We start from the raw sequence: 45,869 nt of genomic DNA, 5'->3' as shown, positions 1-45,869 counted from the left end.
GCAGCTTCTGCTAAGCAAGAATCCGGGACCCTGCGCTGGTTGCTCGGCATCAATGCACTTCTGTTCGTGGTGGAAATGACTGCCGGTCTGATCGCCCGGTCCACCGGCCTGATTGGAGAATCCCTGGACAATTTTGCCGATGCGGCGGTGTACGGGCTTGCCCTTTATGCGGTTGGACATAGCGTGAAAATGCAGGTACGTGCCGCGCATCTTGCTGGTGTACTGCAACTGATCTTGGCTGTGGGCGTGCTCGTAGAGGTGGTGAGACGCTTTGTATTCGGTAGTGAGCCTGAATCGCTGGTGATGATGGCTATCGCATTCGTCGCATTGATTGCCAATACCAGTTGTCTGCTGCTCATATCCAAACATCGGGAAGGCGGGGCGCACATGAAGGCAAGCTGGATATTCTCGGCCAACGACGTGGTGATCAACCTGGGGGTCATCACCGCCGGCGCCCTGGTCGCGTGGACCGGTTCCAATTATCCGGATCTGATTATCGGCACCATCGCGGGGGGCATTGTACTTAACGGTGCCAGACGCATTTTGGCGTTGAAGGGTTAAATAATGCTCATTATTGGCAAAAAGCTCTCGCCGTATGCCCTATTGTCCATATCGGGCCTGCTGGCAGCGTCTGATCAGGCTGTAAAGTGGCTGGTGCAGCAATCAATGGCCTATGGCGAGACTGTTTCGGTGACCCCGTTCTTTAACTGGGTGCACCTATGGAACACCGGTGCCGCATTCAGTCTTTTTGCGGATGGTGGAGGCTGGCAGCGCTACTTTTTTATCGGAATCGCGGTAGTGGTCTCGATTTTTCTGATCAAGCTGATCCTTGAAAATCGTCATAAAGGAGAAGCCATCGCTTACAGTCTTATCCTCGGTGGCGCCATGGGCAACCTGATTGACCGGGTCTTTCGCGGCTATGTTGTGGATTCCTTTGATTTCTATTGGCGAGACTGGCATTGGCCGGCCTTCAACCTGGCTGATATTGCAATTGTCCTCGGTGCCTTACTTTTCGTTTCCAGCAGCTTGTTGGGTAAAAAAGCAAACACCAATGCCGAGTCGGATGGATCTGACTGACACCTACGCCTATACAACACCATGACCGAACTTCCCGACAACATCCTTCACCTGCCGCAATACCAAGTACTGGGCTGCAAATCAACCGACGACGAAATGCACTTCCAGGTGGACGTGCCCGATCCCATCGCCTGCGAGGAATGCGGCGTGCAGGGTGAGTTCGTACGGTTCGGCAAGCGTGACGTTCCCTATCGTGATCTGCCCATCCACGGCAAGCGGGTCACTCTCTGGGTGGTCCGCCGCCGATACACCTGCCGGGCCTGCAAGACAACCTTCAGGCCCCAGCTACCGGAGATGGTAGACGGATTCCGTATGACACTGCGGCTGCATGAGTACGTGGAGAAGGAATCCTTCAACCACCCCTACACCTTTGTGGCGGCACAGACCGGCCTGGACGAGAAGACGGTGCGCGACATCTTCAACGCCCGCGCCGAGTTCCTGGGGCGCTGGCACCGCTTCGAGACGCCCCGCATCCTGGGCATTGACGAGCTATACCTGAACAAGCGCTACCGCTGCATTCTGACCAACATTGAGGAGCGAACCCTGCTCGACCTGCTGGCCACCCGCCGCCAGGACGTGGTGACCAACTACCTGATGAAGCTGAAAGACCGGCAGAAGGTCGAGATCGTCAGCATGGACATGTGGAACCCCTACCGGGCAGTGGGAAACTGGCGCGAAGAGACCATGACCTACTTCGAGACGGACATGCCCGTCACCAACGCTTACACGGAGTCCATCAACCGACTGGCCAAGGACAAGAACCGTGAAGGGCGCGGTTACTCCTTCGAGGTGATGCGGGCACGAATGCTCTACACCACGAAGCACAAGAAGAAGGCACCGACTGCGAAGGTCTCTCCTTTCTACAAGAAAACCATCGGTTACGGACTGCCGGACTTCGCAGAGGAACTCAACTACGGAGTCGATCTATCAACCATCTGAGGGTGGTATCAGATTGATGGGGTGAAGGTGCCCCATCAACCATTAAATCCGTATACCCTTCTTTTTTTCGTGCCTACAGACCCGGCAGGGTTGCAAATATACTGTAACGGGCCTATTATTCTGGACAACACGGCCCCTGCCTCTTGGTTCCGACAGGAACTTACGCGGGGGTTCTTATTTTCTGCCTCCTCGTGTTACCACCAGCTTTGCCAGTCCTCAGGTAGTCCTATATCCATCATCGATAGTGCCCTTTGCGAGTATTGCTCAGGGAACGTTTGCAGATGGTTTGCCAGTCGTTCATGCCATCCGGTGTCCTTTCACTCGCATCATGGCAAAGAATTGGGACACTGCCCCAAAGTCCCAGGTTTCCACCGCTACCCATATCGGGAAAGGCTCACCATGCTTCGCCCGGTAGTGTTTAACGAAGTCTTCCTTTGAGCGGCGCTGCAGGTTCTGGCACTTTTCTTTCCACTGCTCGAAGCGTGTCTGCCCATTCCTGAGCTTTTTGCGGATGAAAGAGGGGTGGAGTTGGTCAGGGTCCAGGTGGGCAAACACTGAACGCTTGCCGAGCAGGTGCGCGATGTCTACACGGAGTGCAACTTCAATGCGTTCAAGCGCGTCCATGGCTTTTAGCCGGAGCTGCTTGTCGAACAGGTACAGGTGTACTGCGTCTACGAACTGGGTGCCCGGCTGGAACTCGTTCACAGCCTTGGTAGCCAGCTTTCCGGTGTTGCTGTCCAGCACCACCTCGAACTTGCGAAACGGATACCAGTAAGCGCTGAGGCGGTAGTAACCCACGCGCTGCAGGTAATCCAAGGCGGCGGCTTCGTCGGTGACCACCATGCCTCGGGATTTGAGCAGTTCCAGTTGCTCCGGGAAGGACTTCCATGGCCTGTTGTAAACCATTAGTTCAAGGCTCCTTCCACCACGGCTTCGGCCAACTGGCAGCGGGTTTCGCTGGCCTGGTTCAAGCGTTGCTTGAGTTGGTCGCAGAGGGCTGTGAGTTCATCGACTTTTTGTACAACAGCTTTCTGGGTTTCGATATCGGGTAAGGATACCGGAATCTCCTCGACAACTTTTTTGCTGATTTTCGGCATAGTGCCCGATGTCCCGGTCATACGCTCCCACATGAATTGCCGAGCGCCAGGCGCAGAGAGGTATAAGGCGACGAAGCTTGGGATCGCCATTTCCTCCTTTACTCTGACCTTCATCATTAGGTCTGGGTAGATGTAGTTTGGGTAATCCGAATCAAGGAGCACGTTGCAGCCTACATGATTGGCGGCATTCCCTCGCTGAATCAGAATATCCCCCTTTTTTAGCCAAAGGTGCGGTAGTACCGAGTTACCAATGTCCACATTTTTGCTCTCTGACAGGTCTAACCATCCCTTTGTCGTTGCTCCGAGCTTCAATACCTTGCAACCCGTTTCATGGTTACTCTCTTTTGGTGAAAAGCCATTTCTTGGGCCGAAAGAAAGAATATTTTTTAGTGGAACGGGGGCACCCTGAAAGGGGACAAGCTTGCCAGCCGTTGCCAGTTGCAGGATGGTCTGCTTGAGCTTATCGATGCTCTGTTCGGTGGTGAACAGGGTGTCGAAGTGGGCGGCGAGGCGGGCCCAGTTGTCGGCCAGTTCGGTGGCGTTTTCGGATTGGGTGAGAGCGCCGAGCAGGGTGTCCACGAGGGTTTCGTGGGCTTCGAGCTGGTCGCTGGTTTGCTGTTCCAGCCGGTCGCAGAGGGCCATGAGTTCATCGACTTTTTGGACGATTAGCTTCTGCTCATCAATCGGAGGTACTCGCAACTCAACATTATTGAGGACAGCTTTGCCTATGACTCCCTGTGCGGAGCCTTTCGACTGGGATCGAATTTTTAGGGTAAAAGGAATAAGGCAGTAGTAGAGGTATTCAGGGATTACTGTTTGGTCGGGCCTTATTGCTGCAACACTCCTGCCTATGGCGCAGTTAATCGCCATATTGAGTTTTCCTACAGTGGCCCCCACGACGCAGATTAGGACATCACCTCGCCTCGCCATGCGGAGTGGCTTCGTGGTCCACTCTTTTATTTCAGGGTAAATAGCACCGAACTCGCCGGTTTTAACAAATATTTCGCCTATTCCGTTTTTGTTGCACTCACTACCTGGAGGTGCTTGTCCCATCACAAGCTCTGCAAACTCTTGGAGCTTCAGAGTCCGGGCAGAATCGTTAACTTTCGGGATTAACGCACCTCTACTAGCCAGCTCAAATATCAGCTCCCGCAGCTTCTTAACCCCAGTAAGCTCAACCTTGCCCTTACTCCCCCGGCCACTGCTGGATTTCTTCGTAACCGCCCCGGTCCACAAGTCCAGATGCTCGGTAATCAGCTCCCGCGCGCTCACGCCGCACCTCCGTCGGTGTTCTCATCCCTGTTGTGGGATAGCGCATCGGCCAGTATGTCCCGCAGCTGGTGGCGGATTTCCTGGATTTCGGCCTGTTGCTGTTCGTACTTGGCCAGCAGTTCGTCCGGGTCGTGGCTGACCTGTTCGGACTCAAAGGGGTTCTTGATATCCAGGTTGTAGTTGCGAGCCTTGATGTCGTCGATGGACACCTTCCAGGCTTGCGCGGTTTCCTCACGGCCGGCGAAGCCGTCGGCCTCGGTGCCCCACCAGTCGATTTCGGTCTGGAACTCCGAAAACTTCATGGGCTTGGTTTTGCTGTAGCTCTTGTAGCCTTCCGGGTAGGGGTGTTCGTAGTACCACACGGTTTCCGTGGGCTTGCCCTTGGTGAAGAACAGGAGGTTGGTCTTGATGCCGGTGTAGGGGTTAAACACGCCGTTGGGCAGGCGCACGATCGTGTGCAGGTTGCACTCTTCCAGCAACTTTTCCTTGAGGCGGGTTTTCATGCCTTCGCCGAACAGGAAGCCGTCTGGCAGCACCACGGCGGCGCGGCCACCGTCCCGCAGCAGGTGGATGAAAAGGGTCATGAACAGGTCGGCGGTTTCCCGGGTGCGGAAGGCGCTGGGAAAGTTGGTTTCAATGCCGTCTTCTTCCATGCCACCAAAAGGCGGGTTGGCCACAATTACGTCTACCCGTTCTTTCGGGCCCCAGCTGATAAGCGGGCGGGCAAGGGTGTTGTCGTGCTTGATCTGGTCCGGCACTTCGATGCCGTGCAGGATCAGGTTGGTGGTGGCCAGCAGGTGCGGCAGGGGCTTTTTCTCAACGCCGTGGATGCTCTTCTGCAGGGTTTGTTCGTCCTGCGGGGTGCTGACGTAGTGCTTGCGCTTGTGCTCGATGGTGCAGGTGAGGAAGCCGCCGGTGCCGCAGGCCGGGTCCATTACTTTCTCATCCAGCTTCGGGTCTACCCGGTTGACCATGAATTCGGTCACCGCCCGTGGCGTGTAGAACTCACCGGCGTTGCCGGCGCTTTGCAGGTCTTTGAGGATTTGTTCGTACATATCGCCCAGCTCGTGGCGCTCGGCGGATTTGTTGAAGTTGATGCCGTCCTGCAGCTTGTTGATGACCTGGCGCAGGAGCTGGCCGGACTTCATGTAGTTGTAGGCATCCTCGAACACGTTGCGGATAACCACGCCCCGGTAGTCGTCACCGGCCGGCTCCAGGTTCTGCAGGCCCGGGAACAAGGTATTGTCGATGAAGTCTTTGAGCTCGTCGCCGGTCATGCCCTCCGGGTCGGCGGCCCAGTTGCGCCAGCGTAGCTTTTCCGGAATCGGGGATTTGTAGTCGTCGTAAATCAGTTCCCATTCCTGTTCCCGGTCGTCGAAAATTTTCAGGAACAGCATCCAGACCAACTGGCCGATACGCTGGGCGTCGCCGTCTACTCCCACGTCTTTGCGCATGATGTCCTGGATGGATTTGATGGTGGTGCTGATAGACATAGGTGTTCAGTTCCTGAGTAAACGGAATGGCGATAAACAAAAATCAGATCAGGGTGTTTGCCGGTACAGCTCGTCTTCCAGATCTCGCACGGCTTCGGTGTAGCCAGGCTTGCCGCCAAAGGCATCCACCAGTTCCAGCAGTGAGCCGATCTGGCTGAACGGCGCGAGGGTCAGGATTTTAACATCTTCGATGGGCTCAATGCCGTCGTCGGTGTACTTGTCCAGCAGGGCGTCCAGCACCTGTTTGCTGGCGCCTTCGTATTTGCTGAAGTAATTCTGTTTGCGCACCTGCTCGGCCCGTTCCTTTCGGCTCAGGGGTGGCTGGTCGTAGACGATGTGGCAGATGACGTCGAAGGGGTCGGGCTCAGCCCCCAGTTTTTTGCTGACATCCTTGATGAGGTCGTCCCACATTACACCTTGTTCGGCCAGCTCTTCGATGATGGCCTGTTTGCGCTCGGCTTCGTTCCAGCCTTTGAGGAAGTCGGTGAGGGTGGCGTACTGCTCTTTCACTTTCTTGCGGGTGAAGTCTTTCAGGCTTTCGGTGATGAGCTTGCCGTCCGGGCCCAGATATTGGACCCGTTCGGCGATGACCGTTACTTCAACATTGTCCACTACGTAACGGGTTCTGCCGCCGCTTGTTCCTCCGCCTTCACCAGGGCCGCCGGTGTCGCAGCCACTAGAGTCATCAGATTCCCATTTGGAATCTGGGGTCACTTCATAATCCTCGGGTTCTTGGTCGCAAGGAAGTTCCGTAGTTGTTGAGTCAAACCCGTAGAGTTCATCATCCGGTACAACAGATTCATCGTCATTGGGCTCGTAAACCTTCACCGGGTCGCCGTCGAACGCCGGGTCTGCGAACAGCTCGGTGGCCTTCTTGAAGTCCAGAATGGTAAACCAGTGCTTGTTGTAGTCGTCGTTGATGCGGGTGCCCCGGCCGATAATCTGCTTGAACTCGGTCATGGACTGGATGCGTTGGTCCAGCACGATGAGCTTGCAGGTTTGCGCATCCACGCCGGTGGTCATCAGTTTGCTGGTGGTGGCAATCACTGGGTAGCGCTCTTCCGGGTTGATGAAGTTGTCCAGCTCGGCTTTGCCTTCCTGTTCGTCGCCGGTGATGCGCATGACGTACTTGCGGTTCTCTTTTACCCGCTCGGGGTTCAGGTTCACCAGAGCCTGGCGCATGCGTTCAGCATGGTCGATGTCTTCGCAGAAGACGATGGTTTTCTGGTAGGGGTCGGTTTGTTCCAGAAACTCCGTGACCTTCTGTGCCACGACTTGCGTTCGTTTTTCCAAAACCAGCGTGCGGTCGAAGTCCTTCTGGTTGTAGATGCGGTCGTCGATGAGTTCGCCGTGCTTGTCGGTTTGGCCTTTGCTGGGGCGCCAGCCCTGCAGGTCGCGGTCCAGGTCGATGCGCACGACTTTGTAAGGGGCCAGGAAGCCGTCTTCGATGCCTTGCTTCAGGGAGTAGGTGTAAACCGGCTCGCCGAAGTAGTCGATGTTGGAGACTTCCTTGGTTTCCTTGGGTGTGGCAGTCAGGCCCACGTGGGTGGCCGCCGAGAAGTAGTCCAGAATCTGCCGCCAGGCGGAGTCCACAGACGCGCTGCCCCGGTGGCACTCGTCGATCACCACGAGGTCGAAGAAGTCTGGGGAGAACTGTTTGTAGATGTTCTGCTCGTCCTCGCTGCCGGTAACGGCCTGGTACAGCGACAGGTAAATTTCGTAGGACGGGTCTACGGTTCGGTTGGTGACCTTGGTCATGGCCTGGCCGAAGGGCTTGAAGTCGTTATTCTTGGTCTGGTCTACCAGAATGTTGCGGTCTGCGAGAAACAGGATGCGTTTCTTCTGTTTGGACTTCCAGAGCCGCCAGATTATCTGGAAGGCGGTGAAGGTCTTGCCGGTGCCGGTGGCCATTACTAGCAGAATACGGTTCTGCCCGCGGGCCACAGCTTCTACGGTGCGGTTAATGGCGACGGTTTGGTAATAGCGGGGCGTTCGGCCACTGCCGTCATCGTAGTAGGGCTGCTCGACCGTTTGTCGGGCGCTCTGGTGGATGCCTTTGTGCTGGCAGTAGAGCTCCCAGAGGGTTTCCGGGGAGGGGAACTCATCCAGCCTGAGGGTGGTTTCGGTCTGGCCAAAGAGCCCGGTGCGGTCGTGGAACAGAAAGCCGTCGCCGTTACTGCTGAACACGAAAGGGGCGTCCAGGGCATCGCTGTAAGCCAATGCCTGCTGCATGCCATCGCCCAGGCCGTGGTTGTTGTCTTTGGCCTCGATGATGGCAATGGGTAGGTTCTTCTTGTAGCTAAGAACGTAATCCGCTCGGCGGCGTTTGCCACGGGTGTGCAGCCTGCCACGCACGATGATGCGGCCAGCCGTAAACGAGACTTCCTCTCGTATCTGGCTGTGCATGTCCCAGCCTGCGTTCTGCAGAGCGGGGTTGATGTACTTGGTGCAGATGTCCCGCTCTGTGAGCTGTTTCTTGTCCATGCGCTCGCCGCCGTTACTTCTTGATTGCAACCATCTGGTTTTGCGTGGTTTTGTGGCTTTAGGTTAGCCGATATGGCCAGGTTACAGAAGGTTTGTGTGGTTGATCACGCATGGCGCTTGCATTTCTTGAGGCGCTAGGGGTATGTTCCGTATCGCTCAGGAGAGCGCAGGGATAGATCAACGGACAAGGAAACGGAACAGTGTCCTATCAGTTATACGTTGCTGGTGGCTACGGCTTCACCGAGAGGATTTTGCCGTCGTTACTACACCCTTCCGACGCGGTGTCCATCGCACAGGATTATTTTTCACGCGGTTACCAGGGCGCTCACATAGAGCCACCTCCGGATGGGGGCTATCGCGCCCTTGAGCAATCATCCAGCAGTGAGCGCCAGGCAATACTGGATGCCTTGCAAAGTGGCCAACTGGTTCTAGGCCGCCTGGATAGCGCAGCCTTTGGTATCTTCACCAAACGCACAGCCAGCCCTGAGCACCTCCGCTCTGATTTGCCGGCGTCTCTGGCAAGCCGTTTACGAGACCGATGGCCCACCGGCGGTAGTGCCGGGCCAGGAGTTCGATCAGATTCCTTACATGCGCCTGCCGCCCAAAACTATCAGCTTGCACCAGAGCCGGTTGCGGAGCCCGTGCCAGGTAAAGGCCCCTATAGCCTGACCATTGAGTATCGCTGGCCGGACGGCACTGGTGTAGCGAACCTGCCGTTTGAGGTAGGCACGGATTTGGAAGGCGTCACCGGAGTTCTGGACCATCAGGGTGCCGCTTCGGTGGAGGGTCTGAATGGCCGGTTTGCCACTGTCAGACTGGGCTCAAGCGCCATGGACGATGTGGTCCGGCAAGAACGCAAGACAATCATAGCGGGCCTCCAGCGACTGCTGGAGCAGGAAAGGAAGGACTACGAAGCCCGGGAAACGGTCTATCAGCAGATGCCTCACTATGAAAAGGCTCTGGTGAACACCGGAGCGGTGTTTCAGGGCGCTTATGATGCGGGGATCGGCCTGTTTGATTTTGTGGTTGGCGTCAGTGATCTGGCTAATCCAACCAAGACACTGATGGACGGGCTTAAATCGGCATGGTCTGCAAACCAGGATAACGGAGCCAGCAGCTGGTACGAAACCTTCAACAGTCTCTATGACGACAAACGCCGGGAACGATGGGTGCGAGCGATTGGGTTCTCGCCCTCTGACATCAGCCGGGAGGACATTGCAAAAGCTTATGAGTTGGCCAGCCTGGTGATGACGGATGCTCAGCTCAGCGCTGCTCTGAAAGACTTTGTAACCGATTATGCCGCCATTCAGCACCATACCGATTATGCCTACATTTTCGGAGCGATAGCATTTGAGCTGGTTTTGGCCGGTTTGCTGGCGGCAACCACACTGGGAGCGGGTAATGCTGCGCAGGCGTCCAGCCGTATCCGACATGCTCGGATTCTGGCGGGGCTCGGGCCGGCATTCGGGCGATTTGCCGAGGCGCTAAAGCTTCAGGGGTTGCGCAAGATATGGCGCGATTTCGACCTGAACAGGAAAAATCGTTTTGAGGCTGAAGCATCGCCGCGTCCAAAGGGCGTGGACCCCGACCCCGTCCAGCTAAGCACGAGGCCAGGGAAAGTGCTGCCCAGGTCCTTTGACGAGGCAAAGAAGCTTTTAGGAGATGCTCGGAATTCCATCATCGCCAATGGCAAGGCCCCTTCGCCCAAGTACACCCAGGCACAGCTGCACCGCATCGCTCAAGAGGGTTTTGCAGACGAGAAGTTCATTGTCCGCTTGGTGGAAGAGCCCCATGTGCATCGAAATGGCCCCAACAACGGAACATTAGGTAAGGAAGGTCCGGCCGGTGTGCAGATCTGGTCAACAAGTTTTGATCAGATAGCGCACCTGGATACGGACCCCAAATTGATCACTGAAGCAATGGGTGTGAACTACAAGCCAGATGCGAAGTATAAGCTGGCGATCATTGATCAGGCAGATGCGGTTAGGTATGCGGATGCTGAGACGATTGTTCCCACATACGGAAATCTCACGAAGTTTGTTGAGGATAAGTTGCCGGGAAAAGTTGAAAATCCTGCTTTGACGAAGGAGGTTATGACGCCTGACTATGCGGGGGAGTATGAATCGTTAATCAGTAACATGCCTCCACCCGCTTGGGCCAACCCGCAAATACGTAAGGCGTATTTGAGAAAGGCGGGGCTTGGCCAGGACGGGATAAAGAAATTTAATACTCGAATAAGTATTCAGAACAGTACAGGCGCTAATGAGCACTTTACTGGTAATGGCCTGACCAAAACGACCAACTCGACCACGGAACAGCCGGTGTATGGCGTTGTGGAAGCATTCAGTTTACATAAGAACCCCAAAACCTTCCGGCAGATGACGGGAATGGAAGGCGGCACGCAGTGGGTGGAGCTGGTGGACCTTGAACCGATTAATTTTGGAGCTTAAGAATGGCATACCCGAAACTGCCGGAGTGGCCGATTGTTGATCCTGAAAACCCTCCCGAAGGGTATTATCGTGTCGCCAAGGTAATGAATCCGGAGGACGACACTGCGCCCTGGCATTTTTTTGCTGTGGGCCGTCATCTAATACTTGGTCAGAAAGTGTGGGTTCAGCTAGGTGATGATGACCCAGGCGAATTCGCAACCGCGCAGTATGAATTCCCGATAGGTGCTGCCAGATGGTTTGTAGAGACGCTTAAGCGCTTTTTTCTCGAACCGGATCACCCGAATGCCGTTCCCCGAGGTGCTATTACTATCGAGGAAGAAGTTGATGGTGAAATGCTGGGTGTAACCCGAGGAGCTCAATACGGTAGCATGCTAAAAGGGATAGCTGGGTACTCGCTGGACAACCTGAACCGTTTCGAGCACACATCGTTTGGTCCCGATGACAACTGGTGCCAGATGTTCAAAATGGGCGATCCGTGGTTGTTTGAGCAAGGCTTGCTGGATGTCTTCAAAGATATCGCGGAACGGCATGAGAGAGGAGAGTTCTAGAAAGGGGTGGACACATAAAACAACAAAACCCGCACAAGGCGGGTTTCGTCAGAATTCTTAATGGTGCCCGGAGGCGGAATCGAACCACCGACACGGGGATTTTCAATCCCCTGCTCTACCAACTGAGCTATCCGGGCGTGTTGAGCTATGTGCTGCAACGGGGCGCTATTAAACCGGTTTAGGGTTGGGTAGTCAAGGCCGCCCGGCAAAAATTTTCAGAATCTTTTCCGGTTGTTCAGGCCTTGATCAGTTTGGCTATTTTTCCGGTGGAACGTAGCCCTCGGCCTTGTCGAATGGCTCGTTGTTGAAGAAGCGTTCCATCTGTGCCTGAAGGTATTTCCGGTTGTTCGGGTCCATCATGCTCAGGTGCTTTTCGTTGATCAGCATGGTCTGCTGGTTCTGCCATTCTTCCCAGGCCTGCCTGGAGACGTTGTCATAGATCTCCTGGCCTTTGGGGCCGGGCATGGGGGGCATGGCCAGGCCTTCCATTTCTTTCTGGTATTTGCGGCAGAATACGGTGCGGCTCATGGCGGCTCCTGTGTTGATGTTCAGTTTGGCGAATGATAACAGATCAATTCCGGGTGTGACTTGAGCATCGGCAATTGCAGGTGTCAGAGCAGGGCCGCTTGCTCCGGTTCTGTCAGCAGGGTGCGAATGGGGGCAGGTAAGCCCAGAGACAGTGCTTCATCGCGATGCAGCCAGCGGTGCCTGTCGGAATCGGCGATGCCGGATACGTCTATAACTGGCAGTCGCGCGGGTTGGATGTGCAGGTGGTAATGGCTGAACGTGTGCCGGAAACCGCTGATCAGGTCCGGATCCTGGCAGGTGATGCCCAGTTCTTTCTCACAGGCTTCCTGCAGTTCCTCCGAGCCGTAGGCCGGGTCCAGCTCCGGCAGGCTCCACAGGCCGCCCCAGATGCCGCTGGGTGGCCGACGTTCCAGCAGGATGCGGCCTTCGCCGTCTTCCAGGATCAGCATCCAGGTGGTTTTTTCCGGTTTGGCTTTCTTCGGTTTCGAGCCGGGGTATAGCATTACCTCGTTGCGTGCTTTGGCTGCGCAGCCATCGCTGATCGGGCAGGAATCGCAGGCCGGTTTGCTGCGGGTACAAACCAGGGCGCCCAGGTCCATGATGGCCTGGGTGTAGTCTCTGGCCCGGTCATCGGGCGTATGTGTTTCGGCGTGTTCCCAGAGTGTGTTGAGCACCTGGGTTTGTCCTGGCCAGCCGGGCACGGCGTGATAGCGGGCGAGAACCCGTTTTACGTTGCCGTCCAGAATAGTAGCCCGCTGGCCGAAGGCCTGGGCAATGATGGCCGCAGCGGTTGAGCGGCCAATACCGGTGAGGGATTCGAGTTGCTCCTGGTTGCAGGGGAACTCGCCCCCGAATTCCCCAACCACCTGTTTGGCGGCTTTGTGCAGGTTGCGGGCGCGGGCATAGTAGCCCAGGCCGGACCAGTGGCTGAGCACATCGTCTTCCGGTGCGGCGGCCAGGGCATGCACGTCCGGAAAGCTCGCCATGAAAGCTTCGAAGTAGGGGATGACAGTGGTGACCTGGGTCTGCTGAAGCATGATCTCAGAGACCCACACCCGGTAGGCGTTGCGGTTATGGTGCCACGGGAGGTTGTGCCTGCCGTGTTGGTCGTACCACGCCAGTAGCTGGTCGGCGAACCGGTCGCTCATCGGTTGAACAGCCCCCGAACGGCATCCCGCACACGCTCACCATCTTCGCCCAGGCGCTTGTCGATTTCCTCGCGAGCCTTCTCTTCGGCCCGCTGTTTGGCGCGATCTGTCTCTTCCCGAACTTTTGCGCGGGCCGCATTGGCGGCGATGTCTTTCAGGGTGTCACGGAAACGTGATCCGTCGAATGAGCACAGGCCTGCGGGGTTCTCAACGAAATTGCCGCGGCATTCAACCGGAATCACCACGTTCTGAACGTATTCGGTAACCCGGCAGGCATTGTCACGGTGAATCTCGCCCACGATTCTGAGTCCCAGTTCGTAATCCAGCTGGCTCTGCTCCATGTCTACCGTGCCATCGCCTTCCAGGCGCATACCGGCGAGTGCGGCAACCAGGTCGGTGTTGTTCAGGGTGTTGCCATCAATTTTCAGGGTGCCGCGCATATCGTTGAAGGGGGTGTGGGTGCCCCAGTCGGTGGTGCCCAGGGTTTCCTGGTTGGCCAGAGCAATGCCCTGGCAGGCCATGCGTGTCAGGTTCATGTTGCGCAGCATGCCCTCTGCCAGATTAAAGCTGATCTCGCCTTTGGCATTGCTGCGCAGAGCAGAGACTCGGTTGCCGTTGGTGTCGACAGCCACTTTCAGGTTGGCCGCGCCAGACAGCATGTCTACCTCGGCAAGGTCGGTAAGCAACGGTAAGGTTTTTACATTGGTTACGTCTGAGCGAACCCGCCATTTCGGATTGTCTGTGCGGGCATCGATGGTGACGTTGGCGCCGAAGCTGCCGTCATAGAGTTTGCCGCTGAACTCATCCACTTGCAGCAGGCCGTCTTTGGCGGTGGTGCTGGCCTTGATCTCGTTGATGGTCAGGTTGCTGATGATCAGCTCGCCCAGGCCAAAATCGATATCCAGCAGCAGGTCACGAAGGGTTTCCAGTGGCAGCAGATCGCCTTCCGGGCCCGCTTCGGCGGTTTGCTGCGGTGCCGCTTCATCTTCATCGGTAGCTGGCGGGAGGTAGCGGTCGGCGTTGATCTTGTCGCCCTGCAGGTTGAAGGTGAGCCCGCCGTTGGTCAGGTTGTAGCTGCCGCCGCCGTTGAAGGTGGTGTCATCCAGGGTGATTTTCAGGTCGCTCAGGGCAACGGTGCCCGGCTGGCCGCCCAGGTTGGTGGACAGTGCAATGGCTTTGAGCACATCCGGATCTTCGGTTTCTATTGCCGGCTGGCCCAGATTGCTCATGAGTTGCTTGAGCGAGAAGCTGGCAATGTCCAGGCGGCCATTCAGTGCTGGCTGATCGCCGAAACCCCTGATATTCAGGTTGGTGCTCAGCTTCAGGTTAGCCAGGCTGGCAGTGAAATCGTTCAGAGAGGCAGTTTCTTCCTCCAGGTTAGCCTGCAGCGAGCCGGCCACTTCCGCCTTCACGGATTTGCCGCCGAACGGTTCGCCGTTCATGTCAAAGATGGCCTTGAGGCCGGATACCGCAAATTCGTTCAGGGCCTGATTGGCGTTCACCCGGGCACTGATACTGCCATCAACGGCAAATTGCGGTTGGGCGGTTTCCACCTTGAAGCGAATATCCAGGGGGAATTCGGAGCCCAGGGTGATGTTGCTGGCGGAAACCGTGAAATCTTCCAGGGTCACAGACTGGCCGGTGCCCAGGTCGTTGTAGTGAATCCGGGCGTTGGTGATTTCGACGTTCTCGACGTTGAAATCGAGCATTTCGCCAGTGCCAGGTTCTTCTGTGGTTTCCGCTGGCTCAGCTGCCGCCGCTTCAGGCGCCTCGGCTGGCTCACCTTCGGGCATGATTCGCGTCCAGTTACCCTCGCCCTGTTCGTTCACCACCAGCCGCGCATCCAGGCCATCCAGCAGGAAGGTATTCACCCGCGGCGCCATGGCAATCAGCGACCAGAAATCGATCTGGGCAACCAGTCGCTCCAGCGCAACCAGCCGCTCGCCTTCCAGAGTGGCTTCGACATCGTTCAGCTCAAGGCCCAGAGGAATGAAAGACCAGCCAATGTCGCCTTCCAGAATTAGATCCAGGTTGGTGTGTTTCTCAACCGCAGCCTCAATCTGGGGCTTGTAATCATTCGGATTGATGACGGCAACGGCAATGGCAACAGCGGCGACCGCCAGCACTATCAGGGCGATCACGGCATAAAGCGCATAGCGAATAACTTTCATGGTACGAGTTCCTTGTCTTCCCGGCAGGGTGTGGTACCTGACTATTACGGATGAATAACCCAAAGGATAACGCAGGGTTAGTAAATTAACAGTGCAGGAATATGACAATGCGTTAGTCTTGGGTCAAAATACACCCCGTTAAAAACCGGGGTTGTCCCGGTGTGCGCAAACAAGCATACGCAAATAAGCATAAAAAGGAGTCGGCTGTGGCCATTACTGTATCGATTGAGCTGAACCGAGAACTCGAGATTCCGGCAGGCTATGATGACGTCTTCGATCTTCTGGCAGACGTCCCCCGCTCTGTCAGCCACTTCCCGAAAGTCGACAAGCTGGTTGATCTTGGTGGCAATGCCTACCGCTGGGAAATGGAAAAGGTGGGTGTTGATAAGCACGCTATCCAGACCGTATACGCCTGCACCTATCACCCGGATAAAGAGGCCGGCAAAATCACCTGGGATCCGGTAAAAGGCGAGGGCAATGCCGAAGTCAGCGGCGCCTGGACACTCACTGCCAACGGCGACAACTCAACCAAAGTGCGTTTCCAGACCAGCGCCCAACTGACAGTGCCCCTGCCCAGCCTGCTCAAGCTGGCCATCAGCCCGGTGATCAAGCACGAGTTCAACAGCCTTGTAGACACCTACATGAACAACCTGAAGAACGCGTTCTGAGCTATCAGGGCGATTGATGCGGTTGCGGGACTCCGGCTGTGTTAACAGGTATAATCTGCGAATTGAATGTTTACAGTAGCAAGCCTGTTTTCTAGACGGAGTCTCCATGGCTGAACGCAAGGCTCGGGTAGAGCGAAATACCCTTGAAACCCAGATCTCTGTCGAGATCAACCTCGATGGCACCGGCAAAGCCTGCTTTGACACCGGCGTGCCCTTCCTTGAGCACATGATGGACCAGATTGCCCGCCACGGCCTGGTAGACCTGGACATCACCTGCAAGGGCGACCTGCACATCGACGACCACCACACCGTGGAAGACATCGGCATCACCCTCGGCCAGGCTTTCAAACAGGCTGTTGGCGACAAAAAAGGCATCCGCCGTTACGGCCACGCCTACGTGCCCCTGGACGAAGCCCTGTCCCGCGTGGTCATCGACCTCTCCGGCCGCCCCGGTTTGCTCATGGACGTACCCTACACCCGCGCCAGCGTGGGCGGGTTTGACGTCGACCTGTTTGCAGAGTTCTTCCAGGGCTTTGTCAACCACTCCATGGTGACCCTGCACATCGACAACCTGAAGGGCAAGAACACCCACCACCAGATCGAAACCGTGTTCAAAGCCTTCGGCCGCGCACTGCGTATGGCGATTGAAATGGACGAGCGCATGGCGGGCATCACCCCGTCCACCAAAGGCGCCCTGTAACCGGTCACCGAAAGGAACAGATACACCATGAAGACCGTCGCCATCATCGACTACGGCATGGGCAACCTGCATTCCGCCCGCAAAGCCGTGGAGCACGTGGCCCCGGACTGCACCGTGCTGGTTACAGACGATGCCGCCAAAATCCGCGAAGCCGACCGGGTGATCCTGCCCGGCGTTGGCGCCATCCGCGACTGCATGGCCGAAATGCACCGTTTGGGCGTGGTTGAACTCGTCAAAGAAGTTTCCCAGGACCGCCCGTTCCTCGGCATCTGCGTCGGCATGCAGGCATTGATGGCCCGCAGCGAAGAAAACGGCGGCGTGGAAGGCATCGGCCTGTTTCCGTCCGAAGTCCGCTACTTTGGTGACAACCTCACCGAAAACGGCGAACGCCTGAAAGTGCCCCACATGGGCTGGAACCAGGTGTACCACACCGTAGACCACCCGCTCTGGCACAACATCCCGGACGGCGACCGCTTCTACTTTGTGCACAGTTACTACGCCGAAGCCGACGGCAACGCCGACATGGCCGGCCGCACCCGTTACGGTGTCGACCTGGCGGCAGCGGTGGCAAGGGACAACATATTTGCAGCGCAGTTCCACCCGGAGAAAAGCGCCCGGGCAGGCCTGCAGTTGCTGGAAAACTTTACGAACTGGACTGGAAAGTAAGCAGGCAAGCACATAGTAGCGCTCTGGGGCAGGGAGGCCTTTCAGGGACTGTCTGCAGCAGGGATGCTGCAGTCAAGCGTACAGGGATGTATTTACAGCGTGTCCCTGAAAGGCCTCCCTGCTCCAGAGTGCGAGCGCCAAACTCCTTGCCCGACTTTCTGAATAGGAAGAACAAAATGCTCATCATCCCCGCTATCGATTTAAAAGACGGCAAATGCGTAAGACTGCGCCAAGGCCGCATGGAAGACTCCACCGTATTCGGTGACGACCCCGTAGACATGGCCACCAAATGGGTCAACGCCGGCGCCCGCCGCCTGCACCTGGTCGACCTCAATGGTGCCTTCGCCGGCGAACCGGTCAATGGCGAAATCGTAAAAGCCATTGCCGTAAAATACCCGAACCTGCCCATCCAGATTGGCGGCGGCATCCGCTCCGCCGACACCATCGAAGCCTATCTCAAGGCCGGCGTGCAGTGGGTCATCATCGGCACCAAGGCCGTTAAAGAGCCCGAATTCGTCACCGAAATGTGCAAACAATTCCCCGGCCACATCATCGTCGGCCTGGACGCCAAAGACGGCCGCGTAGCCACCGACGGCTGGGCTGAAGTCTCCGAAGTCATGGCCGTAGACCTGGCCAAGCGCTTCGCCAACGACGGCGTGTCCTCCATTGTGTACACCGACATCGCCCGCGACGGCATGATGCAGGGCGTAAACGTAGAAGCCACCGCCAAGCTGGCAGAAGAAGGCGGAATCCCGGTGATTGCCTCCGGCGGCGTCACCAACATGGACGACCTCAAGCGCCTGGCCACCGTCGCCGACAAAGGCGTGATCGGTGCCATCACCGGCCGTGCCATCTACGAAGGCACCCTGGATGTAGCCGAAGCGCAAGCCTACTGCGACAGCCTGCAAAACTGAGGACAGATCATGGCACTGGCAAAACGCATCATCCCCTGCCTGGACGTCGACAAAGGCCGCGTGGTTAAAGGCGTCAACTTCGTGGACATCCGCGATGCCGGCGATCCGGTGGAAGTGGCCCGCCGCTACAACGAACAGGGCGCGGATGAAATCACCTTTCTGGATATCACTGCCAGCAGCGAGAGCCGCGACACCACCTACGAAACCGTTGAGCGCATGGCGGCAGAAGTGTTTATCCCGCTGACCGTGGGCGGCGGCGTGCGCACGGTAGACGACATACGCAAACTGCTGAATGCCGGCGCCGACAAGGTGTCCATCAACACTGCGGCGGTATTCAATCCGGAATTTGTGAAGGAAGCTGCCGAACGTTTCGGTCGCCAGTGCATCGTGGTGGCCATCGACGCCAAGCGCGTGAGCGCAGAAGGCGAGGAGCCCCGCTGGGAAATTTTTACCCATGGTGGCCGTAAGCCCACCGGCCTGGATGCTGTGGAGTGGGCTAAAAAGATGGTGGCTCTGGGGGCGGGTGAACTGCTGCTGACCAGCATGGACCGCGACGGCACCAAGATCGGTTTTGATCTGGGGCTGACCAGAGCCATCAGCGATGCTGTGGCGGTTCCGGTGATTGCCTCAGGTGGTGTGGGTGAGCTGCAGCATCTGGCGGATGGCGTTACTCAGGGTGGTGCCGATGCGGTACTGGCAGCCTCCATCTTCCACTTCGGCCAGCACACCATTCCCGAGGCCAAGGCCTTTATGAAGGCGCAGGGTATCGAAGTTCGGGACTAACGAAATTTTGCCACGGACACTCACGGACAGACACGGACGAAAAGCGAAGATCTTTGAGTAGTTGTCCGTGAACGTCCGTGAGTGTCCGTGGCCAAGAGTTAGTCTTTATCACTCCGCGCCACAGACAAGACTACTGGCTGTTTTTCCCCTTCTGCAAACATCTCCCGGTTGCCATTGCGCATGGCCCAGATGCCGCTCACGGTCGCCACCGCAATGCCTTGTTCATCCAGTTTCGGCAAGTGCTTCTCCAGATAATCCACAGTCACTTTGTGGGGGTGGCCGATGCCAATGGCTGTGCCTTTTTCTTTGGCGGTTTTGATCAGAAGCTGGAACTGCTGGTCCACAAACTCTTCGGTTTGTTCGTGGTCCAGGAATACGTCCCGGGTCAGGCTGGGAACCTGGTAGGCCTGTGCGACTTGCCCTGCGATTGAGTTGGCGATGGTACGGCTGTCAACAAAATACACCGGGTATCGGTAAAGCTCTTTCATTACCCAGTCCATAGGCTGCAATTGCTGGGTAAGCAGGCTGCCCATGTGGTTGTTCACCCCGCTGACATGGGGAATGGATTGCAGCGAGCGCCTCAGAGTTTTGGTCAGGGTCGCTTCGTCCATATCCGGTGTCAGCCCCCCAGGCCCCAGCCCAAAGTGCCGGGTATTGGCCATTGGCGCATGCAGCATGATTTCCTTGTTCTGCTGATAGGCGAGCTTGGCGAGGGAGGTAGTGTGTTTGCGGAAGGGCAGGAAGGCCAGTGTCAGCGGCTGTTCCATCTGCGCCAGCCGCTGACCTTCGTACAGGTTATGGCCCATATCATCGATGATAATAGCAATCGTCGGGGGATACTGATCTCCCCCGGGGCTCGCGGCAAAGACTGCCGGCCCGACCATCAAGCCGGCCAGCAGAACAACGGTTTTCAATAGCGTCACTTATTTTTGCCCTGATCCCGCCGGTTGAGAATGTTCATGCCTTTCAGCAGGTTTAGCGCGGAACGCAGCTGGTAATCGCGCTCAGCTGCAGAAGCCGGAGTTTCGGCTTGCTGCTGCCGTTCCAGGCGTTCCTGTTCCTCATCCTGACCTTGCAGATGACCGCTCAGATCTGCCTCGGTAAAGAAGGGGCGGCCGTCAAGTTCGGTCAGCTCGGCGGGGCGCACTTCAATGTCAGGCTTGATACCGGTAGCCTGGATTGAACGGCCTTCCGGTGTGTAGTAACGGGCGGTAGTCATCTTGATGGCGTGGGTTTCGTCCAACGGGATAACGGTTTGCACGCTGCCTTTGCCGAACGACTTGGTGCCCATAATCACCGCACGGCCGTGGTCCTGCAGCGCACCGGCGAGGATCTCGGATGCGGAGGCCGAGCCGCCGTTGATCAGAACAACGATGGGGGTGCCTTCCATAATGTCACCGGCTTTGGCGCTGAATCGAAGCCGAGAGCTCTGGATGCGCCCCTCGGTGTAAACAATCAGCCCTTCATCCAGCAAGGCGTCTGCGGTTTCGACGGCTGCCTGCAATACGCCGCCGGGATTGTTGCGAACGTCGATAATCAGGCCATCCAGGTCGCCGCCGTATTCTTCCTCCAGTTTGGTCAGGGCCTGGCGGAACTGCCGTCCTGTTTCAGCCTGGAACTGGGTAATCCGCACATAGCCGTAACCATTTTCAATCATCCGGGATTTAACGCTGGTTACCTTGATGACATCGCGGGTAACGTCGATCTCGATCGGGGCGCTCTCGCCTTCCCGCATGATGGTCAGGGTCAGTACCGTTCCCGGTTTGCCGCGCATCAGCTTGACCGCTTCTTCCAGCGACATGCCTTTGACCGGCTTTTCGTCCAGTTTGATGATCAGGTCACCTGCCAGTACGCCGGCTTTGTGAGCGGGGGTGTCGTCAATGGGGGCAATGACTTTTACAAAGCCGTTTTCCATACCCACTTCAATGCCCAGACCGCCAAACTCACCCGAGGTACTTTCTTCCAGTTCCTCGTAATCCTTGGGGGCCAGGTAGGTAGAGTGGGGGTCCAGGTCAGACAGCATGCCTTTGATGGCGCTTTCGAGGAGTTTGCGGTCTGACACCTCTTCCACATAGGCGGCTTTAATACGGCTGAAGACTTCGGTGAACTTCCTCAGGTCATCCAGGGGCAGTTGTTCTTCCGGGTCAGGGAGCTGAATCTGTACCCGCTCGCCGTTCTGGATGCCTTCCAGAATTTGCTGGGTCTGGGCTTCCTGGTCTTGTGCCAGGGCCAGTCCGGGGGCGGCCAGACAACAGGTCGCAAGTGCGATGGCACGTAGTGGTGAGATCTGGAGAGTACTTCTAACCCGTTTCATTCACATATCCTGTTGTGTTTCCGCAAGTTGGACCAGCTAGGCTCCAGACAGTATGGCGCCCGGCGCGGTGTTTGTCAGCCCTTTGGTTCAGGGTTTGCCAAGCCAGCTGCGGGGGTTGACCGGTTTGCCGTTCTGGCGCACTTCAAAATACACCGCCGGATCTTCCGTGCCTCCGGTGCGCCCGGCCAGGGCAATGGTTTCGCCAGCACCTACCCAGTCCCCGGGGGCGGTGAACAGGCTGCTGCTATGACCATACAATGTCATATATCCGTCGCCGTGGTCGATGATGGTCATCAGACCAAAACCGCGAAGCCAGTTGGCGAAGACGACCCGGCCGTAGTGTACGGCTTTGACCTCGGCTTCTTCCGAGGTGTTCATGATGAGGCCATTACGGCGAAGCTTGCCATCGGCGTAGGTTGCGCCGTAGTTACTCACAACCCGGCCCTGAACCGGCCATGGCAGGCGGTTGCGCAACGATTTAAAGGGGCGCGATTCGTTGGGGGCGGGAATGCTGGCAATGGCTTCCTGAACCTCTTCCAGCAGCCGCTCCAGACGCTTGCGGTCTGCCTCCAGATCATCCCTCTCGCCTCGGCGGGTACGGATATCGGCATTCAGGGCCGCCAGGGTTTGTTCCCGTTCCTTGCGAGTGTCCGCCAGTTGCTTCTGGCGCTGTTCAAGATTGCTTTCGGTTTTCGCCAGTTCCACCCGGCTGGCCTGGACGGCCGCGCGGGCGGCTTTGAGTTCCTGAAGACTGGCCAGGAAGGCTTCCAGCCGTTCAACGGTATCTTTGCTGAGATATTCGTAGTAGGTCAGGGTGCGGGCGATCATGCCCGGCTCGATTTCATTGAGGAGAACTTTCAGGGCTGGTGCATCGCCTTCCATCCAGGCGGCGCGTATTTGTTTCTTCAGGCTGTCCCGTTGTTTGTCCAGGGTGTCGGCCAGCTCGTTTTCCTGCGTTTGCAGTTCGCCAAGCCGTTGTTGCTGTTCATCCGCCCGGGCCCGAAGTTCGCGGCGCTCACGGGTCAGGTCGCTGATTCTGCGTTCGGTGGCAACCAGCTGCTTTTCCAGGTCGGACCGGTTCTTCTCGGCGCTGACCAGCCATTTGTCGATAGTGGCGATACGCTTTTTAAGCGCTTCGACCTGGGCCGGCGTGACTTCCTGCTGGGCATGCAGTGGCGTGGCCCCCAGCATGAGGGCCAGCACCAGTATGGCGAGCCGCGTGAACACGTATTCCGGCAGCCGGATCAGCTGAAATCGACCAGGCTGTGCCCGGACATTTCCTTTGGTTTTTCGTCGCCCATCAGGGCGAGTAAGGTCGGTGCAATATCGCACAGGCTGCCGTCATCCTTGAGAGTGACCTTGCGGTGGCCGGTATAGACCAGCGGCACTGGGCCGATGGTGTGGGAGGTATGCAGCTGGCCTGAGTTCGGGTCGGTCATCTGCTCACAGTTGCCGTGGTCGGCGGTAATCAGCGCTTCACCGCCCACCTCGTCCAGGGCTTCCACCACTCGCTGCACGCACTGGTCCAGGCACTCAGCGGCTTTGATGGCGGCGTCCAGTTTGCCGGTATGGCCAACCATGTCGCCGTTGGCGTAGTTGCATACGATCAAGTCGTACTTGCCGCTCTTGATGGCTTCGACCAGCTTGTCGGTGACTTCCGGTGCGCTCATTTCCGGCTGCAGGTCGTAGGTGGCGACTTTCGGGGACGGCACCAGAATGCGGTCTTCGCCCTCAAACGGGGTTTCCAGGCCGCCGTTGAAGAAGAAGGTGACGTGGGCGTACTTTTCGGTTTCAGCGATGCGCAACTGGGTTTTGCCAAGCGCGGCCATATATTCACCCAAACCATTGCTCAGCTGCTCCGGCGGGTAGGCGCAGGAGGTTTTGATGTCTGCCGCGTACTCGGTCAGCATCACAAAGTCGGCCAGTGCCGGGTGTTTTCGGCGGTCAAAACCGTCGAAGTCCTGTTCCACGAAGGTACGGGTCATTTCCCGTGCGCGGTCGGCCCGGAAGTTCATGAACAGTACCGAATCGCCGTCGTTGATGGTGCCTTCCGGCTGGCCTTCGGCGCGAATGTGAGTGGCTTTTACGAACTCGTCGTTTTCGCCCCGCTCATAGGCTTGATCCAGCGCGGTGAGCGGATCTTCAAACGTGAATTCCGCCTCGCCCAACGTCATGGCGTTGTAAGCGGCTTCCACCCGATCCCAGCGGTTGTCGCGGTCCATGGCAAAGTAGCGGCCCACGATAGTCGCCACCCGGCCAACGCCCAGGGCTTTCATTTTGGTTGCGGCTTTTTCCAGGGACGGGCGAGCACTGCGCGGGGGCATGTCACGGCCGTCCAGGAACGCATGAATGTACACCTCTTTGGCACCACGGGCCGCGGCAACCTCTGCGGCAGCCAGCATATGGTCTTCGTGGCTGTGTACGCCGCCGGGGGACAGCAGGCCCATGATGTGAACGGCCTTGCCATTGGCTACGGCTTTATCAATGGCGTTACACAGGGCGTTGTTGCTCTGGAACTTGCCGTCTTCAAGGTCTTTGTCGATACGCGTCAGGCTTTGATAGACCACCCGGCCGGCACCCAGGTTCATGTGGCCTACTTCGGAGTTGCCCATCTGGCCCTGGGGCAGCCCCACAAACATCCCTGAGGTGTTGATCAGGGTCTTGGGCTGATTCTGCCAGAGCTTGTCCCAGAACGGGGTCTGGGCGTTAGAAATGGCATTGTCTTCAGCCGGGTCCCGGTGGCCCCAGCCGTCGAGAATAATCAGTGCAGTGGGCTTGCGCGTCTCGGTCATCATTTCGTCCGGTTGATTGCGAAAGTAGCGGATTTAAAGTGGGTCAGATTGTAACCGTTTTCATTTGCGCAGGCCACGTAAGGGCGCACATCGGTATCATGCATTGGCACTATGGTTTGAGGCTCGGGTTTGCAGCCTGCCGGCAAAGACGCTTGCCTTCTTTGAGTCGTTACGGGTGTGTATAATCCCGCCAAATCAAATTTTCAGGGTAGTTTCATGGACCGCTTGTTTGAATTCGTAGTCAATCATTACATTCTGGTATCACTGTTCGTGGCATTCCTGGTGGCCATTCTGGTGTTGGAATCCCGGCGGGGTGGCACCAAAATTTCGGCTCAGGGTGCCGTTACTTTGATCAACAAGGATGAGGCGGTAGTGGTGGATATCCGAGACCGCAAGGAATTTGGCGAAGGTCGCATTACCGGCTCCATCAATATCCCGTTGAACAGCCTCAAGAGCCGTGCCAACGAATTGAGCAAGTTCAAAGACAAGCAGATTATTGTGGCGGACAAAATGGGCCAGCATTCAGCCATGGCGGTCAAGCAGCTGAATGCTGAGGGCTATACCAACGTGGTTCGCCTGAATGGCGGTATCACCGATTGGAGAGCCAGCAATCTGCCGCTGGTGAAAAAGTAACAGGGCTTGATCTGATTGCCGATCTGTCGCACTGTTTCACATTACCTGCCGGGACCACGCAGTAGACTGTTTCGGCTCACGTGACCATAACAACGGGCTGTTGCCCTTTTTACCAGAACGAAAGGACTGATCATGGCTGAGAATCAGCAAGCCGCAGGCACCGAAAACCAGAACCAACCCCAGTTTGCCCTTCAGCGCATCTATGTGAAGGACCTGTCTTTTGAATCTCCTAATGCTCCCCTGGTGTTTCAGGAGCAGTGGAAGCCGCAGGTGAACCTGGATCTGAATACCGCCCACAACAAGATCAGTGATAATCAGTATGAAGTGGTGCTGTCGCTGACCGTGACTGCCAAGGTCGGTGAGAAGGTTGCCTACATCGTAGAGATCCAGCAGGCCGGTGTATTCATGGTATCTGGCATTGAAGGCCCGCAGCTCGGTCAGATGCTGGGCGCGTACTGCCCGACGATTCTGTTCCCCTACGCCCGCGAAGCCATCGACGGTATCGTCAACAAGGGCAGCTTCCCGGCCCTGATGCTGGCGCCGGTGAACTTTGACGCGATTTACGCCCAGGCGCTGAAGCGCAAGCAGGAAGAGGCGGCAGGTGAGGCCAAGGAAGAGCAGACTCACTAAACGTTTGGTTTTCTGGAAATATGAAAAACCGGCTGAGGCCGGTTTTTTTGTGCGCGCTTGATATTCATCAACCAAAGGGGTTGATCTTTAGCTGAAACAAAACAATAATCGTTCGCATTACGTTTATCAGTGTGTAGTATGTTGAATTCGAAATGTGATCTCGGGCGATGGTTGCTGTTCCTTGTGCTTTTGGGAGGTTCCCGCAATCTGATTGCCGAGGCCTTGTATCTGGATGAGCTGGTTGTCACTGGAACGAGAGCGGAGCGTCAGTTGCTGGACACTCCTGTGCGCACCGAGGTCGTCACCGCGAAGGAGCTTGAGAAAACTCACGCCCGGAGCATGAAAGAAGCGCTGGAGAACGTGCCCGGGGTTCAGCTGCGGGAAGTTCACGGGAAACCCGGGTATGAGGTTTGGTTGCAGGGAATTGAGGCTGACCGGGTTCTGGTGCTGATCGATGGTATGCCGATGACGGCGACGACCGGTTCATCCGTTGATGTCAGTCAGTTGGCTGTCCTTGATATCGAGCGTGTCGAAGTGGTCAAGGGAGCTGTGTCTGCTCAATACGGTAGTGCCGGTATCGGTGGGGTGGTCAACATCATCACCCGTCCGCCAGCTTCCGGGTTCTCTGGTCATTTCAGCGCCGACGTCGGTACCTATGGCGATCAGAACCCTTCTGGGCGTGACGCCGACCCCGCGCGATATTCGGCCCGAGCCTCGGTCCAGGGTGGCAATGAACAGCTGGCCCTTCGATTATCCGCATCACACCAGCATTCCGATGGCATCGACCCGCAGCCAGAGACCTGGGCACGACCGGGCGATGAATACGACCGAACCGACCTTAGCTTCCGCACCGACTGGTTTCCAAACAGCAACCACCGGCTGAGCGCTGCGGTCGCCCGATTCGAAGAGGAGTCCGGGTCACGGTTTACCGAACGCAACCCGCCTTTTGTTATCAATCAGGGTAAGGATGAAACAGTCACTCGCACCCGCTATACCCTGGCTGGCGACCATGGTCGCAATTCAGATCTGCGTGCCGGTTGGGCCGCTGTCCATGAGACCCTCAACGACGATACCTTGAAATACACGGCCAGCAGTGTCTTTGATGACCGTCGTGCCGAATCTACTCTGTCTCGTTTTTCTGCCCATTTGGGCAAGCCGGTGGGGCTCGGTCATCACTTGCAGGCTGGTGTCGATGTTAACCGCGAAACCCTCAAGCAGACCAAGGACGGCGCTTCCGAACTGGGTGCTGAGCCTCGCCGACAGCGTGAGAGCCAGGAGGTCTGGGTTCAAGACACCTGGATGCCCACCGCGAATCTTGAGTTGGTGCCCGGCGTCCGTTTCCAGAATGACTCCGATTTCGGAACCCACACCGCCCCCAAGATCAATGCGCGCTACGACCTGATCCGGACTGATTCTCTGACCGGCTTCCTCCGCGGTGGTGTCGGCGCCGGATATCGGGTGCCGAATCTCAAGGAGCGGCACTTCACTTTTGACCACAGTCAGCTTGGCTACATCGTGCAGGGGACGCCTGATCTGGAGCCGGAGCAATCCGTCAGCTACCAGTTTGGAGGAGGCCTGTCCTGGAACCGATCTGCATGGCTGGAAGCCAACGCCTTCTTTAATGACATCGAGCAACTGATCCAGACCTCGCCGGATGCCGAGGCTACCGAGGCGCGGAACGACGGAGTTCAGGTTTTCTCCTATGAAAACCTTGCCGAGGCAAGGACCTGGGGATTCGAGACCACGGCTGGCTGGGAACCCTCTGAGCACTGGCGACTCACCGCCGGCTATACCCTGACCCGAACCGAAGACGTGGCAACAGGCGATGAGCTTAATCGCCGCCCGAGGCATCAGGCACGCCTCGGGCTGGATGGTCCGCTTTGGCTGCCCGGATTGTCCTGGAGTGCGAGGCTTCGGTACCAGAGTGAAGAGTTCGTGAATGCGGCCTCGGGAACCCAGTCCCCCGAGTATGCAACGGCCGACCTGAAGCTGAACTACCAGTTCTCCGACCAGCTTCGATTGTTCGCCGGAGCCGAGAACATTAGCGGCGAACAGCGTGATTTTTCCAATGCCAGTGAAGATTTCAGACCGGTTGCCGGGCGTTTCCTCTACGCTGGGCTAACGGTTTCCTTTGGCCAATGATGCCCGAACACCCGAAAAACATATGAAGGAGACATCCATGGAACTTTTCGATAACAGGCCTCTGGCTGTTGTGCTGGCCACCCTGGCTCTGACGGCCTGTGGTGGAGGTAGTGACAACTCCATCGAGGAGGACGATGCAGATAATGTCAGCGATTTTTCCGAGCAGTTGCTGCCCGCGGCAACGGAGACCGTCTACCTCAATCTGGAAACCGGAGCGATGGTGGAGGAAGGTGGCGACTGGCACATTGCCGCCAACCGTCTGAGCTTCAAGGTGAACAGCGGTGCTTCCGGAACCGGCAGCGTTGTCGGCGCTCTGGCTATTGCCCAGGACGATTTTTACGATGGTAATGGCGACCCCGTCGCGAATATGTTCACCAACGCGACCGCCAACTCCGAGCAGGAGCACTTGCTGGGCATTCTTGAAGAGCCGGCTAGCTGGCAGGAGGATGCCTTTGCCAGTGCATTTGGGGCCTCAGATACCTGGTCTCAATATGATTTTGCCACGGGCGTGATCAGCGAGGCAGACGATGTTGGCTATCTGGTGCGTTCTGCCGAGGGAAATAGCTATGCCCGAATGCGGGTTGTCGACTTCAATTTCCCGACCCGCGAAGGACAAGGTATTGAGGATTTTACACTGGAGTTTGACGTGCAGGCCTCTGGCGCGTCGCAATTCAGTACCATACCAGTCACTTTCACCCCCCCTGCAGGCTATGACGGCGGCGACGTATGCTTCGATTTTGACTCAGATGCCGTTGTTGATTGTGACACCAGCGACAACTGGGACGTCCAGGTCGGCTTCTCTGGTCGGGACTGGTACCTGAAATCCAACAGCGGTGTTTCTGGCGCCGGCAAAGGCGGGGCCTCCGACCCGATGACCTGGAGCGAACTTGCCGCCAATGACAGCGATCCGGGTGTTCCCCAGCTCTACAACACGGACTCAACCGGCGGGGTATTCACGGATAACACCTGGTACGCCTACAACCTGACCAACCAACACAAGATCTGGCCCAACTTCCGAACCTTCCTGATCAAGGCTGAGGCTGATGATCCTGAGTCCACGGTCTGGGCGTTGCAGATCGTCGGATACTACGACCAGAACGGAAACAGCGGGCAGCCTACGGTGCGTTGGTTGCCGGTGGAACTTCAGCAAGCCGAGGAGTAAGTCATGCAACAGGCAATAGCCGATTCAGTCAGTGTGCCGGACAACCTGTCGGCCCGATGGGAAGCCATCAGACAACAGGAGCCGAATCTCAGGATCCGCCAGGTCGCAGACCGGCTTGGGGTCAGCGAAATGGCGCTTGTACGACTCCGGGAGCGTGATGCCGTCGTTCCACTCGTAAACGAGTTTAGTCAGATCCTTGGAGCCCTGGAGCAGGTCGGACCGGTGATGATTCTTGCCCGCAACAACGAGGTAGTTCATGAAGTTACCGGTTGCTTCAGAGACTTCACGGTCGGCGGCTCTGGAGCTATGGGGCTGGCGGTTGGAGAGATTGACATACGGGTGTTTTTCAAACATTGGGCCTGGGGCTACCGGGTACTGGAGCAGGTGCGGTCCGGGCTACGGGAAAGCCTTCAGTTTTTCGACCAGTACGGCACGGCCATTCACAAGATCTATCGAGTGGACACGACCGATGCGGATGTCTGGGAAAAAATGGTCGAACGCTTTACAGCAGCCCGCCAGGAAGCCTTTAAACCGGTAGGCCGGCGAGAGACATTGCAGCGTTCGTCCCCGGAAACCGTGGATGTTGATGCGCTGCGCACCGGCTGGGAGAAACTCAAGGATGTCCATCATTTTGGCGCCCTGTTAAAGCGTGCCGGTGCTGACCGCCTGACAGCGCTCGAGCTGGTGCGTGGTGAGTGGGCCACGGAGCTGCAGTCAGGGGATCAGAATGTGCTGGATCGGTTGCTGGGATTGCTGAGAGACAACCAATGCCCGGCGATGTTCTTTGTTGGCAATCCCGGGATTGTCCAGATCTTTACCGGGTGTGTCACAAATGTTCGCCGCACTGGCCCCTGGATGAACGTATTGGATCCGGGCTTCAACCTGCATGCTAATACCGACGGTATCAAACGCTGGTGGTTGGTACGACGTCCGTCCACCGATGGTCTGATCACATCTGTGGAAGCTTTCAATGGAGACGGAGAACTGGTCCTGACGGTTTTTGGTGAACGTAAACCCGGCATTCCGGAATCCGAACTCTGGCGTGAACAGGTCGCAACGCTTGAGGCTTTGTCATGAGGCTGCGGTGGCCCCTGTTCATTCTGATTGGATTGTCGCTGGCATCGGGCTCGGTGTTTGCCGAACCGAGCCGCCTGGTGACTGCAGACGGTGCCATCACCGAAATCGTCTATCGGCTTGGGCAGGAGTCGCGCCTGGTTGGAGTGGATACCACCAGCGGTTATCCGGAGCAAACGGCTGAGTTACCCAAGGTTGGTTATCTGCGCGCTTTGCCTTTCGAGGGCGTTCTGGCACTGAAGCCGGATATGCTGATTACCTCAGAGCAGGCTGCGCCCGCCAGGAATCTTGAGCGCCTCGCGCGCGCCGGGGTTCGGGTTGCGCAACTGCCGTCGCGGTGGACCGCGGAGGCAGCGCTGGAGCGCATATTGTCTGTTGGCGAGCTGCTCGGGGCAGCCGAGGAAGCGCAGGCTCTGGTGGCTGGCGTCGAGGCGGATATCCGCCGGATTCAACAGAACACCGGAAACCGTGATTACCAGCCCAGAATCCTGTTCATCCTCGCCGCTGGCAACCACTCGGTCATGTTGGCCGGGTCGGATACTGCAGCGAATGCTCTGGTTGAACTGATCGGGGCCGAAAATGCCGCCCAGGGTATTAAAGGGTACAAACCGGCCAACCGGGAGGCGATTCTTGCTTCCCGCCCTGATGCGGTGGTAATTGCGGAATCCACTCCGGGCCAGTTCGACATTGCGGGGTGGCCCGAGGTTGAGCGCCTTGAAGCATGGCAGTCCGGGCATCGGCTGGTGGCCGACAGTATGTTCCTGCTTGGCTTCGGCCCTCGCTTGCCGGAAGCGATGGCGGCGCTTAACGATGCCTTGCCCGGCCAAAGGGAAATAGCCGCCAATGATCCGTGACCATTCCGGTCGTTTGCCGTTGGCGCCGGCGCTCTTGTTGCTGGGAACTCTTCTGGCGGTTGCGGCCCTGGCATCGATTGGTAGTGGTGCCTACGACCTTGCACTGATGGATATTCTCAAGGTAGTTGCCGGCCGGGAAGCTTCGGATCCGGTAGCGGCTATGGTTGTGTTGGAAGTCCGGTTACCCCGGTTTCTACTCGGCTTTCTGGTTGGAGCTGTATTGGGGGTTTCCGGCGCGATCCTACAGGGACTTTTCCGAAACCCCCTGGCAGATCCTGGCCTGATTGGTGTCTCCGCTGGTGCGTCACTGGCCGCCATTGCCGTCATCGTTCTTGGCGGGACGGCCCTTGGTGGTTGGGTGACCCTGGCGGGGCAGTGGGCGTTGCCCCTGGCCGCGTTTGCCGGCGGTAGTGGCACCGTCATTCTGGCCTGGCGAATTGCCAGTCGTGCTGGCCAGACGGCTGTGGCAACGCTTCTGTTGGCGGGTATTGCCATTAACGCAGTGGCGGGCGCAGCAACCGGTTTGCTGACGTTCTACGCAAGCGATGAGGAATTACGATCCCTGACGTTCTGGACAATGGGAAGCCTTGGCCATGCTGCCTGGGACGATCTTGTTTTGGGCGCACCTTTCATGATCCTGGCTTTAATGGCAGCACCCTGGCTGGCCAGACCACTGGACGCGTTTCTGTTGGGCGAATCGGTAGTGGGCCACTTGGGGTATCGAACAGCCACCGTTAAGAAGGTAGCGATACTGGTTGTCGGGCTGGGTGTTGGCGCAGCCGTGGCTGTGAGCGGACTGATCGGCTTTGTCGGATTGGTTGTGCCGCACCTGGTAAGGCAGCTGCTGGGGGCGAGTCATCGAGTGGTGTTGCCAGTCAGTGCGCTGATGGGGGGAACTCTGTTGGTTGCGGCTGATGCCATCGCGCGCGTTGTTGTTGCACCCGCCGAGTTGCCCATCGGGCTGATGATGTCTCTGATCGGAGGTCCGTTTTTCCTGGGTTTGCTCATGCGGAGAAAGGTGATGTGATGGTCCTGGAAATTCAGAACTTGAGTGTATCGCTGGCAGGAACGGAGATTGTCAGCGATATCAATCTGACGGTGTCTGCTGGTGAAGTATTGATGCTGCTGGGGCCGAATGGTGCGGGTAAGTCAACGCTTATGAAAGCACTGGCTGGAGAATTGCCGTACCGGGGCCGGATCCGACTTGCAGGCCGCGAACTTGGTGGCTGGTGCCCGGGTGAGCTGGCACGCCATCGGGCGATTATGCCTCAGAGTGTTGAGGTTAACTTCCCACTAACGGTGGAGGAAGTGGTGGCCCTTGGTCGTCCGGCCGCAACCCGCCGATGCGCGGATTCCGTGGCAGAAATCCTGATGGAAGCCCTGGAGATCAAGCATTTGCGGCATCGACTGGTGCCGGGATTGTCCGGCGGGGAACAGCAGAGGTTGCAGCTGGCAAGAGTGCTGGGGCAGATATGGGATACCCGACAGGATCGACTGTTATTGCTGGACGAGTGTACGTCGGCGCTGGACCCCGCGCACCAACAGATGGTGTTGGAGCTGGTAGGCGCAATGGCCAGGGAGCACGGGGTGGCCGTGCTGGCCATCGTCCACGACCTCAATCTTGCGGCTCAGTTTGCAGACCGAATGGTGGTCATGAAGTCTGGCCGCTGCTTTCATGAAGGGGGCTCCAGTGAGGTCCTGACGCCGTCACTATTGAAAGCGGTTTACGGCTATCGGACTCGGGTTATTCAACTCCCTGAGGGCTATCCGCTGGTCATTCCCCTTGCCAGCGGGAGTGCTCAGACTGCGCCGTTGAATCCGGTCTGCCGCCAGGCCTCGTAAACCACCAGGGCGGCGGTATTGGACAGGTTCAGGCTTCGGCTCTCCGGGCGCATGGGTACCCGCAGCCGATTCTGTTCTGGCAAGGCTTCCCGAACGTCTGCCGGCAGCCCTCGGGTTTCTGGCCCGAACATCAGGTAGTCGCCATCCTGGAAAGCGGCCTCGTGATAATGACGGCTGCCTTTCGTGGTGAGCCCGAACAGTCGCGCAGGCTGCTCGGTTTCCAGAAAGCTGGCGTAATCCGGGTGGATCTTCACGGTGGCGTACTCGCTGTAATCCAGCCCGGCCCTGCGCATCTGTTTGTCCTCCAGGGAAAACCCCAGCGGTTCAATCAGGTGTAGCTGACAGCCGGTGTTGGCGCAGAGCCGGATGATATTGCCGGTATTGGGCGGTATCTCCGGCTCATAGAGTACAACGTGCAGCACCGGGCTTAGCGTTCCACTGCCAGGGCAACGCCCATGCCGCCACCGATGCACAAAGTCGCCAGGCCTTTCTTGGCGTCGCGGCGTGCCATTTCGTGCAGCAGGGTAACCAGAATACGGCAGCCGGAAGCGCCGATCGGGTGGCCAATGGCAATGGCGCCGCCATTAACGTTGACCTTGCTGGTATCCCAGCCCATGTCCCGGTTGACCGAGATGGCCTGGGCCGCGAAGGCTTCGTTGGCTTCGATCAGGTCCAGCTCTGCGGCCGTCCAGCCAGCACGCTCAAGGCAGCGCTGGCTGGCGGGAATCGGGCCGGTACCCATGATGGTGGGGTCAACACCAGCATTGGCGTGGGCCTTGATGGTGGCCAGCGGGGTCAGCCCCAGTTCTTTGGCTTTCTCGGCACTGCACACCATCACGGCGGCGGCACCGTCGTTCAGGGATGAAGCGTTGCCCGCGGTCACGGAACCGTCTTTCTTGAACGCCGGGCGCAGTTTGCCAAGGCTGTCTCCGGTCACGCCGTCGCGGGGGCATTCGTCCTTACTGATCACCAGCGGGTCGCCTTTGCGCTGGGGAATGGTGATCGGAACAATCTGGCCGTCAAAATAGCCGGCGTTCTGGGCCGCTACGGCTTTTTGCTGGGAGGCCGCGGCGAATTCGTCCTGCTCGTCCCGGCTGATACCGTACTTCTCCACGATGTTTTCGGCGGTGATGCCCATGTGATAATCGTTGAAGGCATCCCACAGGCCATCGTTCACCATGGTGTCGACCATGCTCCAGTTGCCCATGCGCTGGCCATTACGGCTGTTGGGCAGAACGTGTGGCGCCTGGCTCATGCTTTCCTGGCCACCAGCGACAATCATCTCGGCATCACCGCACTGAATGGCTTGCACCGCCATATGAACCGCTTTCAGGCCGGAACCACATACCTTGTTGATGGTGATCGCTGGTGTGGAGCTTGGCAGGCCGGCATTGATGGCTGCCTGGCGGGCAGGGTTCTGACCGCAACCGGCAGTCAGTACTTGGCCCAGGATTACTTCACCGATCTGCTCGCCGGCCACGCCGGTTTCTTCCATCAGCGCCTTGATCACGGCGGAACCGAGTTGGTCGGCCCGCAGGCTGGACAAGCCGCCACCGAAGCTGCCAACAGCGGTACGTTTTGCGGCAACAATCACGACATCACGCATGGGAATTCTCCGTTGCAAAGGGCAGGATCAGGAAGATGCCTGCCGGCGTGTGAATACAAGATGGCAAGCATTGTAGCGGGAAAGCCCGGCTCGGCCAAAACAACCAAGGTATGGGTTGATTCGGCCTACCGGTGCTGATTCACATATTCAGGCTGCGGCCGCCGTCGACGGAAAGAATCTGACCGGTCACGAACGGGGCATCGCACAAAAGGTAGGCGATGGCACCGGCAATGTCGTCGGGGTTGCCGGTACGGGCCAGAGGTGTTTTGTCCAGAATGGCCTGCTGGTAAACCGTGTCGATTTCGGCCTCGCCCTCTGGCCAGAGGATAGCGCCAGGCGATACACCGTTTACCCTGATCCCTGGGGCATGATCTTTGGCCCAGGATCGGGTGAGGGCGGCCAGGCCCGCTTTGCTGGCACAATACAGGGGGTGATCGTTCAGCGGTTTCTCACTGTAGATGTCGATCAGATTTATCACGGCCCCATTGTTCTTCTTCAACTCAGGCAGGCAGTGTTTGAGCAAAAAGAATGGCGCTTTCAGGTTGGCGCCCATGATGGCGTTCCAGTCGTCTTCACCGGAGTCTTCGGTGGTTCTGGGATAGAAGACTGAGGCGTTGTTGACCAGGCCATCCAGCCGCTCCCAATGTTGGCAGGCGGTTTTGGCCAGCCTGGCAACCTGTTCCATGTCTGTCAGGTCTGCCTGTATCGAGGTGGCTGAGTCAGACCGTTCCCGGTTCAGTTTTTCCATCAGTTCGGCCGCTTGGTCCGCCCTCGAACGATAGTGGATGACCACATTCCAGCCCCGGGCGTGCAGGACCTCCGCGGTACGGGCGCCGAGACGGTGGGCGGCGCCGGTGATCAGAACAACAGGAGCTGCCATAAAGAATTCCTCTGGTCAGTTGGTCAATGCCTGTTTGATACGTGCCAGCCGCTCGTTGCGGATTGCATCGCCCAGGGCTTTTCCTTTGTGGCCCTGTTTGATCAGGTCTTGCGGGTTGACCGCTGAGGCGTGTCGTGCGGCCAGGTTGAGCCGGTCAAGTCTGTCTGACTGGCCGGGTTTGACGGCGCAGGCAAGGGTTTCCTGCAAGTCGAGAAAACGCTCCGGGCGGCGCGAGAGGTCGGCTTTCTCCAACAACGCCAGAGCTTGCTCCGGCGCAAGGGCCTTCGGGCCCTGATCGCCCAGGTGCTCCATGTAAAGGCAGACCAGGTGGACCATGTCTTTGCAGTCATTCGGGCTTTTCATGGCTTTTGCGCGAGCGACAGCGGCGGGTTCCGGCACGGCGCACAGCAATGCGGCGAAGCGCTGGGCCGTGTTGCCGTTTTTCCGGTGCACGCAATGCAGTGCCTGAAGCCCGTGCTGGAGAATGCCCGGGCTGGCGAGCTCTGGAAGTAGAACCTCAAGGGCGCCAACGTCTTTGAGCACATCGAAAAAGACACCTGGCGCTTTCTCATGCAGTGCTCGCTGAACCTCCTGCCATACGCGCTCCGGGACAAGATCCTCCAGTTCGCCCTCACGGACCATCTGTTGCATCAGGGCCCTGGTTTCGTGGCATACGGTAAAACCCATGGGTTGCAGGCGTGCGGCAAACCGTGCGGTTCTCAGGATGCGCAGGGGGTCTTCCGCAAAGGCTTCGGACACATGACGAAGCTTTTTCTGCTCGAGGTCGCCGTGACCGTGGAAAGGATCGACCAACTGGCCATCTTCGGTTTCTGCCATGGCGTTGATGGTCAGGTCCCGGCGCTTCAGATCCTGCTCCAGGGTGACATCCGGGGCGCTGTATACGGTAAACCCATGGTAGCCCCGGCCCTGCTTGCGTTCGGTGCGGGCCAGGGCGTATTCCTCGCCGGTTTTCGGGTGCAGGAAAACCGGGAAATCGGCCCCTACCTGTTTGAAACCCTTCGCTCGCATTTCATCTGGTGTGCTGCCGACCACCACCCAGTCACGGTCTTTTACCTCAAGGCCGAGCAGTTTGTCCCGAACGGCGCCGCCTACCAGATAGGTTTGCATGGAGCTGGGGTTTCCTTTGGTGTGTGGGTGCAGATCGGTAGATTATCCGGCCACAGTCTGCCGTAGGCAAACCCCAACCGTGACTTTGAGCGGCAAGGACGCGGTGAGGCACAAAAAAAGCCCGGCTTGCGGGGCAGGCCGGGCTCTGGAACTACGGCGATATCAGAAGGAGGTGCCAAGCTCGATCGCGGCACCCACATCAGCGCTGCTGTACAGGGCGCCAATATCCAGACGCGCGCCGAGAACGTTCAGTCCCAGACCAGCGGTGAATTGGGTATCTTCTTCAATACCGTCGTTGTCGCTGTTGCTGGCCAGGTTGTGGCGGATACCGGCGCGCAGCTGGGCGTAGCGCCAGGCGTCGAATTCGGCACCGACCGCCAGCCATTGGGTGTCGTCTTCAAAGCCGAAGGCTTTTTTCTTGGTCAGGTCCAGTTCGGCGGTGACTACGTGGTAGTCGCTCTTGTGGGCGATGGCGGCGGTAACCATGGGGTTGAGTTCGAGGGTGCGTTTCTCTTCGCCAAGTAGCGGGCGTGCCTGTGCGGAGTCCAGCTCCATCGGAATCAGGTTTTTGACCACCACACCGGCATTCCACTCGCGGTTCTCACCGAAGGCATAGGCGGCACCGATGTCCAGGTTGAAGCCGCTTTTGTCAGTTTCGAATTCGTCACTATCGAAGTCATCGTCTTCAAAACCTGAGACGGTTTCGGTGTATTGGAAAGTGCGAAGCTCGACATATTTTGGGGTGACGCCGAACTGGAATTGCTCGCCATTGTTCAACTCAAAGGTTGTGGCCAGGCTGATGCCGACCTCAGCAACTGCCGACGCCAGAATGCGGCCCCTGGATTTCAGATCCCTGTCCAGGTCTGCAGTGGCAAGCTCCAGTGCAGTAGCGGTTTCGAGCTCCCTCAGGAACGCATCATCATCCGGATCCAGTTCGCCCCTGACGGTCGCCCTGATGGCGCCATCTGCCACAAAGCCTACTGAAATGGAATTCGTGGGAATAGCAAAGGCAATGCCCAGGCCAGCATCGACCCGAACAGTGTCGCGATCAAAGTTGTTCAAACGCTCCCGAAGATCACCTGCGAGACGACGTGCTTCTTCGGGGTTAGAGGTTCTGTTCAGTCCCTGGAACTCATCAATCACATCCTGAATATCATCAATCTGATCAACAACTTCTTCTTCATCCGCAAATCGTGCATTGACCGAAGGCAGCATCAGGCCGAAATCATCCGCCCAGTCGTGCTGGGGTGCTGCCATCATGGCCGGGTTGGCCAAGGGGGCAGCAGAGGGATGTGCTACGGCGACGCCAGTCCCGCCCATGGCGAAGGAGCGCGCAGACATGGGTGCCTGCGGGCTCGCAAGGGCAGAGGTGGTGGCAATGGAAAGGCTGATGGCCAGGGACAATTTGCAAAGGCGGTTTGTTTTCATGAACAGTCCTGAGTTGTTATATGCAGGTACAAACAATTAAGTACTTGAAAGGTTAGACGAGTTTAATCCGTGAAGCAGCTCACAACGGGTAACGGTTTGTTCCCGAACTGTAAACGAAGGCAGACTGTTGCCGCTTTCCCAAGGGAGAAAGATCGTTGATTTTGAAAAAGCAAGTAACATCATTGGGTTGCTGATGCTGGCGCGATTTTTTCATGGATACTGCAAAAGTGTTTTCCGGAGACAAGATAATGACACTGCGATGGACTCTCGTGCCTGTTCTGGTTTTTACATTGGCAGCCTGCGCGCCGGTGGGCAGTTATCAGAACAGCTCGCAGGATACCCGTACTGAATTTGAACCCATCACCGTTCGGGTCAGTGGTTTTGGCACCTACCAGGATGTTCGTGAGGACCGCATAAATCCTCGAAAGCGGTTGATGGCCAGGCGCGCTTCCCAACTGGATGCCTATCGGAACCTGGCTGAGCGGGTGTACGGTACGGTGATTTACGGCAGCTCTACGGTGAATGATTTTGTCGTTAACAATGACAACTTCCGCACCTATGTAGACAGTTATATACGCGGTGCACGGATGGTGGCGGTGAACGAGCATAGCGATGGTGTGATTGAGACAGTGATGGAGCTCAAGCTGGAACCAAGGTTTCGCGAGTGCGTTTCACGGGTGGTGGATGATCAAGTTCGGGATCAATGTATGATCCCCATGCCGCGTCAGAACGACCGGGTAGGGGATGTGGAAACCCGGCGCACCCAGTCACTCTATTATCTGGACTAATCCGCTAATGCCCTGGCGGAATGCGGGAGAACTATGAAAGCCATTGTTCTATTGTTGCTTTGGGTCTGCTCGGGCGTGGTCAGTGCCGCCGTGCTTGAGGGGGTGGGCCATGCCAATATCCGGGAGAACAATCTGGACCAGGCCCGCGCCGAGGCCCGGCAGGCGGCCATGCGTGATCTCGCCCTGCAGTATGAGGCCAGCGTAAGCACACAGGATACGCTTGAAAACGGTGAGCTGACACAGTCCCGAACGCGGCTTTCGGCCACCGCCCAGTTACGTAACGCCACCATCGTGGATGAATACCGCAGCGGCAACCTTTTGCGGGTGGTGGTGCGGGCCGAGATGGCGGATACCTCTGGTACCGAAAGCTGTAAGGCCGGGGAAGCCTCCGGGCTGCGCAAGCGAGTTGCAGTGACAGGCTTTCCGATTGTCCGGCCACAGCAGGGAGGAAACCCGGGGCTCGATGACGCCGGAGAGAAATTGCCGCAGGCACTGATTGCCCGCTTGCAGTCTCAGGGCAGAATGCAGGTGTTGGGCTCTACCTCGTTGCAACTTTTCAGCGATTTGCCAGACGCACCGACCTCGCGCCAGAATCTGGCGGCGAATCATTTGACTAATGTGGTCCAGCTGGCCCGGGAACTGGGAGCACAATTCGTGGTGTCGGGTGTGATTCGCGATATTGGGGTAGCAGATCCAAACGCCTGGGGCAGTTCCATCGTCAATCGCATGCAGCGTGGCATTGGCCTGGTGGATACCAGTCGCCGCTTTGAAGCAGAAGTGATGGTGTTCGATGGCTTCAGCGGTTCGCCAGTGTTTCGTCAGCGCTTTGAAACCTCTGCCCGCTGGGATCCGAAAGGCACGGGCACCGGTGGCTTTGCTTCGGCCGGCTTTGAAAAATCGGAGTGGGGGCAGGCGGTGTCAGGCGTGATTGATGACATGGCGATAGCCGTGAACAATGCGCTGGCGTGTCAACCGTTCATGGCCCGGGTGACCCGTGTGGAGAGCAATCGTGTGACCCTGGCTTCCGGTGCGACAGCCGGATTGCGGCCGGGCGACGAGCTCAATATCTACCGTAGTCAGCGCTATTTCGATTCACTGGATGGTACACCGGAGCTGACGGATGCGAAGGTGTCCATTACTCTGGATAACGTCCACCCGGATTTCAGCACCGGTCGCCTGCCTGTGACCGGTGGCCAGGTGAATATCCAGAGGGACGATATGGCGATAATCTGGTGAGATCAGGCGGCTTCGGCCGCCGCGATGTCCCGGATCTTCCCGACCATAGCCCGCAGGCCGTTACCCCGTGTCGGGGAGATATGGCGGAACAGGTCCAGTTGTTCAAACAGTTCATCGATGTCGGTGGCCAACAATTCTCGCGGTGTCTTGCCGTTCAGGGCTACCAGTATAATGGCCGCCAGACCGCGCACGATGATGGCGTCTGAGTCGATCAGCAGGAACAGTTTGCCGCTGTCCTCATCGTGATGGTGAACCAGCCACACCTGACTCTGGCAGCCATGCACGTAATTCTCTTCTGTCCGCTCGTCATCCGGGAACGCCGGCAACTGTTTGCCCAGGTCCACGATGTAGGCGTAGCGCTCTTCCCAGTCGTCCAGAAACTCAAAGGCGTCCAGAACGTCTTCCAGGGTGGTTTTTACCCCCAGAGGGTTGTCGAGAAATTGTTCCTTGCTGGCGGTCATAGCATTCCCAGTTCGAGTTTGGCTTCGTCGGTGAGCATATCGTTGTTCCAGGGCGGATCAAAGGTCAGCTCAACCGTTACCTTGTCGACGTTGGGGACATGCTCCACCTTGGTTTGCACATCGTTGGTGATGACCGGGCCCATGCCACAGCCCGCGGCGGTGAGGGTCATCCGGATATAAACGTGATTGCCGTGTTCAGTGCCGTTTTCGATCTTGCACTCATAGATCAGGCCCAGATCCACCACGTTGACCGGGATTTCCGGGTCGTAGCAGTTGCGCAGGGCTTCCCACACCTGGTTTTCGTTGATGGTGCCGTCTTCCGGGGTGTCAAAGCTGCTTTCCAGGGGCTGCTTACCCAGGGCGTCTGCGTCGTGACCTTCAATGCGAGCCAGGTTGCCATTCACCGCTACGGTAAAGGTGCCACCGAGGGACTGGGTGATGGTCACGAAGGTGTCCGACGGAATCATGATTTCCGTACCGGAAGGCACCAGCCGGGCTTCCACTTCGCGTTTTGTCAGTACGACTTCGCGTTCTTGCATGCTCTATCAGCCTTTCTAAAGCTCTTTTGGCCACAGACGGCACTGACGAACACGGACTAGAAAAACCTTTATCTTTCCGTCCGTGATGGTCCGTGTCGTCCGTGGCTAATTTGTATTTCAAGCCACCGTAAAACTCTCGCCACACCCACATTCTGCCGTAGCATTCGGGTTGCGGAAGCGGAACAGCGAGTTCACGCCCTCGGTGACAAAGTCGATTTCAATACCATTCACCAGGGGCAGGTGTTCCTGCTTTACGAACACGTCCACACCGTCGATGGTAAAAATACGGTCATCGGATTCCGGGGTTTCCACCCACTGGGTTTCATACTTGAAGCCGGAGCAGCCACTCTTTTTGATGGCCAGGCGAATGCCCTTGGCTTCCGGTTTTTTATCCAGTTGTTTGCGAACGTGTTTGACCGCCGTCGGAGTCATGGTCACGTTCACATCATTTGGGGTGAAGACTTCGGCTGACATGTTTCCACCTCCTCAGGCAAACAGGCGCTGGATCTTTTGCAGGCCGGTAAACAGTTTCTCGACCTCTTCCAGCGTATTGTAGAACGCAAATGAAGCCCGGGCTGTACCGGGTACTCCGTAGAAATCCATCAATGGCATGGCGCAATGGTGGCCGGTGCGGATGGCAATGCCTTGCTGGTCGAGCAGGGTGCCGATGTCGCTTGGGTGCAGGCCGGCAATCTTGAAGGACATGACCGGTACTTTCTGCCTCGCGGTGCCGATAATCTCCATGCCCGGAACCGTCTCAACCAGTTCGTTGGCACGGATAAGCAGGGCATTTTCTGCCGCTTCCATGGCCTGGCGATCCAGCCTGTCCAGGTAGTCTATCGCGGCCGCAAGGCCGACGGCTTCGGCAATTGCCGGGGTGCCAGCTTCAAACTTGTAGGGCAGAACGTTCCAGGTGGTGCGCTCGAACGACACCCGCTCAATCATCTCGCCTCCACCCTGGTAAGGAGGCATTTCTTCCAGCAGTTCTGCACGGCCATACAGCACACCGATGCCGGTAGGGCCGAACAGTTTGTGGGATGAAAACACGTAGAAATCGCAACCCAGCGCCTGCACATCCGGCTTGAAGTGGGGCACGGCCTGGGCGCCGTCAATCAGGGTGATCACGCCCTGTTTCTTCGCCTGTTCGATCAGTGGCGCCACCGGGTTTACTGTGCCCAGCACGTTGGACACGTGGGTAAGGGCCAATACTCGCGTGCGCTCGTTTAGCAGGCTGTTGAATGAATCCAGGTCAAGCTCGCCTTCGGGGGTCACCTGCACAGGGACCACTTTGGCGCCGGTGCGCTCGGCGATCATCTGCCACGGCACGATGTTGGCGTGGTGTTCCATATGACTGACCAGGATCTCATCGCCGGCTTTCAGGCGCGGAGCCAGGCCATTGGCTACCAGATTAATGGCTTCGGTGGTGCCCCGGGTCCAGATGATCTCTTTGGTGCTGGGGGCGTTCAGGAAGTGCCGCACGATTTCCCGGGCACCTTCAAAAGCCGTTGTGGCGCGGTCTCCCAGGGTATGGGCGCCTCGGTGCACGTTCGAGTGCATTTCCCGGTAATAGCGATCCATGGCATCCAACACCGCCTGCGGCTTCTGGGCCGAAGCGCCGTTGTCCAGATACACCAGCGGCTTCCCGTTGATTTCCTGTGCCAGGATCGGGAAGTCTCGGCGGATGGCTTCTACATCAAACGCCGGGGAGTTGGTGTTCTTTACCACGGACAGGTCAGTCATGCCCTCAGGCCTCCTGAAAGGTTTGCTCAAAGAAATCGTTGAGCCGCGCCTGGGCAGTTTCGCGCACGGCTTCCACTGGAATCTGCTGCACCAGCTCATTGATAAACGCCATGGTCAACAACACGTTGGCCTGCCGGCGGCCAATGCCGCGGGATACCAGATAGAACACCGAGGTTTCATCCAGCTGGCCAATGGTGGCGCCGTGTGCGCACTTGACGTCGTCCGCATAGATCTCCAGTTCCGGCTTTGTATCGATCTCTGCACCGTTAGACAGCAGCAGGTTTTTGTTGTTCATATCCGCGTTGGACTTCTGGGCGTCCTGGTGGATATGAATCCGGCCGTTGAAGATAGCGTGGGATTGGTCCGCAGCAATATTGCGGTAGGTCTCTTCGCTGTTGCAGTGGGCAGCCACATGGTCAATGGAGGTGTGGTTGTCGTAATGCTGTTTGCCTTGGGTAACCACCACACCATTAAGCTTGGTTTCGGCCCCTTCACCTTCCAGGCGAACCTGCAGATCGTGCCGACGCAGCGGGCCGCCGAAGCCCACGCAGTGGCTTTCGAACCGGGAGCTGCGTTGCTGCAGAACGCCGGTAGCGCCAATGTGCTGAACGTTTTCGCCTTCCATGTTCAGGCGAATGCTGGTGATGTTGGCGCCATCGGCCAGGTTGAATTCGGTAACGGTGTTAACCAGGGCGCTTGCGTCACCACTGGAAATGTATTCTTCCACCAGCGTCATCTGGCTGTTGGCGCCGGCTTCCACATATATGCGCGGATAGGCCGAACCACTGGCATCAGCGGTGGTTTCGTGGATCACAAACAGCGGCTGGTCGAGCACGGCACCCGGCTTCAGGCGAATCAACAGGCCGTCCTCAAAACGGGCGCCGTTCACGCGGGCAAACTGCGCCTGATCATGGTCCAGGGTGCAGCCCAATTGCAATGACACCGCCTTGGCATCGTCTTCATCCAGATCACTGAAACTCTGGATGATAATGCCGTTCAGGTCCGGATACTCACTGGCTTCCGGGATCATCACACCGTTATTGAAAACAACCTTGTAACCCGGCACCGCCAGGCTGTTGCCGCCTTTGCCTTCAGCGGGCAACGAGATGGCCATATCGTCGGTCAGCTTCAGGTACTTGCTGGAATACTTCCAGTTCTCGGTTTTTCGGGTCGGCAGTGGCATGTCCACCAGTGCGCTGGCCCGTTGTTTACGCAGCGCCAGCAACGGCTCCGGCAAAGATTGCCCGGCCGGGTGCAGGAAGGCGCTGGAAAGCGTGGGTGCTGATTTCATTCCGCGACCTCCTGATCAGTTACTGGTGTCTTCGTCTTTGATGCCCAACCAGCCGTAACCTTTCTCTTCCAGTTCCAGGGCGAGCTCACGGCCGCCGGACTTGATGATCTTGCCGCCGGCCAGCACGTGCACGTAGTCGGGCACAATGTGGTTCAGCAGGCGCTGGTAGTGGGTCACCATCAAAATAGCGCGATCTTCTGAGCGCAGGGCGTTAACACCATCGGACACCACTTTCAGGGCGTCGATGTCCAGGCCGGAGTCGGTTTCGTCCAGAATGGCCAGTTTCGGCTGCAGCAGCAGCGCCTGCATGATTTCGTTGCGCTTTTTCTCGCCGCCGGAGAAGCCTTCGTTGACGCCGCGCTTGAGGAAGGCCGGATCCAGGTCTACCTGTTTGGAGACTTCTTTGGCCAGCTTCATGAATTCCGCGGCGTTCATTTCTTCCTCACCCCGGTGCTTGCGCATGGCGTTTACGGCGGTGCGCAGGAACTGAAGGTTGCTGACACCGGGGATTTCCACCGGGTACTGGAATGCCAGGAAGATACCTTCGCGGGCGCGCTCTTCGGTTTCCAGGTCCAGCAGGTTGTCGCCGTTGAGGGTGACTTCGCCGCTGGTGACTTCAAATGCCTCGTTGCCTGCCAGAACCTGTGACAGGGTACTCTTACCGGAACCGTTCGGGCCCATAATGGCGTGAACTTCCCCGGCTTTGATCTCCAGGTTGATGCCTTTGAGGATTTCTTTGCCCTCAACGGAGGCGTGCAGGTTTTTGATGCTCAGCATTTGTACGCTTCTCTCTTTTTAACCGTCTGAATTCTTTTCCTGCCCCAAGTATGGGGGAGTCAGCCATCAGGGTGTCCCTTCCGGGATACGCTGTGAATACGTCCCTGTACGCTCGACAAAATCATCCCTGATTTTGACGATCCCGGAAGGGACACCCTGACGGCTTCCGTGATACTTGTGTGTATGCCGTCTCGTTAACCAACGGAGCCTTCAAGACTGACTTCCAGCAGCTTGCCGGCTTCCACAGCAAACTCCATCGGCAACTCCTTGAACACTTCCTTACAGAAGCCGTTCACGATCATGGACACTGCCTGCTCCGGGTCGATACCACGCTGACGGCACAGGAACATCTGCTCGTCGCTGACCTTGGAGGTGGTGGCTTCGTGTTCCACGATGGCCGATTTGTTCTTGCTTTCGATGTACGGGAAGGTGTGGGCGCCACAGCGGTCGCCGATCAGCAGCGAGTCGCACTGAGTAAAGTTACGTGCACCTTCTGCACCCGGGCCGAATTTCACCAGGCCGCGGTAGGCGTTGGAGCTGCGGCCGGCGGAGATGCCCTTGGAGATGATGGTGCTCTTGGTGTTCTTGCCAAGGTGGATCATCTTGGTGCCGGTGTCGGCCTGCTGGTAGTTGTGGGTGAGGGCGACGGAGTAGAACTCGCCTACGCTGTTCTCACCACGCAGTACGCAGCTCGGGTATTTCCAGGTGATGGCGGAGCCGGTTTCTACCTGGGTCCAGGAGATCTTGGAGTTTTTGCCGATGCAGGCGCCGCGCTTGGTTACGAAGTTGTAGATGCCGCCTTTGCCGTTTTCGTCGCCCGGATACCAGTTCTGTACGGTGGAGTATTTAATCTGGGCGTCGTCCAGGGCGACCAGTTCTACCACCGCTGCGTGCAGCTGGTTTTCGTCCCTCATCGGAGCGGTGCAGCCTTCCAGGTAGCTTACGTAGCTGCCTTCTTCGGCGATGATCAGGGTACGTTCGAACTGACCGGTGTTGGCGGCGTTGATCCGGAAGTAGGTAGACAGTTCCATGGGGCAGCGAACGCCCTTCGGGATGTACACGAAGGAGCCATCGGAGAACACGGCGGAGTTGAGGGCGGCGAAGTAGTTGTCGCCGGCCGGGACGACGCTGCCCAGGTATTTCTTAACCAGCTCCGGGTATTTCTGCACCGCTTCGGAGATGGGGCAGAAGATCACGCCGGCTTTTTCCAGCGGTTCTTTGAAGGTGGTGGCTACCGAGACGGAATCGAAGACGGCATCAACCGCAACGCCGGCCAGCTTGGCCCGTTCGTGCAGGGGGATGCCCAGTTTTTCGTAGGTGCGCAGCAGCTCCGGATCAACGTCGTCCAGGCTCTGGGGCATGTCTTCTTTTTTCTTGGGTGCGGAGTAGTAGGAGATGGCATCGTAGTCGACCTTCGGGAAGTCTACGTGGGCCCACTCCGGCTCGTCCATCTCCAGCCAGCGACGGTAGGCCTTCAGGCGCCATTCCAGCATGAACTCCGGCTCCTGTTTGATCTCGGACAGGCGGCGGATTACGTCTTCGTTGAGGCCGGGCTCGAAGGTGTCGGATTCAATCTCGGTCACGAATCCGTGTTCGTATTCCCGTTTGATCAGC

General features: G+C 57.6%; 43 protein-coding genes and 1 tRNA gene. 20 read left to right on the top strand and 24 right to left on the bottom strand.

Translation table 11 applies throughout. The annotated features are described in order from the left end of the window. The 3 genes from J122_RS14630 to J122_RS14620 all read left to right on the top strand — a co-directional run. Positions 1 to 561: cation transporter (locus tag J122_RS14630; protein ID WP_061333005.1), on the top strand; the 561-nt coding region annotated here is incomplete at its 5' end. 3 nt (positions 562 to 564) lie between these two features. Next, positions 565 to 1,077, top strand: coding sequence for a signal peptidase II (gene lspA / locus J122_RS14625; protein ID WP_061333000.1), 513 nt, complete (start codon positions 565 to 567; stop codon positions 1,075 to 1,077). 21 nt (positions 1,078 to 1,098) lie between these two features. Next, complete coding sequence (locus tag J122_RS14620) at positions 1,099 to 2,016, top strand: ISL3 family transposase (RefSeq protein ID WP_061332999.1); 918 nt, start codon at positions 1,099 to 1,101, stop codon at positions 2,014 to 2,016. 297 nt (positions 2,017 to 2,313) lie between these two features. Here J122_RS14620 and J122_RS14615 read toward each other — a convergent pair whose 3' ends face one another. The 4 genes from J122_RS14615 to hsdR are packed head-to-tail and all read right to left on the bottom strand — an operon-like array spanning position 2,314 to position 8,362. Continuing rightward, a complete protein-coding gene (locus J122_RS14615; protein ID WP_061332998.1) occupies positions 2,314 to 2,922 on the bottom strand; it encodes an Abi family protein in 609 nt (202 codons plus the stop codon). Beyond that, entirely contained in the window at positions 2,922 to 4,385 is a 1,464-nt protein-coding gene (locus J122_RS14610; RefSeq protein ID WP_061332997.1) for a restriction endonuclease subunit S, read from the bottom strand. Before J122_RS14610 ends, J122_RS14615 begins: the two co-directional genes overlap by 1 nt. Further along, entirely contained in the window at positions 4,382 to 5,878 is a 1,497-nt protein-coding gene (locus tag J122_RS14605) for a type I restriction-modification system subunit M (protein WP_061332996.1), read from the bottom strand. Before J122_RS14605 ends, J122_RS14610 begins: the two co-directional genes overlap by 4 nt. Before the next feature lie 48 nt (positions 5,879 to 5,926). After that, the gene (hsdR, locus tag J122_RS14600) at positions 5,927 to 8,362 is read right to left on the bottom strand and encodes an EcoAI/FtnUII family type I restriction enzme subunit R (RefSeq protein WP_061332995.1); all 2,436 of its coding nucleotides are present in this window, start codon (positions 8,360 to 8,362) and stop codon (positions 5,927 to 5,929) included. Positions 8,363 to 8,562: 200 nt separating this feature from the next. On the opposite strand from hsdR, the gene J122_RS14595 reads away from it, so the two are divergent. Together J122_RS14595 and J122_RS14590 are read left to right on the top strand one after the other, a co-directional pair. Next, positions 8,563 to 10,812, top strand: coding sequence for a hypothetical protein (locus J122_RS14595; RefSeq protein WP_061332994.1), 2,250 nt, complete (start codon positions 8,563 to 8,565; stop codon positions 10,810 to 10,812). 2 nt (positions 10,813 to 10,814) lie between these two features. Next, positions 10,815 to 11,360, top strand: a complete 546-nt coding sequence (locus tag J122_RS14590) for a hypothetical protein (protein ID WP_061332993.1) — start codon at positions 10,815 to 10,817, stop codon at positions 11,358 to 11,360. 61 nt (positions 11,361 to 11,421) lie between these two features. On the opposite strand, the gene J122_RS14585 is transcribed toward J122_RS14590, so the two are convergent. The 4 genes from J122_RS14585 to J122_RS14570 form a co-directional block, all read right to left on the bottom strand. Beyond that, positions 11,422 to 11,497: transfer RNA gene (locus J122_RS14585), tRNA-Phe, on the bottom strand. A gap of 118 nt (positions 11,498 to 11,615) precedes the next feature. After that, positions 11,616 to 11,888: an oxidative damage protection protein gene (locus J122_RS14580; RefSeq protein WP_061332992.1), complete on the bottom strand. Its 273-nt coding sequence runs from the start codon at positions 11,886 to 11,888 to the stop codon at positions 11,616 to 11,618. An 83-nt stretch (positions 11,889 to 11,971) separates the two neighbouring features. Beyond that, positions 11,972 to 13,036 (bottom strand): A/G-specific adenine glycosylase, encoded by a 1,065-nt coding sequence (gene mutY / locus J122_RS14575; protein WP_061332991.1) that lies wholly within the window; start codon positions 13,034 to 13,036, stop codon positions 11,972 to 11,974. Further along, complete coding sequence (locus tag J122_RS14570) at positions 13,033 to 15,207, bottom strand: AsmA family protein (protein ID WP_061332990.1); 2,175 nt, start codon at positions 15,205 to 15,207, stop codon at positions 13,033 to 13,035. Before J122_RS14570 ends, mutY begins: the two co-directional genes overlap by 4 nt. Positions 15,208 to 15,413: 206 nt before the next feature. Here J122_RS14570 and J122_RS14565 point away from each other — a divergent pair, with 206 nt between their 5' ends. From J122_RS14565 to hisF, 5 genes are all read left to right on the top strand, one after another. Continuing rightward, positions 15,414 to 15,875, top strand: coding sequence for an SRPBCC family protein (locus J122_RS14565; RefSeq protein ID WP_061332989.1), 462 nt, complete (start codon positions 15,414 to 15,416; stop codon positions 15,873 to 15,875). Between the two features lie 106 nt (positions 15,876 to 15,981). Continuing rightward, positions 15,982 to 16,575: an imidazoleglycerol-phosphate dehydratase HisB gene (gene hisB, locus J122_RS14560; protein ID WP_058090483.1), complete on the top strand. Its 594-nt coding sequence runs from the start codon at positions 15,982 to 15,984 to the stop codon at positions 16,573 to 16,575. Between the two features lie 27 nt (positions 16,576 to 16,602). Continuing rightward, a complete protein-coding gene (hisH, locus tag J122_RS14555) occupies positions 16,603 to 17,241 on the top strand; it encodes an imidazole glycerol phosphate synthase subunit HisH (RefSeq protein WP_061332988.1) in 639 nt (212 codons plus the stop codon). Between the two features lie 176 nt (positions 17,242 to 17,417). Beyond that, entirely contained in the window at positions 17,418 to 18,155 is a 738-nt protein-coding gene (gene hisA, locus J122_RS14550) for a 1-(5-phosphoribosyl)-5-[(5-phosphoribosylamino)methylideneamino]imidazole-4-carboxamide isomerase (protein WP_061332987.1), read from the top strand. A 9-nt stretch (positions 18,156 to 18,164) separates the two neighbouring features. Beyond that, a complete protein-coding gene (gene hisF / locus J122_RS14545) occupies positions 18,165 to 18,938 on the top strand; it encodes an imidazole glycerol phosphate synthase subunit HisF (RefSeq protein WP_061332986.1) in 774 nt (257 codons plus the stop codon). A 98-nt stretch (positions 18,939 to 19,036) separates the two neighbouring features. Here hisF and J122_RS14540 read toward each other — a convergent pair whose 3' ends face one another. The 4 genes from J122_RS14540 to gpmI form a co-directional block, all read right to left on the bottom strand. Further along, positions 19,037 to 19,822, bottom strand: a complete 786-nt coding sequence (locus J122_RS14540) for a divergent polysaccharide deacetylase family protein (protein WP_156471765.1) — start codon at positions 19,820 to 19,822, stop codon at positions 19,037 to 19,039. A gap of 35 nt (positions 19,823 to 19,857) precedes the next feature. Then, a complete protein-coding gene (locus J122_RS14535; protein WP_061332984.1) occupies positions 19,858 to 21,252 on the bottom strand; it encodes a S41 family peptidase in 1,395 nt (464 codons plus the stop codon). 87 nt (positions 21,253 to 21,339) lie between these two features. Beyond that, entirely contained in the window at positions 21,340 to 22,443 is a 1,104-nt protein-coding gene (locus J122_RS14530) for a murein hydrolase activator EnvC family protein (RefSeq protein ID WP_061333004.1), read from the bottom strand. Between the two features lie 53 nt (positions 22,444 to 22,496). After that, positions 22,497 to 24,044: a 2,3-bisphosphoglycerate-independent phosphoglycerate mutase gene (gpmI, locus tag J122_RS14525; RefSeq protein ID WP_061332983.1), complete on the bottom strand. Its 1,548-nt coding sequence runs from the start codon at positions 24,042 to 24,044 to the stop codon at positions 22,497 to 22,499. A 216-nt stretch (positions 24,045 to 24,260) separates the two neighbouring features. On the opposite strand from gpmI, the gene J122_RS14520 reads away from it, so the two are divergent. The 8 genes from J122_RS14520 to J122_RS14485 all read left to right on the top strand — a co-directional run bounded on the left by J122_RS14520 (position 24,261) and on the right by J122_RS14485 (position 32,381). Next, the gene (locus tag J122_RS14520) at positions 24,261 to 24,677 is read left to right on the top strand and encodes a rhodanese-like domain-containing protein (RefSeq protein WP_061332982.1); all 417 of its coding nucleotides are present in this window, start codon (positions 24,261 to 24,263) and stop codon (positions 24,675 to 24,677) included. A gap of 132 nt (positions 24,678 to 24,809) precedes the next feature. Continuing rightward, positions 24,810 to 25,307: a protein-export chaperone SecB gene (gene secB, locus J122_RS14515; protein WP_058090491.1), complete on the top strand. Its 498-nt coding sequence runs from the start codon at positions 24,810 to 24,812 to the stop codon at positions 25,305 to 25,307. A 138-nt stretch (positions 25,308 to 25,445) separates the two neighbouring features. Further along, entirely contained in the window at positions 25,446 to 27,449 is a 2,004-nt protein-coding gene (locus J122_RS14510) for a TonB-dependent receptor plug domain-containing protein (RefSeq protein WP_061332981.1), read from the top strand. Positions 27,450 to 27,486: 37 nt separating this feature from the next. Then, a complete protein-coding gene (locus J122_RS14505) occupies positions 27,487 to 28,611 on the top strand; it encodes an HmuY family protein (RefSeq protein ID WP_061332980.1) in 1,125 nt (374 codons plus the stop codon). 3 nt (positions 28,612 to 28,614) lie between these two features. Then, positions 28,615 to 29,688, top strand: a complete 1,074-nt coding sequence (locus tag J122_RS14500) for a hemin-degrading factor (protein WP_061332979.1) — start codon at positions 28,615 to 28,617, stop codon at positions 29,686 to 29,688. Further along, positions 29,685 to 30,539 (top strand): heme/hemin ABC transporter substrate-binding protein, encoded by an 855-nt coding sequence (locus tag J122_RS14495; RefSeq protein ID WP_227510221.1) that lies wholly within the window; start codon positions 29,685 to 29,687, stop codon positions 30,537 to 30,539. Before J122_RS14500 ends, J122_RS14495 begins: the two co-directional genes overlap by 4 nt. After that, entirely contained in the window at positions 30,529 to 31,566 is a 1,038-nt protein-coding gene (locus J122_RS14490) for a FecCD family ABC transporter permease (RefSeq protein ID WP_061332978.1), read from the top strand. Before J122_RS14495 ends, J122_RS14490 begins: the two co-directional genes overlap by 11 nt. Further along, positions 31,566 to 32,381, top strand: coding sequence for a heme ABC transporter ATP-binding protein (locus J122_RS14485; protein ID WP_061332977.1), 816 nt, complete (start codon positions 31,566 to 31,568; stop codon positions 32,379 to 32,381). The genes J122_RS14490 and J122_RS14485 overlap by 1 nt, the downstream gene beginning before the upstream one ends. Here J122_RS14485 and trmL read toward each other — a convergent pair. The 5 genes from trmL to traF form a co-directional block, all read right to left on the bottom strand. After that, the gene (trmL, locus tag J122_RS14480; protein WP_061332976.1) at positions 32,339 to 32,803 is read right to left on the bottom strand and encodes a tRNA (uridine(34)/cytosine(34)/5-carboxymethylaminomethyluridine(34)-2'-O)-methyltransferase TrmL; all 465 of its coding nucleotides are present in this window, start codon (positions 32,801 to 32,803) and stop codon (positions 32,339 to 32,341) included. The genes J122_RS14485 and trmL overlap by 43 nt on opposite strands. 5 nt (positions 32,804 to 32,808) lie before the next feature. Continuing rightward, entirely contained in the window at positions 32,809 to 33,987 is a 1,179-nt protein-coding gene (locus J122_RS14475) for an acetyl-CoA C-acetyltransferase (protein ID WP_061332975.1), read from the bottom strand. A 139-nt stretch (positions 33,988 to 34,126) separates the two neighbouring features. Further along, entirely contained in the window at positions 34,127 to 34,867 is a 741-nt protein-coding gene (locus J122_RS14470; protein ID WP_061332974.1) for a pteridine reductase, read from the bottom strand. Between the two features lie 15 nt (positions 34,868 to 34,882). Next, positions 34,883 to 35,995: a multifunctional CCA tRNA nucleotidyl transferase/2'3'-cyclic phosphodiesterase/2'nucleotidase/phosphatase gene (locus tag J122_RS14465; protein WP_061332973.1), complete on the bottom strand. Its 1,113-nt coding sequence runs from the start codon at positions 35,993 to 35,995 to the stop codon at positions 34,883 to 34,885. A gap of 162 nt (positions 35,996 to 36,157) precedes the next feature. After that, positions 36,158 to 37,423, bottom strand: coding sequence for a conjugal transfer protein TraF (gene traF / locus J122_RS14460; RefSeq protein ID WP_061332972.1), 1,266 nt, complete (start codon positions 37,421 to 37,423; stop codon positions 36,158 to 36,160). A 248-nt stretch (positions 37,424 to 37,671) separates the two neighbouring features. Here traF and J122_RS14455 point away from each other — a divergent pair, with 248 nt between their 5' ends. Both J122_RS14455 and J122_RS14450 read left to right on the top strand, forming a co-directional pair. Next, entirely contained in the window at positions 37,672 to 38,211 is a 540-nt protein-coding gene (locus J122_RS14455) for an LPP20 family lipoprotein (RefSeq protein WP_061332971.1), read from the top strand. A 33-nt stretch (positions 38,212 to 38,244) separates the two neighbouring features. Beyond that, positions 38,245 to 39,447 carry a flagellar assembly protein T N-terminal domain-containing protein gene (locus tag J122_RS14450; RefSeq protein ID WP_061332970.1) on the top strand — a complete coding sequence of 401 codons (1,203 nt, stop codon included), beginning with the start codon at positions 38,245 to 38,247 and terminating at the stop codon, positions 39,445 to 39,447. A 2-nt stretch (positions 39,448 to 39,449) separates the two neighbouring features. Here the strand turns inward: J122_RS14450 and J122_RS14445 are convergent, their stop codons facing one another. The 7 genes from J122_RS14445 to sufB form a co-directional block, all read right to left on the bottom strand. Continuing rightward, positions 39,450 to 39,908: a SufE family protein gene (locus J122_RS14445; RefSeq protein WP_058090504.1), complete on the bottom strand. Its 459-nt coding sequence runs from the start codon at positions 39,906 to 39,908 to the stop codon at positions 39,450 to 39,452. Next, positions 39,905 to 40,447: a putative Fe-S cluster assembly protein SufT gene (gene sufT / locus J122_RS14440; RefSeq protein WP_058090505.1), complete on the bottom strand. Its 543-nt coding sequence runs from the start codon at positions 40,445 to 40,447 to the stop codon at positions 39,905 to 39,907. The genes J122_RS14445 and sufT overlap by 4 nt, the downstream gene beginning before the upstream one ends. 117 nt (positions 40,448 to 40,564) lie before the next feature. Beyond that, positions 40,565 to 40,921 carry a HesB/IscA family protein gene (locus J122_RS14435; RefSeq protein ID WP_061332969.1) on the bottom strand — a complete coding sequence of 119 codons (357 nt, stop codon included), beginning with the start codon at positions 40,919 to 40,921 and terminating at the stop codon, positions 40,565 to 40,567. A 12-nt stretch (positions 40,922 to 40,933) separates the two neighbouring features. Further along, positions 40,934 to 42,187, bottom strand: coding sequence for an aminotransferase class V-fold PLP-dependent enzyme (locus tag J122_RS14430; protein ID WP_061332968.1), 1,254 nt, complete (start codon positions 42,185 to 42,187; stop codon positions 40,934 to 40,936). Between the two features lie 4 nt (positions 42,188 to 42,191). Continuing rightward, positions 42,192 to 43,478, bottom strand: coding sequence for a Fe-S cluster assembly protein SufD (gene sufD, locus J122_RS14425; protein ID WP_061332967.1), 1,287 nt, complete (start codon positions 43,476 to 43,478; stop codon positions 42,192 to 42,194). Positions 43,479 to 43,493: 15 nt separating this feature from the next. After that, positions 43,494 to 44,255, bottom strand: coding sequence for a Fe-S cluster assembly ATPase SufC (sufC, locus tag J122_RS14420; RefSeq protein ID WP_061332966.1), 762 nt, complete (start codon positions 44,253 to 44,255; stop codon positions 43,494 to 43,496). Between the two features lie 194 nt (positions 44,256 to 44,449). Next, the gene (gene sufB / locus J122_RS14415) at positions 44,450 to 45,868 is read right to left on the bottom strand and encodes a Fe-S cluster assembly protein SufB (protein ID WP_082780607.1); all 1,419 of its coding nucleotides are present in this window, start codon (positions 45,866 to 45,868) and stop codon (positions 44,450 to 44,452) included. Between the last annotated feature and the right edge of the window lies 1 nt (position 45,869).

Source organism: Marinobacter excellens LAMA 842, assembly GCF_001574445.1.
GTDB classification, from domain to species: domain Bacteria; phylum Pseudomonadota; class Gammaproteobacteria; order Pseudomonadales; family Oleiphilaceae; genus Marinobacter; species Marinobacter shengliensis.
The sequence above is the reverse complement of the archived record's forward strand: the minus strand, read 5'-3'. Positions and strand labels throughout refer to the sequence as shown.

What these genes read in the sequence shown, in the direction of transcription:
- lspA (WP_061333000.1), top strand. Translation starts at nt 565, where the DNA reads ATGCTCATTATTGGCAAAAAGCTCTCGCCGTATGCCCTATTGTCCATA.
- J122_RS14620 (WP_061332999.1), top strand. Translation starts at nt 1,099, where the DNA reads ATGACCGAACTTCCCGACAACATCCTTCACCTGCCGCAATACCAAGTA.
- J122_RS14615 (WP_061332998.1), bottom strand. Translation starts at nt 2,922, where the DNA reads ATGGTTTACAACAGGCCATGGAAGTCCTTCCCGGAGCAACTGGAACTG.
- J122_RS14605 (WP_061332996.1), bottom strand. Translation starts at nt 5,878, where the DNA reads ATGTCTATCAGCACCACCATCAAATCCATCCAGGACATCATGCGCAAA.
- hsdR (WP_061332995.1), bottom strand. Translation starts at nt 8,362, where the DNA reads ATGGACAAGAAACAGCTCACAGAGCGGGACATCTGCACCAAGTACATC.
- J122_RS14590 (WP_061332993.1), top strand. Translation starts at nt 10,815, where the DNA reads ATGGCATACCCGAAACTGCCGGAGTGGCCGATTGTTGATCCTGAAAAC.
- J122_RS14580 (WP_061332992.1), bottom strand. Translation starts at nt 11,888, where the DNA reads ATGAGCCGCACCGTATTCTGCCGCAAATACCAGAAAGAAATGGAAGGC.
- mutY (WP_061332991.1), bottom strand. Translation starts at nt 13,036, where the DNA reads ATGAGCGACCGGTTCGCCGACCAGCTACTGGCGTGGTACGACCAACAC.
- J122_RS14570 (WP_061332990.1), bottom strand. Translation starts at nt 15,207, where the DNA reads ATGAAAGTTATTCGCTATGCGCTTTATGCCGTGATCGCCCTGATAGTG.
- hisB (WP_058090483.1), top strand. Translation starts at nt 15,982, where the DNA reads ATGGCTGAACGCAAGGCTCGGGTAGAGCGAAATACCCTTGAAACCCAG.
- hisH (WP_061332988.1), top strand. Translation starts at nt 16,603, where the DNA reads ATGAAGACCGTCGCCATCATCGACTACGGCATGGGCAACCTGCATTCC.
- hisA (WP_061332987.1), top strand. Translation starts at nt 17,418, where the DNA reads ATGCTCATCATCCCCGCTATCGATTTAAAAGACGGCAAATGCGTAAGA.
- hisF (WP_061332986.1), top strand. Translation starts at nt 18,165, where the DNA reads ATGGCACTGGCAAAACGCATCATCCCCTGCCTGGACGTCGACAAAGGC.
- J122_RS14540 (WP_156471765.1), bottom strand. Translation starts at nt 19,822, where the DNA reads ATGGTCGGGCCGGCAGTCTTTGCCGCGAGCCCCGGGGGAGATCAGTAT.
- J122_RS14535 (WP_061332984.1), bottom strand. Translation starts at nt 21,252, where the DNA reads ATGAAACGGGTTAGAAGTACTCTCCAGATCTCACCACTACGTGCCATC.
- J122_RS14530 (WP_061333004.1), bottom strand. Translation starts at nt 22,443, where the DNA reads ATGCTGGGGGCCACGCCACTGCATGCCCAGCAGGAAGTCACGCCGGCC.
- gpmI (WP_061332983.1), bottom strand. Translation starts at nt 24,044, where the DNA reads ATGACCGAGACGCGCAAGCCCACTGCACTGATTATTCTCGACGGCTGG.
- J122_RS14520 (WP_061332982.1), top strand. Translation starts at nt 24,261, where the DNA reads ATGGACCGCTTGTTTGAATTCGTAGTCAATCATTACATTCTGGTATCA.
- secB (WP_058090491.1), top strand. Translation starts at nt 24,810, where the DNA reads ATGGCTGAGAATCAGCAAGCCGCAGGCACCGAAAACCAGAACCAACCC.
- J122_RS14510 (WP_061332981.1), top strand. Translation starts at nt 25,446, where the DNA reads ATGTTGAATTCGAAATGTGATCTCGGGCGATGGTTGCTGTTCCTTGTG.
- J122_RS14505 (WP_061332980.1), top strand. Translation starts at nt 27,487, where the DNA reads ATGGAACTTTTCGATAACAGGCCTCTGGCTGTTGTGCTGGCCACCCTG.
- J122_RS14500 (WP_061332979.1), top strand. Translation starts at nt 28,615, where the DNA reads ATGCAACAGGCAATAGCCGATTCAGTCAGTGTGCCGGACAACCTGTCG.
- J122_RS14495 (WP_227510221.1), top strand. Translation starts at nt 29,685, where the DNA reads ATGAGGCTGCGGTGGCCCCTGTTCATTCTGATTGGATTGTCGCTGGCA.
- J122_RS14490 (WP_061332978.1), top strand. Translation starts at nt 30,529, where the DNA reads ATGATCCGTGACCATTCCGGTCGTTTGCCGTTGGCGCCGGCGCTCTTG.
- J122_RS14485 (WP_061332977.1), top strand. Translation starts at nt 31,566, where the DNA reads ATGGTCCTGGAAATTCAGAACTTGAGTGTATCGCTGGCAGGAACGGAG.
- J122_RS14475 (WP_061332975.1), bottom strand. Translation starts at nt 33,987, where the DNA reads ATGCGTGATGTCGTGATTGTTGCCGCAAAACGTACCGCTGTTGGCAGC.
- J122_RS14470 (WP_061332974.1), bottom strand. Translation starts at nt 34,867, where the DNA reads ATGGCAGCTCCTGTTGTTCTGATCACCGGCGCCGCCCACCGTCTCGGC.
- J122_RS14465 (WP_061332973.1), bottom strand. Translation starts at nt 35,995, where the DNA reads ATGCAAACCTATCTGGTAGGCGGCGCCGTTCGGGACAAACTGCTCGGC.
- traF (WP_061332972.1), bottom strand. Translation starts at nt 37,423, where the DNA reads ATGAAAACAAACCGCCTTTGCAAATTGTCCCTGGCCATCAGCCTTTCC.
- J122_RS14455 (WP_061332971.1), top strand. Translation starts at nt 37,672, where the DNA reads ATGACACTGCGATGGACTCTCGTGCCTGTTCTGGTTTTTACATTGGCA.
- J122_RS14450 (WP_061332970.1), top strand. Translation starts at nt 38,245, where the DNA reads ATGAAAGCCATTGTTCTATTGTTGCTTTGGGTCTGCTCGGGCGTGGTC.
- J122_RS14445 (WP_058090504.1), bottom strand. Translation starts at nt 39,908, where the DNA reads ATGACCGCCAGCAAGGAACAATTTCTCGACAACCCTCTGGGGGTAAAA.
- sufT (WP_058090505.1), bottom strand. Translation starts at nt 40,447, where the DNA reads ATGCAAGAACGCGAAGTCGTACTGACAAAACGCGAAGTGGAAGCCCGG.
- J122_RS14435 (WP_061332969.1), bottom strand. Translation starts at nt 40,921, where the DNA reads ATGTCAGCCGAAGTCTTCACCCCAAATGATGTGAACGTGACCATGACT.
- J122_RS14430 (WP_061332968.1), bottom strand. Translation starts at nt 42,187, where the DNA reads ATGACTGACCTGTCCGTGGTAAAGAACACCAACTCCCCGGCGTTTGAT.
- sufD (WP_061332967.1), bottom strand. Translation starts at nt 43,478, where the DNA reads ATGAAATCAGCACCCACGCTTTCCAGCGCCTTCCTGCACCCGGCCGGG.
- sufC (WP_061332966.1), bottom strand. Translation starts at nt 44,255, where the DNA reads ATGCTGAGCATCAAAAACCTGCACGCCTCCGTTGAGGGCAAAGAAATC.